This is a genomic window from Streptomyces sp. NPDC043176 (assembly GCF_056436715.1).
In genome coordinates this window covers 1-57,671 of sequence record NZ_JBWKCA010000010.1, presented here as the reverse complement: position 1 = coordinate 57,671, position 57,671 = coordinate 1, and the positions used below count along the sequence as shown (strand labels likewise).

Genomic DNA, 57,671 nt, shown 5'->3' with positions numbered 1-57,671 from the left:
CCTCCTGGCGGAGGGCGGGACGGGCGCGGATCTCGCCCGTCTGCGGAAGCGGTGTCGCCCCGGCGGCGACCCTCTCGACGGCGAGGAGCACGGCGGCCACAGCGGCGTCGGACAGCTCGTTGCGGTACAGGTCGCTCTTGCCGACCTCCGGGACGCGGAAGGTCTCGGACGCCCAGACGTCGCCCGCGTCCATCTCTTCGTCGGCCTGGAGGACGGTGACGCCCCACTCCTCGGCCCCGTCGTGGATCGCGTGGTCCAGCGAGGACGGGCCCCGGTCGCCCACGGGCCCCGGGTGCACGATCAGGCAACGGTGCGCCGCCCACACGTCGCGGGGCACGACGGCCTTCAGCATGGGCGCCACGACCAGATCGGGCGTGTGGCGCGCCACGGCCTCGCGCACGGCCGCCCCGTCGGGGGTGACCTCCACGGGGACGGTGTGCCCGCGGTCGCGCAGCTCCACCAGGACGCGCTGGGTGAGGCTGTTGAAGCTGCTGGCGACGAGCAGGATGCGCATGGGCGGCCTTTCCGGGTCGCGGGGGACGGTGCGGCCCTGGGAACCGCGGTCCACCAACCGCCTGCGATCATCGGGCAGCACGAGCGGGGCAGCGGGGTGGCGGAGCCCGCACCTCACCCGTTCGAGGTGTGCGTCCGACCGATTGGCGGCCTGGTCGCCGCAGGGCGCGGTCCGGGAGACGCGCCATGGGTCCCGTGGGAAAATCGAAGTCCGACAGGTATGCGGACGCATCCCTCTCGCACGAGAGGCAGGTCGGCTCATGGCCGAGAAACCGAAGTCCTCCAGGCCCTCGCGCGGCGAGCCGAGCCGTGACGGTATGGCCGGGCATCACGGATGGTCACCCGACGTGGACGAGACGCGACAGCAGGAGAATCCGAGCGCTTCGCGTTCCTTCCACCCCGAGAAGCACGCGCCCCCGCCCGGCAAGGGTCGGAAGGTTGCCAAGGAGGAGGAACGGAACGTCCCCGGCGACACCGTTCACAGCGACACGACCCGAGGCGAGAAGCGAGGCCGCTCGTCGGAGAAGGGCATGCGCGACACCGGCCGAAGGGGCCGGTCGCAGCGTCCCAGCGGCACGAAGGACGACTCTGCGTTCACGGGCGTGAACCCCGACGACGACGCCTCCGGTCCCCGACCGGGCTGACGCGACCCCGAGCACGAAGGGCCCCCTATGCCATCCCCTCTTCGGTGGAGGTGCCGGAAGAAGGCGTAGACGCGGTCCCATGCGGGGAACTCCGCAGGCACCGCTCTCCAGGCAATGCCGCCGCAACCAGGTAGCGCACAGCGTCGACCAGCTGTCGGCGGCAGTGGCTCTCCGGCTGCCCGCCCCTTCCCTGCAGCCAGGCGGGCACGGGCATCGCGTCGCGCACGACCGCCCACTCCGCGTCGGTCATGTCCGAGTCGGTCATGACCGAGGGGTACCTCGGAAGCCCGTGCGGCCGGTCCCCGGCGTTCCCGAACCGGTGAGCGAGGCAAACACACGACAGGGGCGCGGAGCTGGACGGCGATATCGCGGAGACGAAAAACTGTGACCCCAGGGGCCTCCTGTCGCTCGACTGGATTCGACACCCACGAGCTGTACGGGAGGCCCCGCTTTCATGCCCTGACGACCAGGAGATCGCCCGACCGAGTCGGCAGACTCGAACTCACGATCACCGAGATCGATAGAGTAAACGCTGGTCAGCGCACTCAGCGTCACTTGTTCCGCCCCTCCTGGGCAAAGCGCAGCAGGAGCAGGGCGATGTCGTCGGTACTGGGGGCTCCGCCGCGTGCGTGGCCGATGAGGTCGTCCGCCAGAGCGCTCACCGGGTGGAGTTCGTGGGTCGCGGTGATGCGGGCGGCGATGGCCGCGATGCCGTCCTCAAGGTCCTCGCCGGGAACCTCGACCAGCCCGTCGGTGTACAAGGTGAGCAGGGTGCCCGGCTCGAACGGGATCTCGACAGCGGTGTAAGAGGCGTCCGGGTCGATGCCGAGGAGCAGCCCGGGCGGCAGGTGCAGCATCTTGGCCGGGCCGCCGGCGCGTCGCAGCAGCGGGGGTGGGTGGCCGGCCGTGGCGAGGCGGGCGGTGCGGGCTGCAAGGTCGATGTGGGCGTACACGCAGCTGGTGAACAGTCCGGGTTCGAGGTCGGTCAGGAGCCGGTTGGTGCGGGCGAGGACCTCCGCGGGGGAGGCGCCGGCTGTGGCGTGGACGGCTGTGCGGACCTGGCCCATGAGGGCGGCGGCGTTCACGTTGTGGCCCTGGACGTCGCCGACGGCGGCCGCGACGGTGGTGTCGTCGATCCGGATGAGGTCGTAGAAGTCGCCGCCGATGTCGAGCCCGTGCGCCGCCGGCAGGTAGCCGGCGGCCACTTCGAGGTGCGGGACGCCGGGCAGGGCGTGCGGTAGCAGGCCGGTCTGCAGACTGTGAGCGAGCTGGTGGGTGGCGTCGTAGAGGCGGGCGCGGTCCAGGGCTTGGGCGATGAGTCCGGCGAGGGAGGTCAAGATCGCCCGTTCACCGGGGACAAACGTGTGGGGACGCGCGTAGGCCAGGATGAGAGTGCCGATGGGGCGGCCGGAAGCGGTGAGGGGCAGGAAGGCCCACGCTGCCATGTCGTCCCTGATGACGACGGCCGGGAAGGCGGCTGCGAGTTCGCCGGCGTCCGCGAAGAACAGGGGCTCGCCCGTGCGCAGGCCATGGGTGCTGGCGGTGTGGACGCCGAGTGGGATGCCGTCGTAGTGGGCCATGAGCTCGGCCGGGTAGCCACGGAAGCCGACGATGCGTAGACGCTGCTCCTCGGCCACCAAAAGGGCCAGGGCCTGGGCGCCGAGCGCGGGGACGAGGAGGTCGGCAGCCTGGTCGACGACGTCGCGGGCGTGAACCGCCTCCGTGAGGGCGGCCGCCAGGTGCATGAGCTGGTAGAGGGCGGTGGCCCGGCTGGGCGAAGGCTCCGCGGGGGCGGCCGTCGTCGCGGCGGGCGGCGGGACGGACTCGTCGGCGGTGACCGGCGTGATGCGAACGCTGATCCCGGTGCCGTCCGGGTAGAGGTCGAAGCGCAGGTAGCGGCCGCTCGGGGAAGCGATGGTGAAGCTGCGCGGCAGCCGGCTGATCGCCGCGGCCCGGTAGTGGTCCTCGACGACAGGGGTGTCCATCCAGGGCAACGCTTCCCAGGGCAGGGCTCCGCGGAGTCGGGAGAGGGGCGCGCCCAGCATCTCCGCCGCCTCGGCGGTGATGAAGGTGATGGTGCCGTTCAGGTCGAGTGCACAGTTCCCTCCGGGTAGCCGGCGGATGAAGGCCATGGCGGCGGCCGCCTCGGCCGGCCCGGGCGTGGGAGGGGGAAGCGGTCGCAGCATGACGGGGTGCGCCGGCGGACGGACGGCGTGGCCGGCGTCGGCGGCCCGGCGCAGGTGGTTCGCGAGGCGGCCGCAGGCCGAGTTCACGGCGTCGCGTTCCCGGTCGGTCAGGCGGGGCGCGTGGGAGCCGGGCCACAGGAGGACGAGCCCGGCCCCGGTGGGCTCCGCTGCCTCCGGCGCCGGGTCGGGGACGAGCGGGGCTGCGGCGAGGGCGAAGTCGTACGGCAGGACGAGGCCGAGGCGCGGGTAGCGCCTGGCCGTCTCCTCCTGGCCGCCCAGCCAGACGAACTGCCCGTCGCGGACCGCGTCGGCTACCGGGATGGCATCGTCCATGAGGACCCGCGACCAGGGCAGCGCGAACTCACGGGCCAGGCCGAGGGTCATCGCCAGGTGCAGAACGCGCCGGGTGGGATCAGGCAGGTAGAGCATGCCGACGGATGCCTCCGCGGCCGCGCAGACCTGGATCAGGGCCTCGCCGAGCGCCCGCCGATCGGTCCCCTCGACGCCCTCGACCCGTCCGGCGGGCTCGGGCGGCTCGGCCCCCTGATCCCGCTCTGGAAGGTTTCGCACCCATCCATGGTCCCCCCACATCCCGCACACGTTTGGGTACTGGCCCGCCCCGGCGAGCCCGCGCGCTGGCCGAGGCCATGGGATTCGAATGCCAGTTTGCTTATTGCACGGAGGTGAGAGGCACAGGTGCACGCGAGTCCGGCCGCGCGGGGCCGAGGCCGACGACCTCGGTGAGCAGGCCCTGGCGTGCCGGGACCGCGAGGACGGCAACGGCCTCGACCGCCGCGACGGCGGGTTCGGACAAGACGGTCCTGAGGCACACGTCCGCGCGGTCGCCGTGGTGACGGTGCCGCCCTGTCGCCCCGGGAGCGTCAGGTGACGGAACTGCCGGCAGGCGGAGCGAGCAACCAGTCACCGCGTCGGCCCGACAGCCCTCCCGGCGTCCGCGCCTCCGTCCGAGGTCTTCGGCCGGAGGCGCAGGCGCTTCGCGTCGGCGGCCAGGCAGTGGGTGGCCGCCTTCGCGGGGAGACGCAGGTGCGGGTGGGCGGCGCCTCGATCGAGGTCACGGTGCCGGCGGCGGTGCGGCTCGCCCCGTTGCCGAGATCTCGGCGGCGCTGGTCCACGGCCCGGTGTCCCCGGCCTCGGTGAGGGCCCTCAGCCGCAGGTAGCGGCCGGCCTTCGCGGTGAAGGCGGCCCTCTTCTCGGTCGCGGTGTCGGTGAAGGTGCCGGTCGCGACCGGGGTGCCCCAGCTCGTCGGCGAGTCGGAGACGTATACCTCGTACGCCCCGATGCGACCGTTGGTCCCGCCGTCCTGTCGCGGGAGGTACGACAGGCTGTCCACCTCGTAGCGGGCCCCGAGATCGATCTGGAGGTCGTGCGGGAGGGCTGCCGTGGAGCCGCCGGAGTAGGCGGTGTGCCACAGGGTCGCCGGGTTGCCGTCGACGGCGTTGACGGCGGCCCCGTTCTCGGCCGAGGTCTCCTGACTGTCGACGGACTGGATCTTCCAGCCGGCCTTGGAGATCGGCGCCCCGGTGCCGGGAACCCGCACGGCCGGGAGCAGCTGCACCCCCGTAGCCCTGACGGTGAAGGCCCCGGACTTCGAGCCCGTCTTGACCCACAGGGTGCCGGACCGGTCGGCGGGGTCGAAGAACCATCCGGTGGCGGCGGAGTCGTACGCGCCCTTGGAGGTCAGGACGGGCAGCGCGGTGCCGTCAACGGTGACGCCGGTGGGGGCGGCCGCCGCGTGGACGGTGAACTCGTAGCCCCGGGAGGCGGGTTTGCCCGGGTAGGTGCCGCTGCTCGCGCCGACGGCGATGCTCACCTCGCCGGTGCCGGAGCCCGGGGCGGTGACGTCGACCTTCTGTTCGGCGTACGCGCCGGTCTGGTACTGGCGGGTGATGCCGTCGTCCTCGTAGAGCGTGAACGTGGAGGAGCCGCGTGGGTAGACGTCGTAGGTGAGCTTGTCGACCGGCTTCTCGCCGGTGTGGTTCATCTGCGGCCACATCGGCACGATGCCACCGCCCTTGACGAACAGCGGCAGGGTGTCGAGCGGGGCGGAGTAGCCGTTGAGCCAGCCGGGACCGGCGTAGGTGCGGCCGGTCCAGTAGTCCGTCCAGGTGCCGGCGGGCAGGTAGATGCCGTCGCGGGTCGTGGTGTCGGTGACGACGGGCGCCACGAGGAGCGAGTCGCCGGACATGAACTGGCCGCTCGTCTGGTTGCCGCGCGCGACCGGGTCGTCCGGATACTCCAGGACCATGGCGCGGACGGTGGGCGTCCCGGTCTCGGTGGCGACCCGGCTCGCCGAGTACAGGTACGGCATGAGCCGCATCTTCAGCTTGAGGTACTTGCGGTTGATGGAGAGGTACGGGTCGGCGAACCTCCAGGGCTGCTTGTCCTGGTAGCCGGCCGAGGGGTTGGTGGCGCCCCAGCCGGACATGGTCATGAACGCCGGGGTGAGCGCCTTCCACTGGAGGTCGCGTACGTACGTCTTGGGGCTGCCGCCGAAGATGCCGTCGACGTCGCCGGAGGCGTAGTTGAGGCCGGACAGGCCCGCGCCCGTGATCGCGGGGACGTGCCACCGCATGGCGTCCCAGGTGCCGTAGGTGTCGCCGGTCCACACGACCGCGTTGCGCTGGGTGCCGGCCCAGCCGTCGACGGTCCAGACGTAGCGGCGGGCGTCGGAGTTGTCCTCGATGCCGTCCACCGCCTGCTGCACGCCCTCGAAGGCGTACTTGTATCCGCTGCCGATCCAGGCGACGTCGGTCTTCACACCGCGCGTGCCCTGGGTGCCGACCTCGTCGGCGATGCCGGACAGGCCTGTCGACGTCCACAGCCCGGTCCGGAAGCCCTTGGCCTTCAGCGCGTCGACCGTGCTCTTGAGGGGCTTGGTGTACCCGCAGCCGTAGCCGTCGTTGGGCAGGAACCAGCCCGAGGGCATGTCCGTGTTCCGGGCGTCCGTCGCGTAGCCGACCACGTCGGGCGTGGTCTGGTGGCGCAGCCGGTTGTGATCCCCCTGGTAGGCCGGGTTGGAGGCGTTCCAGCAGTCGGCGTTGCCGAGCTCGAATCCCCACATCGGCGCCAGGAACGGCTTGCCGCTCACGTCCGTGTACGCGTCCAGCACGCCCTTCAGGGAGTCGCCCACGAAGTACCAGGCGTCGAAGCGGCTCTCGTTGTGCGTGAACGTGCCGGGCGCGCCGAAGGTGTAGGTGCCGGGCGCCCATGTGTTGCGCATGACGCCGTAGCCGTTGGTCGACATGTAGAACGGCGCGGGGCTGGCGTTGGTGTTCTCCTTCCACGTGTTGGCGACCGAGACGGGGACGGTCTTGCCGCGCAGCGCCCACTCCCCGAGTCGGAGGCCGGTGCCGTAGTACTGCTCGTCGGCGCCCTGGGTGAGGTGCTGACTGGTCTGCGTGCTCGTCCATGACAGGGGCTGGGACTCGGACCACACCAGCGTGCTGTTGTCCGCCCGGTACACGGAGAGCTGCAGGGGGGACTTGTTGACCCGGATGTTGAGGGCCGCGGTGGTGATCCGGTAATAGGCACCGGCGTCGGTGACGTCGGCTGTCACGGGGCCGAAGTCGGTCTGTACGGCGAGGGCCGTGCCGGCGGGGTCGTCGGCGAAGGTGCCGTTGGGAGAGAGCCAGATGCGGAAGACGTCCTCTCTGGCGATCACCACCCGGGCTTTGGCGGGTGTGGACGTGCTGATCGTGAACGTGTTGCCCGATCTGCTGACGCCGGTGGCCGCACCGGCAGTCGCGGCCGCGGCCGGCGAGGCCTGACCGACGACTGACAGAAGTGCCGCGACCATGGCCGCGGCGAGGCCGAGGGCGTGGAGTCGCCACCCTCCGCCGCCGCGCGCTGAACGATCTCGCATCGTGTGCCCTTTCGCTCACAGAGGGAGTGTTGAGCAATGGGCATGACAACAGGCTGCCGTGGTGACGTCAAGTGCTCGATTCAAGCTCTCTTCGAGCAGAATCAATCAACAGAGCCTTCGTTTCGCGCTTCCCGCGTCAGCGCCAGGAGTCCGCGAACGGCGACTCCCGCTCCGCCCCACCCCGCCGAGCCGGACGTCGATCACCGGCTTCTCACCCGGCGACCGCCCGCAGGGGCCGCCCCCACGGACCCCTCCACCCCCTCCCGAGCCCGACAGGAGGAGGGCCAGGCCCGGCGACGACCCTTTCGAGATCAAGTTACGTAAGGGTATTCCGTAACCTCTTGACCGCCTCTCGACACGCTCCTAGCATCGGAATCACGCAGTTACGTGAGACCTCGACGTAACTATCAGCGTGTTTTGAACGAACCGCAGGCCAACTCTTGGACCTGCTTTCCTCAGGAGCTCCGATGGCAGCAACATCCCGTCGCCGTACCCGCATGACGGTCGCGTGTTCCCTGCTCGTGGCCGCCGCCACCGGCCTGACCGCATGCTCTGGCCTCACCCCCGGGGGGCAGACGAAGTCCGCCGACGAGGGGCCGGTCTCCACAGCGATACCCACCGGCAAGGTCACGCTGACCGTGATCAGCTCCGAGAACGCGGGCACGACCAAGGCTCTCGCCAAGGCCTTCGAGGCCAAGCACCCCAACGTCACGGTGGACTTCCAGTACACGGGCCCCGAGGACTACGACAAGAGTCTCAACCTCAAGCTGTCGTCCGACACGGCGCCGGACCTGGCGCTGCTGAACAAGCTCGGCACCACGGTCAAGGCAGGCCTGCTGCGCAACCTCGACCCCTACGTCGACGCGTACCAGTGGCACGGCATCTACCCGTCGACGCAGCTCGACCAGTGGCGGGCCCGCGACAACGGCAAGGAGCTGGGCGTCGGCCACCAGTGGGCCGCGCCGGCGGGCTTCTCCGTCGTGGGCGTGTACTACAACAAGCAGATCGCGGCGAAGCTGGGCATCAAGCCTCCGACCGACAGAAGTGAGTTCGACACGGCCCTGGCCAAGGCCAAGGCGGCAGGTCAGCTGCCCATTCAGCTGGGCAATCTCCAGGGGCATTCGTCGTTCGTCGTCCAGTCGATCGCCGACGCGTCGGACGGCGCCGGCTACTCCAGCGCCTGGGTGCACGGCAAGCCGGGCTCCTCGATCGAGTCCCGCGGTGGGCGGGACGGAGCGCGCACCCTCGCGGAGTGGGCCAAGAAGGGATACCTGCCCTCTGACGCCAACGGCAAGGACCTCCCGGCGTCCGTCGCGGACTTCACCAAGGGCAAGGGGCTCTTCCTCTTCGACGGAAGCTGGGACGCGCAGGTCATCGAGAAGGCGATGCCGGGCAAGGCGGGCTTCTTCCCCTTCGCCACCGGCGACGGCGGCATCACCGCCATCGGCACCTCGGTGGCCTACGCGATTCCCGCCAAGGCGAAGAACCCCGATGTCGCGGCCGCGTTCCTCGACTTCATGAACAGCCCGGAGGCGGCGAAGATCCAGTTCGACACCGGGTTCCTGCCCGTGGCGCACGGCGACAAGGTCAAGGCGGCCGACGGCAACGTCATGAACGAGGTGGCCAAGGGCTGGACGGCCGTCAACGCGGACAACGGCCTGGTGAACTTCTTCGCCAACAGCACGCCCACCATGAACGACACGCTCACCTCGAACAGTCAGCAGCTCATCGCGGGCAGGACGACGCCCGAGGCCTACCTGGCCGCCCTCCAGGACGACTGGGTCAAGGGCCACCAGTGACCGACACCGGCACCACGCCGAACAAGCCCCGCGGCGCGGCGGCGAGACCGCGACATGCCGGGCCTGCCCGGCCCCTGGGCACGGGGGTCCGGCGGTCCGGGAGGCAGAGGGTCGCCTACCTGTACCTCGCTCCCGCTCTGACGCTCTACACCGCCTTCGTCGTCCTGCCCTGGCTGCATACGATGTGGCTGTCGTTCTTCACCTGGGACGGCGTGACGGCCGGGACCTGGGCGGGCGTGGGCAACTACGCCACGGTCCTGGCGGATCCGGCCCTGCGCTCCTCGCTGCTGCACGCACTGGGCTTCATCGGGTTCTACTCGCTGCTGCCGATTGCGATCGGCCTGGTTCTGGCCGCCGTGATCGGCGGGCGGGGCGGGCGCCGCTACCCGGTCAGCCGCACGATCCTCTTCCTGCCACAGGTCGTACCCCTGGTGGCGGTCGGCGTCACGTGGAAGTGGATGTACGCGTCCGACGGCGTCGTCAACCAAGTGCTCGACGCGGTCGGGCTCGGGTCGGTGACCCGGGCCTGGCTGGGCGACTTCACCTGGGCCTACGTAGCGGTCGGCCTGGTGGGCACCTGGGTCATGCTGGGCCTGTGCCTGATCGTCTTCCAGGCCGGCATCCAGAAGATCGACACCAGCCTCTACGAAGCCGCGCGCATCGACGGCGCCGGGCCGATCCGCGAATTCCTCGCCGTCACCCTCCCCGGCCTGCGTGCCGAGATAGGCGTGGCGCTGACCATCACCGTCATCGCCGCCCTCGCGAGCTTCGACGTCGTCTACGTCACGACCGCGGGCGGTCCGGGCGACAGCACGATGGTTCCCGGCGTTCTCATCTACCGACTCGCCTTCACCAACGGGGAGGTAGGCACGGCCTGCGCCCTTGCCGTGGTGCTCAGCGCCCTGATCGGCGTCGTCGTCCTCCTCATCGGCCGACTCACTCAGGAGAAGGAGGAGCGATCGTGAAGCACCGCTTCGAAGGCCTGACGGGCCGCGTGGTGATGGCCGGGTTCTGCGTCGCGGTCCTGGTGCCCTTCGCCGGGATCCTCCTCGCCGCGCTGCACCCCCCGGGCACCATCGTCTCCGGGCTCAGCTGGCCCGAACACCCCACCTTCGACAGCTTCGGCCGGGCCTGGTCCGACGCGGGGTTCGGGCAGCTGCTGCGCAACAGCGCCATGGTGGGCCTCGGGGTCGTGCCGATCGCGCTGGTCTGTGCCTCGCTCGCCGGTTACGCCTTCGCGATCATGGAGTTCCGGGGCCGCACGTTCATCTTCGGATTCCTCATGCTCGGCCTCGCACTGCCGTATGAGGCGGCGGTCGTCCCGCTCTACTACGACCTGAGAGCTGTCGGTCTGACCGACTCTCCGGTGGCGCTGATCGTCGCTCTGGTCGGGCTGTTCATGCCTTTCGGCGCCTTCTGGATGCGCGAGCAGTTCCGCGCCCTGCCCAAGGAGATGACCGAGGCGGCGGCGGTCGACGGCGCGGGCCCGTGGACGGTGCTGTGGCGGGTGCTCCTCCCCTGCTCGCGGCCCGCTCTGATCACCCTGGGGTTGTTGTACTTCCTCTGGGCCTGGAACCAGTTCCTGCTGGCCCTGATCCTGATCCAACACCCCTCGGGACGCACCGCACCAGCCGGCCTCGGCTTCTTCGTCGGCGCGCACAACATCGACGTCCCCCTGCTGTCCGCGGCCACGCTGATCGTGATCACCCCCGTGATCACGGTCTACCTCTTCTTCCAGCGGCACTTCATCGCCGGAATGCTCGCCGGCGCCGTCAAGGGCTGAGCGGTCCGCCGCGACCAGCCCGGGTCGGACCCGCTCCGTCCCGTGCCGCACCCCGCTCTGTTCTCCTCTTCCTTCTCCTCTTCCCTCGAAGGTCGTACGCCATGAGCCAAGCCCTTCTGCGCCCGCGAACCGACCACCTCGCCCCTGGCACGGAACGCAGGCTGCGTCTGATCGTCATCGGTGCCGGCGGCCGCGGTGCCACCTACTCCTCCTACGCCGCCGGCACGGGACGCGCCGAGATCGTCGCCATCGCGGAACCCGAGCCGCGCCGCGCGGCCGAAGCCGCCGCCCTGCATCCTCGGGCCGCGCTCTACGACGACTGGCAGCAGCTCGCCGAGAACCCACCGCTCGCCGATGCGGTCATCATCACCACCCAGGACGCCGAACACGTGCAACCCGCGGTGCACTTCGCGGACCTCGGCTACCACATCCTGCTGGAGAAGCCGATGGCGACCAGCGAGAAGGACACCCGGCTCATCGCCGCCGCGGTGCGCCGCTCCGGCGTCATGCTGGCCGTCTGTCACGTGCTGCGCTACACGCCGTACACCACGGGCGTCAAGCAGATCGTGGACTCCGGGCGCCTCGGCGACATCGTGAGCGTCGAGCACCTGGAACCCGTCGGCTGGTGGCACCAGGCCCATTCCTACGTGCGGGGAAACTGGCGGCGCGAGGAGGAAGCCTGTCCCATGCTGCTCGCGAAGTCCTCCCACGACCTCGACTGGATCTCCTTCATCGTGGGGAAGCCCGTCGCCAAGGTGTCCTCCTTCGGAGGCCTGCAGCACTTCCGGTCCGAGAACAAGCCCGCCGGGGCCACGGACAACTGCCTGGATTGCCCCGTCGAGTCCCAGTGCCCCTACTCGGCCAAGCGCCTCTACCTCGGCTGCCTGGGCGATGCCGACCGTGAGCGGTGGCCGCTGTCCGCGGTGACCGACGCCCGCACCCCCGAGGGTGTGGAGCAGGCTCTGCGGGACGGGCCCTACGGGCGGTGCGTGTACGCCTGCGACAACGACGTGGTCGACCACCAGGTCGTCAACCTGGAGTACGAAGGCGGCGTCACCGCCTCGTTCACGATGACCGCGTTCACCCCGTTCACGCACCGGAAGACACGCATCTTCGGCACCCGCGGATCCCTCGACGGCGATGGCGTGAACGCCACCGTCACCGACTTCGTCACCGGCACGGAGGAGACCCTCGTACTCGGGATCGAAGGCCCTGACGCCGGCAGCGGCCACGGCGGCGGCGACGAGCGCCTCGTCGACGCGTTCCTCGACGCCCTGGCCACCGGCGACCCGACCCACATCCTTTCCGATCCGGCGACCAGCCTGGAGAGCCACCTGGTCGCCTGGGCCGCCGAACGCTCGCGCCACACCGGCACGGTTCAGACCCTGGAGGCCTGATCCCGCGGCGAACACCCGGACCCCGGCCCCGGGCTCCCCCACCACCGCCCGGGGCCGGTCGCATCACCCCACCCCCCTCCAGAAAGGGCACAGCCATGGCTGCATCCACGGGAGTCAGAACGGCCCCCGCACCCGCGCGGCGATGTCGCACACCGATCGGAGCCGTGCTCATCACGGCGGTCTCGCTCACCCTGTCTGCCGGCGTGGCCCAGGCCGCCGACTTCCCGCCCAACCCCACCGCCAAGTCCGGCTACACGCTGGACTTCCAGGAGGAGTTCGAGGGCACCACCCTCGACACCGGCAAGTGGCTGCCGTCCTACCTGCCGCACTGGACCTCCACACCCCAGAACGCCCAGGCGCGCTACACCGTCGCCGACGGCGTCCTGACCGAGCGGCTCGACGCCGACACCCCGGCGTGGAACGCCCAGTACGACAGCACGGTGAAGATCTCCAGCATCCAGTCGTACGAGAAGGACTGGTGGCACCGGTTCAACGACGCCATGCCGAACCACCACCACGAGCCCGACTTCAACGGCTACTCCACCAAGTACGGCTACTTCGAGACCCGGGCGAAGCTGTCCGACGCGGGCGGCGGTGGCCACCAGGCCCTCTGGCTCGTGGGAACCAACGGGACGGGCACCGGCCCTGCCGCCCAGTCGGAGATCGACTTCATCGAGACGTTCTTCTCCAAGCCGAACACCTGGCGAATAGCCGCGTACGGCTGGGGCGACCCGGACTTCCTCGGCAGCTGGTACCTCTCCGAAACGGCGGTTCCCAGCGGCAGCCCCACCAGCGAATACCACGTCTACGGGATGGACTGGACCCCCACCCGGCTCAACTTCTACTACGACAACCAGCTCTACAAGACCATCGACGACGCCCCCGACACGGCCATGGCCCTGATCCTCGGCATCTACACCGACGCCGGCTCCGGCCAGCACAACAATGTCTGGCCCAAGACCTGGAACGTCGACTACATCCGGGTCTTCAAGGACAACGACGGCTACTCCGAGCCCTCCCAGCCCGAGGGGTACCAGCGGGTCGAGAACCGGCAGACCGGCCGGCACCTCCACATCGAGAACAAGACCGGCAACGTCCAGTACGGCACCATCCCCGCCACCGCGTGGAGCTCCCACTGGACGCGTGAAACGGTGGACGGCTTCACCCGGTACCGCAACAGGTGGACCGGTGAGTACATGTACGCCACCACCGCCGACGGCACCGTCCACCACGGCGCCAGGGCACAGTCGGACACCGGCAGCCAGTGGACGGAGGAGACCGTCGACACCTACAGGCGGTTGAAGAACCGCTCCACCGGCACCTACGCCCACACGGAGAGCCTGAACGGCACCCTCCAGCACGGCGCCGCGCCCGCCACCTGGTGGACCAGCCAGTGGGTCTTCCGCCCCGTCAGCTGATCCTCGAAACCCGGCCCCGGGCTCCTCCACTGACCGCCCGGGGCCGGGCACCACCCACCGCACCCGGCGCCCGCCCAGGTCTCACCCGCCCCGTCCCGCGGGCAGAACAAGGACCAACCGGCTGGAGTCGGCGGCGCACCACCGTGCGGCAACAACCGTCCCCCTCGGGGCCAACCGGACAGGTGCGGGCCGTCTTCCGTCCCAGCGGCCCGCACCGTCGTCCCGCAAGGAGCACCACGTGAACCGGAGAACCCTCCTGCTCGCGGTTGCGGCCGCCGCCCTCGCGGCCGGCTGCGCGAGCCCTGAAACACCGAAACCGGATGGCCGCCCCACCGCCCCGGACCACAGCGGCCAGAGTCTCTGGCACGTCATCGACGCCGACGGCAAGACCATCGCACAGCTGCCCGACGACGACCCGACGGTCGCCACGGTTCGAAAGACGGTCGTGCTGCATTCGGGAGTCGTCGACAGCCGTGACCACCAGACGATCACTCGCAGCACCAAGGACGAGTTCTCCTTCTACCACAAGGACTTCGCCACCTCCCTCTCCTCCCAGCACTACCCGGACAAACTCGCGGAGCTCTTCCGGAAGAACCACATCGCCACCCGACAGACGTCCCTCGCCTGGTACCGGTCCACCTTCCCTCGCGACAAGACGACCGCTCAGGTCGAGATGGAGACCACGATCGAGTTCAAGGCCGCCGACGCCGCCTACCTCAAGAAGAGCGGACTGGCCCTGAACACCCCCTATACCCAGCGGCGCACCATCAGCCTCGCCCAACAGGACGGGCGCTGGTTCATCTCGGCCCTCAAGAAGAGCGCCCTGACCAAGCAGGCCAAGACGAGGCCCGGTGCCTCGTGACCGATCACGTCCTCGCCCTGGACGTCGGCGGAACGTCCATCAAGGGTGCCCTCCTCACCCGCGACCACCGAGCCGTCGCCGAAACCCGTCGGCCCACCCCACGACAGCTGGGCCCCGAGGCGGTCCTGAGAGCGATCATCGGAGCTGCCTCCGACCTCCTCAGCAGGGGGTTCAGCACGAGCCACGCCGGTGTCGTCGTCCCGGGCATCGTCGACGACGACCGCGGCCACGTCCTCTACAGCGCCAATCTGGGCCTGCGGGACGAGCCGCTCGCCGACCGCCTCACCCAAAGCCTCGGACTTCCGGTCACCGTCGGTCACGATGTGCGGGCCGGCGCACTGGCCGAGTCGGCCGTCGGAGCAGCCGCGAACGTCCGGCACAGCTTGTTCATCGCCATCGGCACCGGTATCGCCGGGGCGTTCATCAGCGACGGACACCTCCTGAGCAGTGACGGGTGGGCCGGCGAGATCGGACACCTCCCTCTGGGCGCGGGAGGGTCGGACTGTCCGTGCGGCAGCCGCGGATGCCTGGAGACCCTCGCGTCCGCCCACGCCGTGGCCCGTTCCTACACCCGGCGCACCGGCACCCCCGTCGACGGGGCCGCCGAGGTGGCCTCTCGGCTCCTGGACGGCGACCCCGACGCACGGAAGGTCTGGTCCGAGGCCGTGGAGGCACTGGCCGACGCCGCCGCCCTGCTCACCACCGTATTGGGGCCGGAGGCCGTCGTCATCGGCGGCGGGCTGAGCGAGGCGGGTGAGCTCCTCCTCGAGCCGCTGCGCAACCGGCTCGCCGATCAGCTCACCTTCCAGCGGGTCCCCACCGTGCTCAAGGCTTCGCTCGGCTCGCGCGCGGGTTGCGTCGGTGCCGGTTGTCTGGCGTGGCGAGGAGCCGCCTCCTCCCGGTAGCGGCTCCTGGTCCGGTTCGCGCGCCCCGATGGGGTCACGTTGAGCAACAATGGAATATCGTCGAGTAGTTACGTAAATGGATTCCGATATTCCGTTGACGAGAGACCGCATGCTAATTAAGCTCAAAGCAGGCGATTACGCCACACCCCGACATTAAAAGGGAACTCGCTAAGGGTGACCGTCCACAGCCGGGGATCGACGTTCCCGGCGCTGCCGACCGACCGGCCGTCCAGCGCCACTCCCTCCCGGCCGTGTCGATACTGCGTCGTGAGGCCCTCCCCACGCGCAGACGCGGTCACCCTGCCAGGCAAGGAGCCGGTCATGCCCCTCTCCCCGACCGCCGCACCCCTCCACGGCGCCATCTACATGCGGTGCTACCCGTTCGACGCCTGGGGCCTGCCCAACCTCCGAGCCGCGCTCAGGTTCCACGCACACGACCTGGGCTGGGGCGACCTGCCGGTCTACTTCGACAACGGCTGCCCTTCGAGGGGATCCAAGCCCCACCTGGACGCCCTGATCGACCGGGTCACGGCATTCGCCTACCGCGTCCTGTTCGTCCCCGGCCCGTGGGTCTTCTCGATCGACGAAGCAGAGGCGCGGGACGTCGTGGCCGAACTGGAAAGCCTGGGCTGCGCGGTGATCGAACTGCCCAGCCCCAGGGACCTGGAGTCGTGGCCGTACCGTCGGACCCGGGTCCTCCCGGCGGACCGCCCGATGGGCGAGCCCGCAGCGGCCTGATGATGCCTGCCGCCCCTCCCCCGCCCCGACTCCGGCACGTGCTTCCCGAGCACGTGCCGGAGCGGGGGTCCCGGAGGTCGCGACGGCCCCATACGGAACTACGTCGTCATTCCTCGTCACCGGACAGCGGGGCGAAAGCCGACCGGTTCAGCGGCCGCGCAGTCGCTTTGACCGGGCCGCCGGCAGAAGTGGCGTCATGCGCACCGAAGAGTTCGGCGTCGAGATGGTCCAGCCCCAGCCGCACGGCACCGAGCGCCACCGCCTCCACCCCCAGGACGGAGGCGGCGACCCGAGGGGGGTCCAGGCACAGCTTGTCCAGGCGCGCCCGCACCGGAGCGGCCATCGCCTCGCCGGCCCGGGACAGGCCGCCACCGATCACCACGAGCTCGGGATTGACCGTCAGAACCATCGCGGCGATGCCCACCGCGAGAACCTGACTGAAGCGCTCCACCCGGGCGGCCGCCTCGGCGTCTCCCGCACGGGCGTCGGCGAAGATCTGCGCGGGATCGCCCGCTTCCCGGATGTCGTCCATCGCCGCGCTCTCCCAGCCCAGGATCGCGAGCGCCCCGATCTCGCCGGCCGCTCCGCCGCGCCCCCTGTGGAGCCGTCCCCCCAGCATCATCCCCGCGCCCGAGCGGTGGCCGACCAGGAGCTGGATGAAGTCGTCCGCGTACCGGGCCGCGCCCTGCCAGTGCTCGGCGAGAACGGCGAGATTGGCGTCGTTCTCCACGTGCGCGGGGCAGCCGAACCAGGAGCTCGCCACCGTGGCCAGGTCGAGGCCGTTCCACTCGGGAATCGGGACGGACAGACGTACGTGTCCCTGGCCGTCGACGATGCCGGGCACGCCCAGACTCAGCGAACGCAGCCGCACCTCGGGGTGCTCGGCCAGGAGGGCCGCCGAACCGGCACGTATGCGGTCGAGCCGTCCGGTGGCGCCCTCCTCGGAGGTGATGTCCGCCTCCCCGGTGGCGACGATCGCTCCGTCCAGGTCGGCGACGACCATGCGTGCGCGCCGGGAGCCGATGTCCACGCCCAGCACGTGCCCGGCCTCCGAGCGGAACCGGTAGCGGCGGGCGGGGCGGCCCACGCTCCGCTCCGGGGCGATCTCCTCGATCCATCCGCCCCCGTCGAGCTCGTCGAGCACCGCGTCCACGGTCTGTCTGGACAGCGATGCCGCTTTCCCGATCTGCGCGAGCGTCATGGGCTCCGCGCCCCGCAGGACGCGCAGGACGGCTTGGACGTTGAGGCGCCGCAGCAGGGTGGGATCGCCGCCGCTCAGGGCAGGACCGTTCACAAGACCTCGATTCCGTTCTTCGCAGGTCGCAGCCGCGACCGCCTCCATCTTATGTCACCCTCTTACGTAAAGGGGCGACATAATCTCGTCACGCAGGGGCGGTCACAGCTGCGACGCCCGGCACGCTCTGCGAGGCTTTACCTGGAGGCAGGGGTCAAGGAGCTGCTGATGATCGCACCGTTCGCGGGCCTTTCCGCCAAGGCGGCGGCCGGCGTCGCAGCCGTCGCGGCGACGGCGGCTCTCACCGCCTGCGGCGGACTCCTCACGCCCACCGGTGGCCGGAACCCGCTTCCCACCGGCCCCGTCTCCACCGCACTGCCCACCGGCGATGCGACGCTGACCGTTGTGAGCTCCGAGAACACCGGCACGACCGAGAAACTGGGTGAGGCCTTCCACGCCAGGCACCCCAACATCACGGTCGACGTCCAGTACACGGCGCCCGAAGACTACGACATCAGCTTGAACCTCAAGCTGTCCTCCGACGACCCGCCGGACCTCGCGCTGCTGAACAAGCTCGGCACCACCGTGGACGCACACCTGATCCGCCCCCTCGACCCCTACGCCGGCGCCTACGGCTGGACGGCGAAGTACCCGCCGGCTCAGCTCGCCCAGTGGCGTGCCAACGACGACGGCACACGACTCGGCACCGGACGCCTCTGGGCCGCCCCGGCGGGATTCTCCGTAGTCGGCGTCTACTACAACAAAGACCTTGCCGCCAAGCTCGGCGTGGACCGGCCGACGACCCGGGCCGCGTTCGACACCGCACTCGCCCGGGCCAGGGCCGCAGGCGAGATCCCGGTTCAGTTGGGCAACCTGGCCGGGCACTCGGCCTTCATCGTCCAGTCCATCGTCGACGGAACCGACGGAGCACCGAAGTCCCGCGGCTGGGTCGAGGGACGACCCCGCTCCACCATCGAGACGGAGGGCGGCGACCAGGCCGCCGCGACACTGGCCCGATGGGCACGCAAGGGATACTTTCCCCCCGGCGTGAACGGAGTCGACCTGAACGGCTCTGTCGCCCGGTTCGCCGGGGGCGAGGGCCTCTTCCTGTTCGACGGCAGCTGGGACGCCCAGACCCTCGACGAGGCCATGCACGACAAGGTCGGGTTCTTCCCCTACCCCGGGCAGAGCGGCAAGTCGACCGGCATCGGCACTTCCCTCGCCTATGCCATCCCCAGCCGAGCCCAGAACCCGGATCTCGCCGCCGCCTTCCTCGACTTCATGAACACGCCCGAGGCCGCACAGATCCAGCTCGACTCCGGCTTCCTACCCGTCTCCCACTCGGAGACGGTCTCCGTCGACGACGACCACGTCATGGCCGACATCATCGAGGCCTGGCTCGCCATCGACCGCGACGACGGCCTGGTCAACTTCTTCGCCAACACCACCCCCACCATGAACGACACCCTCACCTCGGAAAGCCAACGGCTCATCGCCGGCAGAATCACGCCCCGCTCCTTCCTGGACGCCGTACAGGGCGACTGGAGCAAGGGCCACCCATGACCCCACCCACCGGCCCGCCCGACCGCGGAAGCCGTGCCGAGCGCCCTGCCGGAAAAGCCCGCCTCACCGCCTGCCTCTACCTCGCACCCGCTCTCACCCTCTACACCGCCTTCGTGTTCCTGCCCTGGCTGCACACCATGTGGCTGTCGCTGGTGAGATGGGACGGAGTCACCGAGGGCACCTGGGCCGGCGTCGACAACTACCGACAGGTCCTCACCGACCCGGTCCTCAGATCCTCGGTCCTGCACGCGCTCGGCTTCGTCGGCTTCTACTCGGTCCTCCCCATCGCACTCGCCCTGCCACTGGCCGCCGTCATCGGCCGCCGGCAGCGGCGCCACCCCGTCAGCCGTACCCTGCTCTTCCTCCCCCAGATCGTCCCGCTCGTCGCCGTCGGCGTCATGTGGCGCTGGATGTACTCCACCGACGGCATCGTCAACCAAGCCCTGCGCGCCGTCGGCCTGGACCGCTACACACGCGCCTGGCTGGGGGACTTCACCTACGCCTACGTCGCGGTGGGGCTGGTCGGCACCTGGGTCATGCTGGGTCTGTGCCTGGTTCTCTTCCAGGCCGGCATCCAGAAGATCGACCCCAGCCTGCACGAAGCGGCGAGACTCGACGGCGCGGGCCCCGTCCGCGAGTTCTTCGCCGTCACGCTGCCCGCGCTGCGACCCGAGATCACCGTCGCGCTGACCATCACCGTCATCGCAGCCCTGGCAAGCTTCGACGTCGTCTACGTCACCACCGGCGGAGGCCCGGGCGGCACCACCATGGTTCCCGGCGTCCTGATCTACCGGCTCGCGTTCACCACCGGCGAGGTCGGAGCCGCTTGTGCGCTCGCGGTGGTCCTCTCGGTTCTGATCGGCCTGATCGTCCTCGTCATCAACCGGCTCGCACGGGAGGAAGAGTGACCCGACGAACCCGTGAGGACCACGGAGGAAGCCGGACCTTCGGAGGGATGCCCGGGCCCGTCGTCCTCACGGCCTTCGCCCTGGCGGTCGTCATCCCCTTCGCCGGCATCGCCCTCGCCGCCCTGCACCCGCCCGGCACGATCGTCAGCGGCCTGAGCTGGCCCGAACATCCCACCCTCGACAGCTTCACCCGCGCCTGGTCCACCGCGGGCTTCGGTCAACTGCTGCGCAACAGCACCCTCATCGCGCTCGGTGTCGTCCCGCTCGCCCTCGTCTGCGCTTCGCTGGCCGGCTACGCCTTCGCCACCCTCCGCTTCCGCGGCCGCGGACCGCTCTTCGCCTTCCTCCTGCTCGGCCTCGCACTGCCCTACGAAGCCGCCGTCATCCCCCTCTACTACGACCTGCGGGCCCTGGGCATCACAGACTCCCCTCTCGCACTCGTCCTCACCCTCGTCGGCCTGTTCATGCCGTTCGGCGCCTTCTGGATGCGCCAGCAATTCCTGGCCCTGCCCAAAGAGATCACCGAAGCCGCCGCCGTCGACGGCGCGGGCACCTGGACGATCCTCTGGCGCGTTCTTCTGCCCTGCGTCCGCCCGGGTCTGACCACCCTGGGCCTGCTGTACTTCCTGTGGGCCTGGAACCAGTTCCTCCTCGCCCTCATCCTCATCCAGGACCCCGCCCTCCGCACCGCACCCGCAGGTCTCGGCTTCTTCGTCGGCGCCTACGACCTCGACGTCCCTCTCCTGTCCGCGGCCACGCTGATCGTCATGGCCCCCGTCGTCGCCCTCTACCTGGTCTTCCAGCGCCACTTCCTCACCGGGATGCTCAGCGGCGCGGTCAAGGGCTGAGCCCGAACCTCCCGCCTCTCCCCAGCCCTCTCCACCCGACGGCCCCCTGGCCCGAGAGCCGGACCCATTGCGGACCAGCGCTCGCCAGCGCGCCGCGCCAACCGGTTTTCCTCCAGGTCGGCGTCGCTCCATGCCTTCGGTGAAGTAGCCGCCCGGGCCGCGCAGCAGATACTCGGCGAGGGGTCGGCGGCTCAGCCGCTCGTCGGCCACGGTGAAGCACGAACACGTCGCGCAATACCGGCCGTTACGTTCCCGACAGGACCGAATCAACCGTCGAACCGTTACGCTCCCCCGCATGCCAATCATGGACATGTCACCTCGGGATGCCCGTCCAGGTGTGGGCCCGTTCGGACCTCGCTCGGTCGGGACCGCTTCGTCACGGAGAGCCGGGCGACTTTCCGTGGTCCTCCTCCTTCTGGTGAGCCTCCTCGGGATGCCGGCCCTGGCCGGTGCCGCGCCACCCTCCGCATCGTCCCGCACGTTCGCGGTGGCGTCGAACGCGAACGACACGGCCGTGGCCCAGGCCCGGGCGCGCTGGGGCGACCGGCGGCTCGACGAGGTCTCCTTCCTCGGCACCCACAACGCGTTCACCAACTACGAGGACTCCCGTTGGAGTTCGGTGTCCCAGTCCGAGTCCCTCCGCCACCAGCTCGACAACGGGGTGCGCGGCCTCAGCCTGGACACCCATTGGTACGAGCGCAGCACGTGGCTCTGCGTCATCAGCTTCGGCAGCGACTGCTACCCGAGCGACGTCCACCTCTGCCACGGCGAGTGCAAGACCTTCGCCGGGGTCACGTACGCACTGCCCCGGCAGTCCCTCCAGAGCAGCATGCAGACCGTGGTGGACTTCCTCGCGGCGAACCCCGGGGAAGTCGTGACCGTCTTCCTGGAGGACTACGTCGGCGCCCAGCAGCTCGGCAACTCGCTCGGCCGGGTACGCGGCCTCGACCAGCTGCTCTTCCGGCCCGACGCGTGGAACGTGCGTCAGCAGGGGTGGCCGAGGATGACCGACCTCGTCGGCTCCGGGAAGCGCCTGCTGATCTTCAGCGACGAGCCCGACCGTGAACACCTGGGCGTCATGTACGACAAGGCCTGGACCGTCAGCAACTTCTGGAGCCTCGGCGACCTCGGCAACGACCTCTCCTGCGTCAGCCGGTGGTCCGACGTGCCGTTGGACCGTCAGGAGCCGGGCTTCCGGCGGCTCTTCACCATGAGCCACCACCGGAACGTACCCACGGTCATCAACGCCGCCCTCGACAACGGAACCAAGCTGCGCGACCGCATCGACCGGCAGTGCCGCCCGGCGGCCGGCGGTCGCGACCCGAACTTCGTCTCGGTCGACTTCCACCGGGTGTCCGACGGCAGCGGCCACGCACCGGCCTCGATCGTCGCGGAACTGAACGCCCGGAACTGAAACCCCGTCGACGCCCCCGCACGGCCCGCCCGTCCCGGCCCGCGGCGGGTGGGCCGCCCTTCCCCGCGCCTTCGCTCGACTTCCACCGCCTCCTCCACCTGGCGTTCCGGACGGCGTGGACGTGCTTCACCACGGACGGCGATGGTGCCGCGGACAAGGCGCACACCCGAACCGTCCTGATCGGCATGCTCGTACTCGCCGTTATGTGTGCCCGTGCGCCGGGACCGCCCCTGCGCGCGGCCCAGAGGCGCCGGATCGCGGTGCTTCAGGGGCGGGTGCCCCTCGGGGGGAAGGCGAGGCCCGTCGGCGTGTTCAGGCCGGTGGCCGGGAGGGTGGTCTGACCACCGCCTGTCTCCTGGACGCGGACCACCCGGTCGTTGAAGCCGTCGGCGATGTACAGGCCGCCGCAGCCGTCGAGCGCGAGGCCGAGCGGATCGCTGAGACCGGTGGTGGGGACGGTGCTCTGGCCGCCGCCCTCCGCGATCTTGACCACGCGGTTGTTGCCGCTGTCGGCGATGTAGAGGTCCCCCGTGGCGCTGAGTGCCAGGCCGGTCGGCTGCGAGAGGCCGAGGGCGGGGATCGTGGACTGGCCGCTCCCGTCGCCGGCCACCTTGACGACGCGGTCGTTGACGAAGTCGGAGACGTACAGGTTCCCGGCGGCGTCCAGCGCCAGCCCCCAGGGGTGCAGCAGCCCCGTGGTCGGTACGGTCGTCTGGGTGCCGCTCGCCACGGACACCTTCACGACCCGGTCGTTGAAGCTGTCGGCGACGTAGAGATTCCCGGCCCGGTCAAGGGCCAGCCCCAGGGGGCGCGACAAGCCGTCGGTGGGGACGGTGGACTGGCCGCCCCCGTGCGCCGCCCTCACGACCACGCGGTTGTTGCCGGTGTCCGACACGTAGAGGCGGCCCGACGTGTCCCAGACCATGCCCGTCGGCCGTAGGAGACCCTCGAAGGGCACGGGTGTCTGTTCGCCGCCCCTCGTGGGCAGGGCGACAACCCGGTTGCCGCCGTAGTCGGACACGTACAGGGGGGCATGCGCGGAGGTCCGGCCGTCCTGCGACGGGGTCGCGCCCGCCGTCGCCGCGTGCAGCGCGCACAGCGCCGCGAGGCCCACCGCGGCAGCGAGCCGACGGGCCCAGCGGCACGTGGCACGCCCCTTGGAGGGCACGAGCGTCACCGTTCCCGGCCTGGCCGTCGTACGTACCATGACTCCCCATCGGGTCTGAGCGGCCGGCCCACTGCCGTACCTGCGCCGACCATAGGAAGTGGCGCCGGGAGATACGGGAACCACGCCGCCCGTCCTTCCCCGGGCCACTCCAATGTCCGGGGCGGGTGCATGACGGCGAACCGCGGCGCCGGGTGCCGGCCGCCCGTCCTCGCGGGGACCCCACCCCACGAAGGCGAAGCTCCCCTGGCGGCACGGCCCCACCGCCGTCCCACCACCCGGCCCTGTCAGTCGAGCAGGACGCCGGGGTTCAGGATGCGGTGGGGGTCCAGGGCGTCCTTGGCTGCGCGCAGTGCCAGCGCGAAGGGCTGCGGGCGCTGGAGGTCGTAGCCGGCGCGGTGGTCACGGCCGACGGCGTGGTGGTGCGTGATCGTGGCACGGTGGCGGTGCAGGATCTCGCCGGCGACGGCCTTGATGTCGTCCCAGACCTCGACCTCGTCGCCGGGTCGGCCGGCGACGGCCACGGTGAAGTAGGGGGCGGCCCCGTCGGGGTAGACGTGGGTCAGGCGGCAGTTGACGGTGGCCGGGTGTCCTGTGGTCTTCAGGGCCGCGGCGCCCACCTCGGTACGGACGGCGTCGATCAAGGCGGGGATCTTGTCCCAGGTGGCGGCGGTCTCGAAGGTCTCGACGACGGCGCCCATGCGGGCCAGGCCGTCCCGCAGGTAGGGCATGCGCAGGAACGCCGAACGCCATGCGCTCACGGCCGAGCCGGCCGAGGCGTCACGGTCCGCCGGGGGCGTCTCGGCCCGGCCGCTGTGGGCGAGGGCCAGGTCCACCGCGCTCGCGAGGCGGTCGCCGACGGGTCCGGTGGCGGATTCGAAGCCCAGGACCAGGACGGAGGAGCCGTCGTGGGAGGCGCCGGAGAGGAGGGCTTCGCCGGCGTCGAGCAGGCGGCAGTTGGCCGGGGCGAGGTCGGACTGGGCGATGGCGCGCACGGCGTCCAGCGCGCGGTGGAAGTCGGTGAAGGCCACGGACGCGGAGGCTTTGTGCCGGGGGCGTTCCTGCAGGCGCATCCATGCCTCGGTGATGACGCCGAGCGCGCCCTCGGATCCGAGGAAGAGCCGGTCGGGCGACGGACCGGCGCCGGAGGCGGGCAGGCGCCAGGACGTACCGGCTCCGGCGGGTGTGATCACACGCAGGGACTGCACGAAGTCGTCGATGTGGGTGTGGACGGTGGCGTAGTGGCCGCCGGCCCGAGTGGCCAGCCAGCCGCCGAGGGTGGAGAACTCGAAGCTCTGCGGGAAGTGACGCAGGGTCAGGCCGTGGGGCCGCAGCTGCTCTTCCAGCACGGGGCCGAGGGCCCCTGCCTGGATGCGGGCCGAGCGGCCGGCGGTGTCGATCTCCAGAACGCGGTCCATCGAGGTCAGGTCGAGCGACAGCACGGCCCGGTGGGCATCGCCGCGGTACTCCACGCCGCCGACCACCGAGGAGCCGCCGCCGAAGGGAATGACGGCCACGTCGTGCTCGCCGGCCCAGTCCAGCAGGTCGGCCACCTCCCGGTCGCCGGTGGGGTGGGCGACGAGGTCGGGGATCCGGCCGGGACGGGCGCGAAGGGCCCGGATGACGTCGCGGTAGGCCTTGCCCATGGCATGGGCGGCGCGCGCCCGCGGGTCGTCGGTGACCAGATGCGCCAGGGAGGGCGGGGGCGTCATGGCGGTTCGGTCGATGGGCAGTTCGGCGATACGGGGTATGGGCAGCGGGCGGGCCAGGGTGCCCGGAAGCAGGGCCCCCATCGCAGCGCATTCGGCGTCGTCAGGGTGGGCGTCGGTATAGCCCCAGCCCCACCAGGAACGGGTGCGGGCGGAGCGGGGCACAGAGGGGATCGCAGACATGGGCGTGCTCCCAGTTGGGGTCCGATTGAACTTACCCAGCGGTAAATTACTTTAAGGTAAGATCTGTTTCCATGACAACGCCCTCCTCCAAGGCCGGCACCAAGGGCGTGCCGAGAGCCGATCGCGAACAACAGATCCTGGCCGCGGCCACCGAGGAGTTCGGCCGCCACGGCTACGAGGCGACCACCGTGGCCGCCATCGCCGTACGGGTCGGCGTCACCAAGCCCCTGCTGCACCAGTACTTCGGCAGCAAGCAGGGCCTCTACCTCGCCTGCCTCGACCCGATCGGCGACCGGCTGCTGGACGCCATCCGCACCGCCATGGCCGGACACGACACCGACGCGCCGCCCACTCCCCTGCGCGTCCTGAACGCCCTCTTCACCGCACTCGACGGGCAGCGCGAGGCCTGGTTCGTCCTCTACGACCCCACACTGCCGCCCGGCAGCGACGCCGCCCAGCGCGCCGCGCACTACCGCGATGCCATCGACGGCCTCGCCGCGACCGGCACCGCCGAACTCCTGCGCACAGCCGGAACCACCGACCCACTGGACGCCGACGCCCTCAAACACGCCTGGCGCGGCCTGTGCACCGCCCTGGTCCGCTGGTGGATCGACCACCCCGACCAGTCGCCCGAGGCCATGACCCGGCGCTGCGCCCGGCTCACCGAGGCCGCCCACACCATCTTCGCCGCCGGCGACGACAGCAGGTGAGCCAGACCGACGCCCACCCTTCCGCTGCCGCATTCCGCATTCCGCATTCGGACGAGCACACGACCGAACGCCGGGAACATGCCCTCACGGACCACCGCGCAGCGTGGGCCGAGGAATCGGTCGAGCAGGCTGCCGGCCTCGTCAGGGACGCTCCCGCTCCGCTGCTCCCCCACGGTCCCCAGGTCACCGCCGCCCGGTTGTGGCCGCAGGGTAGCGCCCTGCGCGGTGGGTCGCCCGGTCCCCCACGGCGGACAATGGGCTCTCCAGGAGACTCCGGCAAACAAGGCCGGAGCAGAATCAAGGCGTGGGCGGCGGCTCATGTCGAGGCCACCGGCGGACGGCCGGCACGGCGAACGTGCCGCTGCCGTCACCCGGCTCCGCCACTCGCACGGTCCGCCGGACAGGACCTCAGGAGGGGAAGCGTGACAGAGATCAGCAACACCCGATCCGCCGCCCAGGAGGCGCAAGGGGCGTCACGGAGCCGATTGCGGCGCCTGATGCGCCACCTCCCCCTGATCGCCCCCCTCCTGCTGTGGGCCGTGCCGTGCTGGGTTCTCCTGCACACCGGTCAGCGCTGGCCTCTCCCCGTCACACTGACCGGCACCGCGCTCTTCGCCCTCGGCCTGGCCGGAATGCCGCTCGCGATGGCACGCGGCCACGGTCGTCGCCGGCAGGACCGGGCGGCAATCGTCGGTGACACGCTGCTGGGCGGCATCTGGGTCCTGTTCACCTGGTCCGTTCTGCTCGGTGCCCCGCTACGGCTCGTCCTGACCGTGGCCGGTGTCGGTGACGGACAGGGCCGGGCGCGCATCGTCACCTGGGTCGTCCTCTGCGTAGTCGCCGTACTGCTCGCATGGGGGTACGCCGAGGCCCGACGCGTGCCCCGTGTGCGCCGCCTCGACGTGCCGCTCCCGCGTCTGGGAGCCGGGCTGGACGGCACCCGAGTCGTTCTGATCACCGACACCCACTACGGTCCGCTCGACCGCGCCCGCTGGTCGGCACGGGTCTGCGAGACGGTCAACAGCCTGGAAGCCGATCTGGTGTGCCACACCGGTGACATCGCGGACGGCACGGCCGAACGCCGTCGCGCCCAGGCCGCTCCCCTGGGCACCGTGCGGGCGACGCGGGCCCTGGTCTACGTCACCGGCAACCACGAGTACTACAGCGAGGCCCAGGGCTGGGTCGACCTGATGGACGAGCTCGGCTGGGAGCCGCTGCGCAACCGGCATCTGCTGCTCGAACGCGGCGGTGACACCCTCGTGGTCGCGGGTGTCGACGACGTCACCGCCGAGTCCTCCGGACTGGCGGGTCACCGCGCCCACCTCGCCGGAGCCCTCCAGGGCGCCGATCCCGACCTGCCCGTCCTCCTGCTCGCCCACCAGCCCAAGTTCGTCGACCGGGCGGCGGCCCACGGAGTCGACCTCCAGCTCTCCGGCCACACCCACGGGGGCCAGATCTGGCCCTTCCACCACTTGGTCCGCCTCGACCAGCCCGTCGTCGCCGGCCTCAGCCACCACGGCGCTCGCACCCTCCTCTACACCAGCCGCGGCACCGGCTTCTGGGGCCCGCCCTTCCGTGTCTTCGCCCCCAGCGAGATCACCTTGCTCGTGCTCCGCTCCCCGGCGCGGTCCACCTCGCCGTAAGCCGTCCTTCCGGGATCCTTCCGCCCTGTGGACGGTGATCCGACACCGAAGCCCGGCGGCCACGTGTCGTTCGGCGCGCGGCACAGGGAACCGAGGGAGCCGGAGTCCGTCCACCGGAGACGGACCGACGAGAACGCCGCCTACGCCGTCTACGCCGCAAAGGGGCGTGATCAAGCCGTCTTTCCGTCACCTGATCGGTCCATCAGGACCTAGAGTGTGCGCGTGACCGAGCAGAACCACGAACTCATCGCCGGCCGCTACCGACTGGTCGAACGTATCGGCCAAGGCGGCATGGGCCGGGTCTGGCGTGGTCTTGACCAGCAGCTCTTCGGACGCGAAGTCGCCGTCAAGGAAATCCTCTTCCCTCCGGGCATGGACGACGACGCCCGTGAGGCGCTGCTCCGGCGGTTCACGGGCGAGGCGCGCGCGGCAGTCACTCTCAGCCATCCGGGGGTCATCACCGTCCATGACGTCGTGGAGCACCACGGCGCCCCGGTCATCGTCATGGAGCTGGTCCGTGGCCAGTCCCTGGCCGCCGCGATCCGCAGCCGTGGCCGACTGCCCGTACGGCGTGTGGCCGAGATCGGCGCCGCCGTCCTCGACGCGCTGACCGCGGCGCACGAGGCGCGGATCGTCCACCGCGACATCAAGCCGGACAACGTGCTCCTGGCCAAGGACCGTGTCGTCCTGACCGACTTCGGCATCGCCCACCTCGCGGACGCCACGACCAAGCTGAGCCACAGCGGGATCGTCATCGGCACGCCGCAGTACATGCCGCCGGAGCAGCTGGACGGCAAGCGCCCGACTCCGGCCAACGACCTGTGGGCGCTCGGCGCCACCCTGTACCACGCCGTCGAAGGGCACCCCCCGTTCGAGGCGGAGGGTCTCCACGCCCTCGCCGTGGCCGTGTTCACCCGCCCGCACCGGCCGCCGGTCCACGCCGGCCCGCTCGCGCCCGTGCTGGACGCCCTCCTCACCAAGGACCCGGCACGACGCGTGGGCGCGGCGGAGGCGGCTGAGATGCTCCGGGGCGTACTGGTGTCCGCCCCGCCCCTCCCCGACGTGCCCCACGGGCACGGCCCCGCACGGGAATCCGAGCCGGACAGCCGAACGGCTCCCGCCCCCGATCCGACAGCGGCTCCGGCACCGGACGCGGCGGTGGAGCCCTCTTCCGCCCCGACGATGCCGAAGCAGGCTCCCTCGTCGGCACCGTCCGTGGCGACCCCCACGGTCCCGGACTCCTCCGGGGCCGCCGCGGGCCCCCCGCGTCGGCCCGTGCCGGACCGGCCGACGGCCCCGCCGGTCGTCGTGACCCCGGACGAGCAGCGGCGCACGCTCGGCGCGACAGCTCGGTCAGAGCAGGCAGGCGGGGTGTCCTCAGGAGGGCGGGGCCTCACCCGGCGCTCCGCGGTCCTGGGCACGGCACTCGCCGTGCTCGCCACGGGGTCCTTCCTGACCTGGTCCCTCACCCGCGACGACGACGCGCAGAGCGGCGGCCGGGCGGGGGGCGGCGGGCCGGCGGCGTCCTCCGTCACGGTGAGGATCGGGGTGGACGCGCCCCTCAGCGGCGGTTTCTCCTCGATGGGCGCCGGTATCAGGAACTCCGCCGAACTGGCGGTCAGGACCGCCAACGAAACCGGTCACGTCCCCGGTGTGACCTTCGAGATCACTGCCGTGGACGACGAAGCCGACCCAGCCAAGGGCGCGGCCAACGCCGCCCGCCTCGTGTCCGACGACAAACTGGTGGGGGTGGTCGGCCCGCTCAACTCCGGCGTCGCCCGCACTCTGGTGCCGGCGCTGTCACGCGCGGGCATCGTCAACGTGTCACCGGGCAACACCGACCCGGCCCTGACGCTGGGCCCCGACTGGGCGTCGGGCACCCGTGTCCGTCCGTACCCCACCTACTTCCGGACGATCGGCACGGATGTCGACCAGGGGCCGTTCGCTGCCCGGTACCTGCACGGGGCCGGGAAGACCAAGCTCTACGTCGTCGACGACGCGAGCAGCCACGGCACCGCCCTCACCTCCGGCCTCACGGCCGAGTGGAAGAAGCTCGGGGGGACCGTCGTCGGCACCGAGCGGGTGGATCCCGCGGAACGCTCCTTCGCGGGCCTCGCCGTCAGGGTGCGGTCCTCGGGCGCCGAAGCCGTCTACTTCGGCGGCTACTACGACACCGCCGCACCGTTGTCCCAGCAGCTCAAGCAGGCGGGCGTCGCCGTCCCCCTGATGGGTGGCGACGGCATCCTCGACCAGCAGTACCTCACCGGGAACCCTCGGGCCGGCGGCGACCTCGCGACCCAGATCGGCGCACCCGCGACGGAGTCGGCGGCGGGACGCGACTTCCTGACCCGGTACGGCAAAGCGGGCTACTCCCAGCCGCCCGGCTGGTACGGCCCCTACGCCTATGACGCGACCTGGGCCCTCATCGAGGCGGTGAAGGCCGTCGCGAAGGCGAAGGGCGGCACACTCGCCGACGGCGTCCGGGCGGAACTGCCGCGAGCCGTCGAGCAGCTGGCCTTCGACGGCGTCACCGGCCGCGTCGCCTTCGACGGCGGCGACGCCGTCAACCGCCGGCTGACGGTGTACCAGGTGGACGCCGGAAGCTGGCAGGCCAGGACGACCGGATCTTCCACCCCATGACGGGGCGCCGCTCGGCTACCACCACCACGCCGTCACCGGTGACCGGCGGCCCGCCCCGGAATCCACGGCCCGCCCCGTCACCCGCGCAAGCCGCGAGTCGAAGGTGTTGATCCAGGCCCTGCTCGACGCCGACCACCGCGGCTACGGAGCCCGCGGAATCTGGCGGGAACTTCAGCGGCAGGACGATGAAGTCGCCCGCTGAACGGTCGAACGGCTCATGCGCGCACCGGGGCTCAAGGCTGCCGATGGACACCCCGTCTTCGTGACCACTTCGCCGCGGGCCCCCGACTCTTGCCGCGGGAGGCTGCCGGCGCGGCCTGACCGGCATGAAGCACACCCCCCGCCGCCCGGCCCCTGGCCCGGTCGAGGAGCCCCGTCTTCACGCATCCTCAAAAAGAGTCACCCTGACCATAATTCCTCGCTACCATCGCCCCCATGAGTAACCGTCTGAGGAACCTCGCCACCGAGAACGAGCGCGTCGCGAGCGCCGGCGTCTACACCACTTCCACCGGCACCCAGGTCTCCGTCTCCTCCGCTCTCGCCGCCGCCCGCTCCGGAACCGTCTCCTACTCCCCCGCCTTCACCCCCGCGCCCACCGGCCCCTTCACCGGTGAGGCCGAGGTGACCGACGAGGACAGCATGCGCGCCGCCCGCCGCCTGACCGACGGAGGCGTCGAACACCTCGCCGTCCTCAACTTCGCCTCGGCCCGGAACCCGGGTGGCGGGTACCTGCGCGGGGCCAAGGCCCAGGAGGAGGACCTCTGCCGGACCGCTCTCCTCTACCAGTGCCTCCTCGAAGCCCCCGACTACTACGCAGCCCATCGGGCGTCCGCCGACCTCGACTACAGCCACCGGGTGATCTTCTCCCCGCACGTACCGGTGATCCGCGACGGTTCCCACGTTCTGCTCGACCAGCCGTACTCGGTCTCCTTCCTGACCTCCCCCGCTCCCAACGCCGGCCAACTGGCGCTGCGCTCGCCGGGTGAGAAGGTCGATGTCAGGGGCACCCTTGCCGAACGCGCCCGACGCGTCCTCGGCGTGGCCGCCCACCACGGGGTGCGCGAGCTCGTCCTCGGCGCCTGGGGCTGCGGCGTGTTCGGCAACGACCCGGCCGAGGTGGCGGACGCGTTCGCCGAAGCCCTGAACACCCACGGCGCCCCGTTCGCCCGCGTCGCCTTCGCCGTCTGGGACCGCTCGGCCGACTCCCCCAATCGCGCCGCCTTCCGTGCCAGGTTCGCCGGTTGACGATGGCCCGCGCCCCGGGACCGGCAAGCACACCAGCCGGCGCACCGACATCGCCCGTAGCGAAACGCCGCCCTGTCTCCGTACGGCGTCTTGGCACCGCTCTTTCCCCGCAGCGAAAACGCACATGACGCGGGCCGGCGTGGTTCGGATGCGGCGGAGCGGAGATCGCCGATCACTGCCGGACGACGTCGGGCGACTCCAGCGGGACCGTGTGAGAGACCCGCAGGAGCCGGGCGGACCGGTCGCGGGACTTCGGGGGCCTGTGCGGAGACGTGCCGGTCAGGAAGGTCAGGCGTCGATGGCCGGCACCGGTCAGAGGCCTGGGCCTGTTTCCTCGTCGTCGACGACGTGCACGGCCGCTTCCTCGGCGCTCGCCGCGCCTCCGTCGATGCCCTCGTCCCGGGCGATCAGCCCCTGGGTGGTGTCGGTACGGACGCCCTCGTCCGGCGCCCTCAGTCGCCCGGCGCGCTCGGCACCCACCTCGGTGTCGATCAGCTCTCCCTGCCCGCCGGGCAGGTCCCCCAGGCCGTCCCCTTCGGGCTCCGCCACGTCCGGGACCTCCTGGGACAGCCTTTCGTCCAGGGTCTCGCCGGCGTTCTGCTCCGCCGCCGTCGTGCCGTGCTTGGTGACACCCAGCGGCTTCTCCGGAGGGGAGTAGCCCTCGTCCAGCACGTCGTCGTAGGTGCGCTCGTCCAGGGCGTTCTCGAGGTCCAGGGGAGCCGCGTCCTCTTGCTCCTCGTTGGTTCCCGTGGGCTGATAGGCGTCGTCCGCCATCTCGTTCTCACTCATGAAGCCTCCTTCTGCCATGGCCGTGAGGGGTGCGGCCGAGGGCGCGGTGATCATGCCCCGAGGCGCGTGATCGCGGTGTCCAGCCGCGACGCCAGGGCGTCGATGTCCTGCTCGGTCGGTGGGCCGGACGGCAGCATCGCTGCCAGGTCACGGCCGGAGACGACTTCGACGGCTCCGCGGTACGGGTCCGATGCCAGCCGGTCCGAGGGGACGACCTCCGTACGCCCCTCCAACAGCACGAGCGAGTTGTTCTCGCCCGACCGGTCGAGGAGGGCGCGGATCTGTGCGCGCGTGACCGTCACGGCTCCGCCTGCCCTCACCGGCTCCCGGAACCGGGATCGATCTCCGAGGGGTTCTCGGTTTCCTCGGATGCGGCCTCGACACCGGCCAGGGGTTCCCCGCTACCGGTGCCGGCCTGGTGGTAGCCCTCTCGGGCGCTTGCCGTGCCGGGCACGACGCGCTCCCGAGCCTGGCTCTCCGAGCCGGAGTGGGCTCCCGGTTCCTCACTGCTCCGGGCGCGCTCGTACGTGTCCCGCCGCGCGGCGTCCGGTGTGCGCTCGGTCATCTCACTGCCCTTCCGTCTCGATCGTGCCTTTCGGCACCTGCCCGCAAGGGGGTGGGCGAAACAGCCGTGAGCACCCGTCCGGCGGCGCCTGTCCCGCAGGTGGGAGGACCGGTCACCTCGTGGCCGTGTGTGACCGGTGGGGGCGAAGAACTACGTGCCGGCGTGGGCGTGTCGCCTCCCGGCGCCGGGGCCGTACCAGTCCAGGCAGATGACGGTGGCGTCGTCCTGGAGGTGGCCTCCGGTGGCGTCGGTGACCGCGGCGGTCAGGGTCCGGACGACCTCGCGGGGGTGTTCGCCCGCGGTGTCGCGGATCAGACCGGGCAGGTCGACGCTCTCGGCCCGGCGTTCCTGTACGCCGTCGGTGTAGAGCACGAGGCGGTCGCCGGGTCTCAGGTCGAGGTCCTGCACCCGGTAGGGGGTGGGCGCGTCGACGCCGAAGGGCAGGTTGACGGCCAGGGGAACCTCCCCGACCCGGCCCGCGCGCAGACGCAGCGGCCGCGGGTGGCCGGCGTTGACGAGCTGGGCGCCGCTGCCGTCGAGGGCGATGCGCAGCATCTGGCCGGTGGCGAAGGTGCGTCGGCCGTACCTGAGCATGGCCTGGTGGGCTTGTCGGGCCTGTTCGGTCAGATCCGCTCCGGCGCGGCGGGCACCGCGGGAGGCGTTGATCAGGAGGGTCGCGATGAGGGCGGCGTCGACGTCGTGGCCCATGGCGTCGGTGATCGACAGGTGCAGGACGTCGCGGTCGAGGGTGTAGTCGTAGGTGTCGCCGGAGACGGTGTCGGCGGGGGCCAGGGCGCAGGCGAGGGAGAATTCGGCCGCGTCCATGGAGGGCGCGGAGGGCAACAGCTGGCGCTGGATCTCGGCGCCGAGGCTGACCTCGGTGGTGCGCTGGCCCCAGTGGTAGAGGTCGGTGAAGCGGCGGTCCGTGACGATGATGTACGCCAGCGCGTGCGCGGCCTGCTCCACCTGCTCCAGTACCTCTTCGGTGGCCTCGGGCAGAAAGAGTTCCAGCACGCCGATCGTGTCGCCCCGGTTGGTGACCGGGGCCAGGATCCACTGTCCCTCGTTGTCGTCCCCGGCTCGCACCAGCTTCTGCAAGCGCAGGACCTCGTCGTAGACGCTGCCGGCCAGTGGGATCTGTTCGGCGCTGCGGTCCTGTTGCGTGGACCTCTCCTCGGTGACCCGCACCACCTTGCGGCCGACGACGTCGACGAACAGGAACGACACGTAGCGCGCGTCGAACCGTTCCCGCAGATCACGCGCCACCACGTCCAGAGAGGCCACCGGCGCGGCGCTCTCCGCCGCGGCCAGCACCTCGGCCAGACCGATCCGGTCAGTCATGTTCGCCTCCCAGCGTTCCTGTTCCTCTGTCCCGAAACCCTTGCTGGTCTCACACTTGCCCTCCCCGTCCGGGCCGGAACAGGCCGAGCGCCGGAGCGCCGACCTCCGGTTCAGACGGGGCGGGCGGGTCGGGTGGGTCAGGCAGGTAGGGCAGGTAGGGCAGGTAGGGCAGGTAGGGCAGGTAGGGCGAACGTGCAGCCGGCGCGAGGGGGTTCGTACGGATCGCTGCGGCATGTCCGCCGTAACCGGGGGCACCCGTAGGAAGCCATGGCGGACCGGGCAGCCGGGACGGCCTTCGCCCCCGAACGAGAGAGATGCCGTGACCACGCACACCCCTTCCTCCCTCGATGTCAGAACGCCGGTCCAACAGGCGGCTCTGGCCGTGGGGGCGGTCTTCCTCCTCGTCGGCGTCCTGGGCTTCGTCCCGGGCGTCACCACGCACTACGACACCATGGAGTTCGCCGCCCACCACTCCGAGGCCAAGCTCCTGGGCGTCTTCCAGGTGTCCGTCCTGCACAACATCGTGCACCTGCTCTTCGGCGTCGCCGGCCTGGCCCTGGCCCGCAGTGCCGGCGCCGCTCGCAACTACCTCGTCGTCGGCGGCGCCGTCTACCTGGTGCTGTGGCTGTACGGCATGTTCATCGACCACGACAGCGCCGCCAACTTCGTTCCCGTCAACGCCGCCGACAACTGGCTGCACTTCTTCCTCGGCATCGGCATGATCGCCCTCGGCTTCCTCCTCGGCCGCGGCACCGCCGCCGGCCGCACCCGACCGGCCAGGTAGACGACTCCGCCCGTGTACGCGCCGGGCGGCATCCCGTTCCCCCTGTGTGCGACCGGCGACGGGCGAGGACGAACGCCTTCCTGCCCCACGGTCCGTGGTTCGCGCGGGCTTCCCTCCCCGGACGGGGAGTCGTTTGTGGGTACGGCCCCAGGGCAGTCGCCGTGAAGACGGAATCGCCGTGGGGGCGGAGTCACCGTGGAGGCGGAAGTGAAACGATCGTCCCGCACGCTTCTCCTGGGCGCCTCCTTGGGCGCCGCCGCCGTCGTCCGGGCCCGTCGGCACCTGTCGGACGGGAACGACGGGAACCGCTGGCTGGTGGTCACGGTGGGCGACCAGTCTGGCCGCGGAAGAGCTGCGGACCTCCCACCTGGCCACGCACCCGGTCTCCCTCGACGAGGCGCCGAAGGCCCACGACATGTTCAAGCACAAGACGGACGGGTGCGTGCGCGCCGTGATCCGGTCCGGTTCCTGACCGTGGCCGGGCCGGCGCGCCGCTCCGACCGCCTCGATTCACCATCCCGCCGCATCCACCCCCACATGACCGGAGAAACGCTCGATGCCCCTTTCCCTCGCCCACCAGAGTCTCGAAGAGCTCGGCGGGAACTCCAGCATCCTTGCCCGCCAGCGCCGTGACCACGCGGAGCTGGACCGCCTCATGCGCCACTGCGATTCCGCCGGGCTGTCGACGGCGGAACGCAGAGCGACGTTCCAGGAGATCGTCCGCCTCACCTTCAGCCACGCCTTCGCCGAGGAGACCGTCCTGTGGCCGGCCCTACGGCGGCTCGTTCCCGACGGCGAGGAGCTGACCGCGCGGGTGGAGGAGGAACACCAGCAGATCAACGACCTCGTGACCGAGATCCAGTCGACCGGTCCGAAGGGACCCTGGCCCGAACAGCTCGTCGCCGCCGCGTTCGCCCTCATCCGGCAGGACATCCGCGACGAGGAGGACGTGCTGCTCCCGCGACTCCAGGAGGCCCTGGAACACGATGCCGCCCGGCTGCGCCGGCTCGGCAGCACGTGGGAGAGCGTGCGGCGCACCGCGCCCACCCGTCCCCATCCCGCCGTGTCGCGTCGCCCCCCGGGCAACGCCCTGGCCGGGGTTCCCCTCAGCGCCTTCGACCGGGCCCGTGACGCGCTCTCCCCCCTCGCCGTGCCGCGCGGCCGTTCGATCGCCACCGCCCTGACGGCAGCGGCCCTCGCCGCCTGCCTGGTCGCCGCCCTCCGCCGCCGGAGGCGTTGAGCGGTCGCCGGGAGACGGGACCGCTCGACCTGCCGGAAGACCGGGTCTCCCTCCGTCGCTCCGATCCGAAGGACGGGGCCCTTCCGCCCGCGCCGCCCCGCCGAACCGTCACAGGGAGTGAGGAAAGATCGATGGAGGGCAGAAGGCGATATGTGGGGCAGTTGAGCGGGAACACGGAGCGGGAGCACCTGCACAGCGCCCGCGACCTCATGCGCCGCCACGACGGGCGCGACCCGGAGTCGGCGCCGGCTCCCGAGCTGCCGAACGTGGTGGCCTTCGAGCCGGACAAGGCTTATCCGCGTGAGCTGCTCGACACCCAGATGGACCTCACCACCCCGGGCGCCGGCTACGTGCGCGAGGCGCACGAGCGGTTCGCGCAGACGCAGGCGCAGATCCACGGCGACGAAGAGCCTCCCAGCGAGCGGGTCATGGCCGAGCACGACGCGATGTCCGGCCGGGAGTGCCGCGTGCAGTCCGAGGGCGAGCACCCCGGCCCCGTCATGCGCGAGAAGTGAGGGCCGGGACATGTCCGAACTCCAGACCCCCAGGCCGGTGACGACCGGGCTCCCGAGATCGACGTGGTCGCGCTGCTGATGCGTCAGCACGGCGACATCCGCAACCTCTTCGACGAGGTCGAGGCGACGGCCGGTGACGAGCGCCGTGACGCCTTCCGCCGGCTCGTGCGGCTGTTCGCGGTCCACGAAACCGCGGAGGAGGTCGTCCACCCCTTCGCCCGGCGCAACCTGACCGGCGGCGAGCAGGTCGTCGAGGACCGGCTCGCCGAGGGGAAGGTCGCCAAGGAAGTCCTCGCGGCTCTCGACGCCGACGACCCCGGGGTCGGGTCCGCCACCGCCCACCTGACCCTCGGTCCCGTCGCCGCGCTGATGGACCGCACCAGGGACGCCGGACGAACACTCCCGACAGACGGAAGGGGAGGGGCCGGCGGGCGGTTCTCCCGCCGGTCACGCGCACGAGCACCGACCTGGCCGGGGACTTCCGGGCCGGGTCGGCGCTCGCGCCGGTCATGCGGTCGCACTCGTCACGCGCGGGACGGGTCAGCGGTGTAGCTTCAGGCGGTGGACCCCGCCGTCGACCGCGCCGACGTAGAGCGTGCGGCCGTCGGGGGCGGCGGCCAGCTTGGTGGTGTCGGTGTTCTGCAGACCGCTGGAGATGTTCTCCCAGGTGAGGCCGTTGTCGGTGCTGCGCAGCACGCCCCGGCCGCCCTGGACGAGCCCGGACGCGGTCGAGCGGGCGGTGGCCGCGTAGAGCGCTCCGTTCACCCGCAGCAGGTCCGAGACGTGGACCGCGAGCGGGCCGGTGTCGGCGGTGCGGAAGGTCCTGCCGTCATCGGTGCTGACCCGGACGGACGATCCGCCGACGACCAGGCGCCGGCCGTCCGTCACGATCGCGGAGACGGGGCCCTCGGCGACCTTGGTCTTGGTGACGCCGCCGTCGTCCGAGCGGTAGAGGCCCGAGGCGTTGCCGAGCCAGAGGCGCCGCGGGTCGCGCGGGTCACCGGCCATGGCATCGAAGGACCTCTCGTGGAAGAGGTTCTTCCACGTCCTGCCGCCGTCGGAGGTCGAGAAGAGTCCGTCGCCGAAGATGCTCCTGAAGCTGATCGCCACCCGGTCCGGATCGGCCGGGTGGACCAGGATCGAGGTCGGTATCTCCGACGACGTGCCCTTCACCTGCCAGGTCAGGCCGGCGTCACCGCTGCGGGAGACCTCGAAGAGGCCGGTCGCGGTGCGCCGGACCTGCCACACCACCTTGGTGTCCTCGGGCGAGACGGCGAGGTGCGAGGTGAGACGACCCGTCATGCCCTCCGCCCCGGACTGGCCCCACTCGGGGCCGGCGACGGGGATCGCGGTGCGGTAGGTGCCGCTCACCGTTCCGGCGAGCAGCTGGTCACCGCCGGCCGCGAGGGCGAAGGTGGTCAGGCCCTGGACGCCGATCCTCCGGTACCCGGTGCCGTCGGCCGAGCCGCGGTACAGGCCGTCCTGTTCGCTGGACACGGTCACCGAGCCGTCGGCCCAGCGGTCGTAGTCCATCGCGATGGCGGCCTTCGAGGGGGCGGGCACGGGCTTCCAGGTCCTGCCGTGGTCGTGGCTCACCTGCCCGGCGCCGAACAGCGCGCGCAGGTACAGGTCGCCGCCGGAGGCGGACAGTCCGTTGCCGCCCTCCGCCAGGGGCAGCAGGGTGGACCAGGTGCGGCCCTTGTCGTAGGAGCCGCGGATGCCCGTACCGGGGACGTAGGCCGCCACCACGGTGGAGTCGGCCGTCATGCCGCGGATGGTGTGCACGGGCTCGTCGAGGACGAGGTGTGCCGTGCCGGGGTCGCCCTTGCCGACGCCGTCGATCCGCCAGACGCCGTCGAAGGTCGCCAGGTACAGGGTGTCGCCGACGAGGGTCGCGTCGCGGACGTCACCGGCCACGCCGGTGGGGTACGTCGCCCAGCTGTCGCCCGCGTCCGTGCTGACCAGCAGTGTGCCGTCGACGATCGCGGCGAGGGTACGGGTCCGCTCGTCCGCGACGAACCCGTCGATGTGCGCGTCGGGCACGTCGAGCTTGCGCCAGGTGCGGCCGTTGTCATCGGTGCGCAGGATCGTGCCCCGGCGGGTGGGGTCGGCGGCCGTGTTCACGGCGTACCACCAGCGATCGGGCCGGTGGGCGTCGACCACGACCGCTCCGGTGCCGTTGCCGTCGGCGATCGGCAGCCTGCCCACCTGGCGCCAGTTGGCGCCGCCGTCGGTGGTCAGCCAGGGGGCGGCCTTCCGGAACTGGGTCACGACGGCCTGCTGGGGCCGGGCGGGCGAGAGCGCGACGTGACCGGCCTCGCCGTTCGGGCCGATGGGCTCCCAGCGGTCGCCGCGGCTGCCGGCGGGGGTGACCTCGAAGGCGCCGGTTCCGGTGATCCGCCGGCCGTCGGTGGTCGTGGCCCGCACGGCCAACCGGTAGGCGCCGGCCGCCTTCCCGGTCACGTCGGCCTGGTAGTAGCCGGCGCCGTTCATGGTGGTGGGCAGCGTGAAGGCCTTGCCGTGCGGTGGCGTGACCCTGATCTCCGGCGGCGCGTTCAGGGCGGCCGGGGCTGCGATGTGCACGGTGGAGCGGCCGTCGCTCGGGTCGGGGGACGCCTGGACGACCAGGTGCCGGACGACGAGCAGGTACGGCACCCGGAGGGCCGGGCCGCGCTCGGGGGTGGCCGTGATCCGGCCGCTGATCTCCGTGTCGGTGGCCGGGCGGTCTGCGCTCAGGGTGACGTCGACGGTTGCCGACCCTCCGGCAGGGACGGTCACCCGCGGCGGAGACACGGTGGTGGGCCCGGTACTGCCGAGGGTGACGGTCAGCGGCTTCTTGCCGGGGTTGGCCAGGCGTATCTTCGCGGTGCCGCCGACGGTCCGGTCCGCCAGGTCGGCGAGGCCGAACGACACGCTCGTCGGGAAGGCGGTGAGGGTGGCCGACGCCGCGGCGGCCACGTCGAGCCGTCCGTTGCCCTGGACGGTGGGGCCGGTGCCGGCGAGCTCCTTCGCGGTGCCGACCAGTGCGGACCTGATCCCGTCGGGGTCCTGGTCGGGGCGCAGTTGGCGCAGCAGGGCGGCGGCTCCGGCGACGTGCGGGCTCGCCATCGAGGTGCCCGACATGCGGTAGACACCGGGTTCGTACATCGAGGTGGGGACCGAGGAACGGATCTCCACGCCAGGTGCGACCAGGTCGGGTTTGAGTCCGAAGCCGGTGCCGGGTCCACGCGACGAGAAGGAGGCGATCTCGTCGGTGGAGTCGGTGCCGCGCAGGGTGACGGACACCTTGCCGGCGGCCAGTTCACGGCTCAGCTGGGCGTACTGGGTCGTGTCGATGCCCATGACGACCAGGCGGTCCATGCGCAACGAGTCACCGGAGGCGGCGGTCCGGGTGAGGTCGGGGCGGGCGGGGGTCTGCCGGGCCTCGACCGTGCCCGGGGCGGCGGCGAGGACGGGTCCGTCGTGGACCGGGAGGCCGCCGAGCACGGCGAGCGCGCCGCGTTTCTCGGCTTCGCGCGCCCAGTCGATGTCGCTCTGGCTCAGGACGTCCGTACCGGGGGCGACGAGCATGTCGGCCCGCAGGATCTTGCCCCGTACGTCACCGACCCGCTCCCAGTCCTCGGCGGTGCCCGCGCCGACGTCCACGAGCGGCGCGGTGACCGGTTTCGGGGGCGGGTTCGCGGACAGGACGCCTCGGTACGTCTGGATCAGTTCGGGTTCCTTGCCCGCCAGGTACGCGCTGGGGATCCGCAGCCCGCTGGTGGAGGCGCCGACCGCGATGACGCCCTCGGCCGACGCCGGTGTGCTGACGGTGCCGCTGCCGGGACCGGCGTTGCCCGCCGCCGCGACGACGACCACTCCGGCCCGCACGGCGGCGGTCGCCGCGCGGCCCAGCGGGTCGGTGCCGTCGCCGGGGCCGCCGAGGCTCATGTTGATGACGTCGGCCCGGTGGGGGTTGCCCGGATCGGCCGCGGCCTCGATGCCGGCGATGATGTCGGAGGTGTAGCCGCTGCCGTCGGCGCCGGTGACCTTGTAGGCGAGCAGGCGCGCGTCGGGCGCCATGCCGGTGACGCCTCCCGCCTTGGCCGCCTTGCCCGCGATGATGCCCGCGACGTGGGTGCCGTGGCCGTTGTCGTCCATCGGGTCGTCGTCGCCGTTGGCGAAGTCGAAGCCGCCGACGACCTTGTGGCCCTCGCCGAAGCCGCCGCCCAGATCGGGGTGGCCGTAGTCCACGCCGCTGTCCAGGACCGCCACGACGGTGCCCTTGCCGGTGGCCTTCACCCCGGCCGGGTCCTCGCGCTTCCAGACGTCGGGAGCGCCGGTCAGCGGGACGCTGACGTCCGTGCGCACCTGCACCCGGGTGTCGGGCCGGACGGCGACGACGCCCGGCAGCGCGGCCAGCCGTGCCCTCTCGGAGGCGGGCACCGTCATCGCCACGGCGTTGACGAGCAGCCCGAGTCCGCGGGGTGCGACGGGGTGCAGTCCGGCTCGCCGTACCGTCCTGACGAAGGCGTCCTGCCGTACCGCCAGGGCCCGTCGGGCGTCGCCGACGGCGGAGGTGGCGCCGGCGGCCAGGGAGGTGAGCGAGCCGCCTGGGGCGGCTGCCACGGCGGCGTCTCCGGACAGCTCGACGATGACCCGCTGGTTCGAGTCGGGTGACGTCGCGGTCGCGGTGCCGGGTGTCGCGGTGAGCGTCCCGGCCAGCGCGACGGTGGTGACCGTGGCAGCCACCAGACGTCGGCTTCTTCGTGGGTTCTTGGCCATGGGGAGAAGTCCTAGCGCCGAAGTCACTCTCCGTACAACGGATCTTGACGGCCCATTGCTGCACCTGGCACAGGTGGGCCAGGATCCGCATATGACGAACGAGCTCACCGCGGCAGGCATCGATCCGTTCGACGAGAGCGTCTACCGGGCCGTGCTGACCCGGCGTACGGCGGCCCCGGCCGAGCTCGCCGCCGACCTCGGCTGCTCCCCCCTCCGTGCCGCCAGGGCACTGGACCGGCTGCACGACCACGGCCTGGTCGGGCGGCTCGCGGGGGTCCGCCGCCGGTACGCGGCGATCGAGCCGGGAGCCGCGGTCGAGTCCCTGGTGCGGAACAGGACAGCGGAGTTGGACCGGGTCCGTTCGGCGGCGGGCGAGCTGTCCCGCCTCTTCGCGGCGGCCCAGGCCGGCACCGCCGGGGAGGACGAGGTGGAGATCGCCACCGGCCGCGAGGCGCTCGGCCGCTGGTTCGTCCGCCTCCAGCAGGAGGCGCGCGAGGACGTCATGACACTGGACCGGCCGCCGTACGCACTGACCACCTCCAACCCGGTGGAGAGCACGGCGCTGGGGCGCGGCGTGCGCTACCGCGCGGTCTACGCCCCCGAAGCGCTGGAGTGGCCGGGGGTGCTCGAGGACATCCGCGGACTCGTACGCCGTGGCGAGCAGGCCCGGGTGATGCCGGGCCTGCGGATCAAACTGGCCATCGCGGACCGCCGGCTGGCGCTGATGCCGCTCTCCCTGGACCTCGACGGCGTGCGCGCTGCGGTCATCCGCCCCTCCACGCTGCTGGACGCCCTCACCGACTACTGGGAACTGTGCTGGAAACAGGCCCTGCCGCTCGACGCCCCCGCCGAGGACCCGCTCGGCGAGGAGGATCGCCTGATGCTCACCCTGCTGGTCAGCGGCCTCAAGGACGAGGCCATAGCCCGCCAGCTCGGCTGGTCGGTCCGCACCATGCGCCGGCGCATGAGCCGTCTCCACGAACTCCTGGGCGCGGTGAACCGCTTCCAGGCCGGCGTCGTCGCGGCGCGCCGCGGCTGGATCTGACCCGCCGCCGGGCCGGATCCGACGACCACCTGGCGGTGATCCCGCCCACGGCCCTGGGCGCCGGGGAGGCACCCGGACCGTTCCCGGGCCGTTCCCGGACCAACTCCCCCCGAGGAACGGCACATACGACCAGTCGCACTGGTCGGTGCGGGTTCATCGGCTGTACCACCGGCCGGATAAGCGGGTGCGGCGCGTCCGCCGGGACTTCTCCGGGCGACCGGGAGTCCGTGTCGTGCGGCGCGGCGTGGAGACACCGCGCAGGTCGTGTCTGTTCGCGCAGGTCTACGAGGTTCAGGCGAGAGCGTTTACGGCGAGGGTGAAGACGAGGGGGAGCCGGACCGCGGCCGGCACGATCCTGTCTGCCAGCCAAGGCCGCTGCCGAGCCCGTACCAGGCAGTCCGTCAGCAGTCGGTGCCGGAAGGTCGCCCGCTGCCACGCGGCCTCGTAACCTCCAGGGGTGCCGCGACGCAGCTGGTCGATCAGCGCCCTGGCGCCGGCGAGAGCCAGTGAGACACCCTCGCCGGTCAGGGCGTCGATGTATCCGGCCGCGTCGCCCACGAGCATGACGCGGCCGTGGACGCGTGTGCGCACCTTCTGGCGCAAGGGGCCCGCGCCGCGCACGCCACCGACCGCGGCGTGTCGGGGCAGCGCGGCCGCGAGTTCGGGGAAGCCGGCCAGTTGCTCGTCGAACGGGGCGCGCAGGGAGGTCAGGAGCGCGACGCCCAGGAGCTCTGGTCCGAGTGGCGTCACGTACGCCTCGCCATGGGGCCCCCAATGGACCTCGACGTACGGGGACGGCGGCGCCACGGCGTAATGCCGGCGGAGCCCGTACCGCGGGGTGCCCTCGTCGGGCTTTCCGAGGCCGAGTGAGCGTCGCACCGGCGAGTGCAGTCCGTCGGCGGCGACGAGCCAGCCGGCGCGCACTCCCGTGGCGCTGTCGAAGACACCCCTGGCGTCCTGGCGCACCTCCCGCACACGCTGCGGCAGGACGGGAACCCCTGCGGCGAGGACCGCTGTGTGCAGGACGGCGTGCAGGGCGGTGCGCCGCACGCCGAGGCCGGGGCCGTGCCGGAACTCGGCTTGGGCCTGGTGCGGGCCCTGCCGGTAGCGGATGCCGGCGATCGGCCGGCCGGGGACGTCCAGGCCCAGCGCGCGCAGTTGCCTGACGGCGCCGGGCATGAGCCCTTCTCCACAGGCCTTGTCGACGGGCATGGCGCGCGGTTCCGCCAGCACGACGTCGAATCCCGCCCGCACGGCGTAGAGCGCGGTGGCCAGCCCTGCCGGACCGCCGCCCGCGATCAGCAGGTCGTGCGTGCGGGTCATGCCGCGATCACCCGCCCCAGGGCGGCGTTCTCGCATCGGACGCGGACGGCGAGCAGCACCCCGTTGGCGGCGGTGAACACGGTGGCGGTCAGCCACGCGGAGTGGACCAGGGGCAGCGCCGCGATCTCGGCGACGACCGCGACGTAGTTCGGATGGCTCGCGAAGCGGTACGGCCCGGCGCGCACGAGGCGGGTGCCCGGGACCACGATGACACGTGTGTTCCAGTACGGCCCCAGGGTCGTGACGCACCACCAGCGCAGCGCCTGGGCGAGGACGACGACGACCACCATGGTCCAGCCGAGCAGGGGCAGGAACGGTCGGTCGGTCAGCCAGGGCTCGATCAGGCAGCTCGCGAGCAGAGCCGTGTGCAGGGCCACCATCACCGGGTAGTGACCACGTCCGTACTCGACTCCGAGACGGGCGAGGGTCCAGGCCGCGTTGCGTCGCGCGACGGCGAGTTCGACGAGGCGTTCCGCGGCGACGGCCGCCAGGAGCAGTGTGTACCACAGCATGTTCGGACCGCCCTCACCAGCGCAGGAGAACGAACTCGACGCAGAAGCCGGGGCCCATGGCCATCATCAGCCCCCACGAGCCCAGCGGCGGAGGATGGCCGGTGGTGACGTCCTCCAGGATCCGCAGCACCGAGGCGGAGGACATGTTCCCGGAGGTGGCCAGGGCACGGCGGGCGGAGTCGAGGGCTGTCTCGGGCAGGTCCAGCGTGTGTGCCACCGCGGTGAGGATCCGCGGTCCCCCGGGGTGGCAGAGCCAGACCCCGATGTCGTCGGGGGTCAGGCCGTGGGTGGTGAGGAAGGCCCGGAGGTCCGGTCCGATCCGTGCCGTGACGACCTCGGGAATGCCGGCGTCCACCACCGGGCGGAATCCTCCGGCCCCGATCGCCCAGCCCAGCAGGTGCTCGGTGCCCGGGTAGAGGAGGCTGCGGGTGGCCACCACCGTCGGCCGGCCGGGCCGGTGGTCGTCCGCGCGAGCGGTGTGCGCGACGACCGCTGCCGCGCCGTCGCCGAAGAGGGCACCGGCGACGAGGTTGGCCGGTGAGGCGTCGCGCTGCTGCAGGGTGAGCGAGCACAGTTCCACGCTGAGCAGCACGGCCACGGCCCCGGGATGGCCGCGCAGGTAGTCGTGGAGTCGTGCGAGACCGGCGGCTCCCGCCACGCATCCGAGACCGAAGACGGGGATCCTCTTGACGTCCGGTCGCATGCCCATGCGTGACGCGAGCCGGGCGTCGAGCGACGGCGCGGCGATCCCGGTGATGGACGTGCACACGAACAGGTCCACGTCCGCCGGGGAGAGCCCGGAGGCTTCGAGCGCGGACGCCAGTGCCCTTTCGCCCAGTTCCAGGCCCGCGGCCATCCATGCGGCGTTCGCCTCGCCGAAGCCCCCCATGGTGGCGTACCGGTCGAGCGGGAGGGCGAGGTGCCGGGTCCGCACCCCGGAGGCCCCGTGCAGCCGCCGCAGCAGGGAGCGGTCCGCCCCCGGGGCCAGACAGAGGTCGCCGATCAGCTCCGTGATCTCGCTCTGGGCGTACCGGTGCTCGGGCAGGGCCGTACGGACAGCGGCCACGACGCTCTCGCGACCGTCCGGGTCGGTCGGGTCGGTCACGTCGGTGGAGCCCTCGCCCCCTCGTGCGGTCGGCGGCGTCACGGTAGCGAATCGGGGGACTGCGGGGACACGCATTCCGGGATGTCTCCTCACGACCGGTGGTGCGACTACCTTGCACCCGTGTCTCTATACCCCACTGCCGTTCCGGTGCGAGCGACACTCCGGTTCGCGGCGCTGCTGCGTTCCTGCCACCCGGAGCCGACGCTCGCGGTGACGGTCTTCGTCGGCGCACTCGCGGCCGCGTCAGGTCGCGGAGCGGGCGGCGCCGTGGCAGTCGGACTGGCGGTGCTCGCCGGCCAGTTGTCGGTCGGGTGGTGCAACGACGCGGTGGACTCGGTCCGGGACGCCGCCAGCGGTCGCCGCGACAAGCCCCTCGCGGCCGGCGCCCTGAGGCCGCGGACGGTCGCCGTGGCCGCCGTGGTGGCGCTCCTCGTCTGCGTACCGCTCTCGTTGCTCAGCGGTACGGCGGCCGCGGCCGTACATCTGACGGGAGTCGTCGCCGGCGGGTGGGCGTACAACCTGGTCCTCAAGAGCACTCCGCTCTCGCCCGTGCCGTACGCCGTCGGGTTCGCGTCCCTGCCCGCCTTCGTCACACTCGGCGCGCCGGCCCACGCCTGGCCCGCCTGGTGGGCCGTCCTCACCAGCGCCCTGCTCGGCGTCGGCGCCCACTGGGTGAACGCGCTGCCGGACATCGCGGACGATCTCGCGACGGGCGTGCGTGGCCTGCCGCAGCGTCTCGGCCCGGTGGCCTGCCGCCGGCTCGCGCTGGTCACGATGCCGGCCGCGGTCGCGGTCGTCACGCTGGGGCCGCCCGGGCCGGCGGGGCTGTCGGGCTGGGTGTGCGCGGGCGCAGCGGTATGCGCCGCCGTCGCTGCTGCCGTCCCGTGGTGGCCCGCCACCAGCCGATGGCCCTTCCGGGCCGCGATGGCGGTGGCGGGCCTGGCGGTCGCGCAGCTCCTGTCACGAGGCTCCGGCATCGTCTGAGGGGCGGCCGCGGTCAGCCCGCCGGCTGTCGCCGCGCGGTCACCCCTCGAAAAATCGAACATCCCGTCGAGGGATTGATCGAGGCCCCGCCACGGAGTCGCGCGGGCGTCGAACGCCTCACCGCGACGAGTCGCCGGCCCTCTCCGCATCGGGGCCCACCCTTGCCCGTCCGCTTCCGTCCTCTTCCGTCCTCGGCCTTCGCGTGCGTGGCCGGGACGCGGCCAGCGGGCGTCTTCCCGGGTGGTGACCGTTCATGCACGGGGTGCGCCCTGGTCGGCGGCGGACATGTCGGTGCGCATCATCCGCAGGGCCGCCTGGGCCGACTCCGCGTCGAGGAGGACGCGCGCGAGCAAACGACCTCCTCCTCGTGACGAAGCCGGAGCCGGAGCCCCGGGCACGTGCCCGGGGCTCGGCCGATGCCCGAACGGCGCGGGTGCCCGGTGGCCGTTCACTCGAGTCCCAAGGCTTCCACCAGCCCGCGCTCCCGCTCGCTCACCCCGTCCGCGTGCGCCGCGACGACCGCGTAGCGCCATGAGCGGCCGTCCGGCGGGGCGTCCGCATAGAGCACCACGCCCTCCCCCCGCTCCGGATCGAACGCGAGTCGGTGGGCACGCAGCCGGTCGAGGGCTTCGGCCAGACCGAAGGCCGCCCGGGAGTTCCTCCTCGACACCGCCCACGCCGGGCGGGCTGCGCCGGACGCGGCCGTGAGCCGGGTGACCATGGCATGGGGCGTGGTGGTGGCCGTCCTTCGGACGTTGCTCTCACCCGCGTACGGCACTCCGTCCGTGTCGACCAGTGCGTCGAGTCCGAACGGGCCGAGGTAGCCGTGGTCGGCCAGATGGCGGCCCAGTCGCAGCCCCCACTCCTCCAGTTCCCCGGCCACGTGCGCGCACGACGGCGGCAGGGGCGAGACGTACCCCGTGAAGGAGCCCTGTTCCGTGCGCATCGCACCGCTGAACAGGGCCCGGGTCCCGGAGGTCGTGTTCTCCATCTGGATGCTCACCGACGCGACCGAGGCCACGTACTCCTCCACCACCCACGTGCCCTGCGGGCCGCCGACCGCATCCAGCGCCAGGTCCGTTCCTCCCCCGTCCTTCCGTGAGAGGAAACGCATCCCGTGTCCCCCCGCCGAGCGGTCGGGCTTGACCACCACCTGCTCGTGCTGGGCCAGAAGCTGCCGTACGACACCTTCGACCTCGGGTCGTCGGCACACCCGTCCCGCCGGCAATCGCATGCCCAGCCGCTCGGCCGCCCGGCGGAACCCGGCCTTCGTGTTCAGCAGCATCGTCACCGGCAGGGCGGCGGCCGCTTCGTCGACCGTCGCGTACGGGTGGACGGCCAACCCGAGATCACGCGCGAACGCGATGGCGGATGCGTCGAGGGCGGTCGGCAACAACGCCGTACCCGGCTGACGCACGTGAGCGGCGACCCGGTCCACCAGCCCGGCCTCGCGGACCGCCTGGGCCAGGGGTACGGCCCCGGCCGGCGGCACCTCGATGACCGCAGTCCGCTCACGGGGCACCCCCGTCAAGTCGCTGACGTACCGCCGGAACTCACCGCTCAGCGGTCCGGGGGTCACCAGTACGTCGCCGCCCCGCAACAGCCACACCTTGCGCGGCGCCTGTTGGGCCCACTGCGCCAGCACCCGGCCTTCCGCCAGATCCACAGCCAGGTCCGAGAGGAAGTTGGCGAACACCAACAAGGGACCCGCGCCCGGTTCGTTCACTGCCGTTCCTCCCACGCCGCCCGCCGCCCGCCCCTCCGGCCGGGTCTTGGTGGCACCCATCCTGCCGGGCGCTCGGCGGCTCGGCGCAGCCGACAGGCGGGCCGAGCCGAGCCGTCGACCCTGCGGGCCGACGCGGCCGCGCTGGACGCCTGCCCCGCCTGCTTCCCCGCCGGCACGCGCGTCGCCGCCGAGCCGCGCCCCCGTCCTGGTGGACCGACGAGGTGCGCACGGTGCTCGTGGATCGTGGCGCGACCCTTTGGTCAGCGCCGTCGGGGCAGACGGTGGAGCGTCACGTCGTACGCCCTCCCGTCCTCGACCGTCAGCGTCATGAACGTGCAGGAGGGCTGGCGTCTGCGGTCCGTGGGCGAGCCCGGGTTGAGCAGGCGCAGGCTGCCGGAGGTGGTGTCCCACGGGATGTGACTGTGGCCGAAGACCAGGACGTCCACGTCGGGGAAGCGTGCCGCGCAGCGCCGCTCCCGTCCGGCGGCCGCTCCGGTCTCGTGCACGACGGCGAAGCGCACTCCGCCCAGGTCGGCGTAGGCGACCTCCGGAAGTCGGAGGCGCAGTCCCGGGCCGTCGTTGTTGCCGTACACGCCGATCAGCCGGCGGGACCTGGACTCCAGCAGGTCGAGCGTGGCCTCGTCGATCCAGTCCCCGGCGTGGATGACGGCGTCGGCGTCGTCGACGGCGGCCATGAGGGCTTCCGGGAGCGACGCGGCGCGAAGGGGGAGGTGGGTGTCCGACGTGAGCAGGAGCCGCATGCGTCCCACCGTAGGGCGTGGAGACCGCGAGCACCTCGGCGTGGGCGGCCCACCGGCGCCGCGGCGCCACACGGCCCACGGGAGTCGCCGGCTGCGTACGGTCGGCACCATCGGCACCGTCGGCAGGCGGCGCCGCAGGACCGCCCTGGCCGCCCTGGCCGCGCTGGCCGCATCGGCCCCCGGGGCACCGTGCACGCCGCCGCCCTGGTGCGCGGACGCCGACGCGAGGAAGAGCTCCTCGGCCGGTGACCGGCGTTCCGGGGCGTCCGGTGCCGGGACGGGCCGGACGGGCTAGGCCAGGTTTGCGGAGGTATCGCTTCGGGTCACACGTCTAAGGGCCCGAAGGCGCCCCCTGCGTTGGGAGACGTGATGTCCGAGAAGAATCCGGTGAAGGCTGTCGCCGACAAGATCGCCGGCGTCGTGCGCGCCGGGTCGGCGGGAGACCCTGACGAAGGGGTGCCGGGCAAGCCGGCGTCCGCCTCTCCCCCACTCGTCGAGCCCGTCGCCCCGGCCGGGCCGCTGCCGCCGAAGGCGGACCAGAGCGGGCCGGAGACGGTCAGCCCGACCGGGCAGCCCACCGGTGCGGAGCAGGCCCGGACGGCGCAGAGCGGCGCGTACCTGACGACCGCGCAGGGCGTGCGCCTGGGCGATACGGACCATTCGCTCAAGGCGGGGCCGCGGGGGCCGGTGTTGCTGCAGGACCACCACCTGCGCGAGAAGATCATGCACTTCGACCACGAGCGGATCCCGGAGCGCGTGGTTCACGCCCGCGGGTCGGCAGCGCACGGCGTGTTCCAGTCCTACGGCACCGCGCAGGCGGTCAGCAAGGCCGCCTTCCTCGCCCGGGACGTCGAGACGCCGGTCTTCGTGCGCTTCTCCACGGTGCTGGGTTCCCGCGGCTCCGCCGACACGGTGCGCGACACCCGGGGGTTCGCGACGAAGTTCTACACCGAGGAGGGCGTCTTCGACCTGGTCGGGAACAACATCCCGGTGTTCTTCATCCAGGACGCGATCAAGTTCCCCGACATCATCCACGCCGGCAAGCCGCATCCCGATCGGGAGATCCCGCAGGCGCAGAGCGCGCACGACACGTTCTGGGACTTCGTCTCCCTGCACACCGAGGCCACCCACCACACCCTGTGGAACATGTCCGACCGGGGCATCCCCCGTTCCTACCGGATGATGGAGGGCTTCGGCGTCCACACCTTTCGCCTCGTCAACGCCGAGGGCGCCACGACGCTCGTGAAGTTCCACTGGAAGCCCAAGCTCGGGGTTCACTCCCTGGTCTGGGAAGAGGCGCAGATCATCGCGGGCGTGGATCCCGACTTCCACCGCCGGGACCTCTTCGACGCCATCGAGTCCGGCGCCTTCCCCCAGTGGGAGCTCGGCATCCAGACCTTCCCCGACACCGACGACCAGATGTTCGAGGGCATCGATCTCCTCGACGCGACGAAGATCGTCCCGGAGGAGCTCGCGCCGGTGAAGCCCGTGGGGCTGCTGACGCTGAACGCGAACCCGTCGAACTTCTTCGCCGAGGTCGAACAGGTCGCCTTCCACACCGGTCACCTGGTGCCCGGCATCGACGCCACCGACGACCCGCTCCTCGCGGGACGGAACTTCTCGTACCTGGACACCCAGCTCACCCGGCTCGGCGGCCCCAACTTCCCGCAGTTGCCGATCAACCGCACGCACGCCCCCGTCAACGACATGCAGCGCGACGGCATGCACCAGACCGCGGTGCACCGCGGAGTGGCGCCCTACAAGCCCAACAGCCTCGACGGCGGTTGCCCCTTCTTCGCCGGCGCCGACACCGGCGCCTTCATCGAAGTCCCCGTCGAGGTCCCCGCCGGCCGCAAGGTCCGCGAGGCACCCGCTTCCTACGGCGATCACTTCTCCCAGCCCCGCATGTTCTGGCTCAGCATGTCCTCCGTCGAGCGCGAGCACATCATCGCCGCCTACACCTTCGAACTGGGCAAGTGCTACGAGCAGGCCGTCAAGGAACGCACCCTGGCCGTGCTCGCCAACATCGACCCCGAGCTGTGCTCCCAGGTGGCGGCCGGACTCGGGCTGCCGGCACCGGCCGCCACCGAGCCCCTGGCGGACGCCCGTCCGAGCCCCGCCCTGTCCCAGGTCGGCCGCACCTGGCCGCTGGACGGACGCGTCATCGGCATCGTCACCGACGGGGCCGTCGACCTGGCCGCGGTGCGAGAGGTCCGCGAAGCGGTCCTGGACGCGGGTCTGGTGCCCTTGGTCGTCGCCCCGGCCGGCGGAGTTCTGGGCGCCGAGGGCGACCCGGTCACCGTGCAGCGCACCTTCGCCACCGCACGCTCGGTCGAGTTCGACGCGCTGGTGTTCGCGGGCCTTCCCGCAGCGGGTGCCGACGCCTACGGCGCCCGCGACGCCAAGGCCGGGGCGCCCGCCCCCACGGTCGGCGACCCGCGCGTCCTGACGCTGCTGACCGAGGCGTACCGGCACGGCAAGGCCCTGGCCGGGTGGGGTGGTGCCGAAGCCCTGTTCGAGGCCGTCGGCATCAGCACCGGAGAGCCGGGCGTCATCGTCACCGACGATGCCCGAGGACTGCCCCGGCTGCTGGAACTGCTCTCGGCCCACCGCGTCTGGGAACGTTTCCCGGCCGCCGTGTGACCGGTCGGGGTGGGCCCCTGCGGTGACCGCGGCCGTGCCCGGCCGAACGTCGGCGGAGACCCCGTCCGCGGGTTGCGCCGTACCCGCCCCTCCTCCCCGGCCCCCGGCGAGGTCCCGGCTTGTGCCGGCGGCCTCGCAGGGCCGGGCCCGGGTGTCCTCGGCGCGGGCCCCTCGCCCCTCGGTGCCGACGCCACGACGGCATCGGGGCGTCACCCCCGGGGCAGCGGTGCGAGCAACGCGCTTCTCCCCTCTGCCCAGGCCGCACCGATGTGGTCGGACAGGCGGTCTTCCAGGAAGACGGTGGCCGCGCACCCGAATGCGACGTCCTCCTCCAGGGCGGGCTCGTCGGCCAGGAGTCCTCCGATGACCTCGTGGCGTACGAGCTGCTCGTGGACGGCGTCGGCTTCCACGTGCTCGGCGTAGAAGTGTTCCGCCGCCGCTCCGGCCCCGCAGCGCCGCATCGCCTTGGCGAGCCGCCGGGAACCGGGCGAGGAGGTGACTTCGACGCAGGCGAAATGGCCGACGAGCGCGCCGCGCAGGGCGCGGTGGAGCCCGAAGAGCGACATGAGGTTCACGGTGGCGAGGAGTGGGGCCGGGGCCAGGTCGAGATAGCGGCCGTACGCCGGGTCGAGCCGGAGATCGACCATGAGGTCCGCGAACAGCCGGGCGTGCATGTCGGCCGCGCGGCCGGCGCCGAACTCGTCGTACTCGATGGCGACCATCGCGGCCTTGGAACGACCGGTGAGGCGCGGGATGACCCAGGCGTGCGGGTCGGCTTCCTTGAGGTGGTAGAGGGAGCGCAGCGCGGCGTATTCACGCAGCTGCCACAGCTCGCCTTCCTTCTCCAAGTGGTGACTCAGGCTGCCCGAGAGGTCCACCGGCTCGACGAGGAGGGGGGCGAACGCCTCCTCGACCGTGCGGGGGGCGTCGGGCAGCGCGGAGTGCAGGGCGTCCAGGAAGCGGGCTTCCAGCGCCCCGCGGAGGCGCAGCAGGGACGGATCCCATTCCCGCTCGGCGTCCACGCCGTCGAAGCCGCGGTAGTGCAGTTCGTAGAGGAGATAGAGAGCGAGCTGCAGGTCCTCTCCGTACGGGTCCGTCCGCGCTGCCTCCGCAGCCGTGTGGGCGGGCGGCGCGTCACCGGATCGCAGAGCCTGGACCACGGCACGGGACAGGTCTCCGCGTCCCTCCACCAGGTGGGGCCCGGTGGTGGTCGCCCTCCTGCCCGGGCTGAGAAGCGTCATGACGGGTTCCTGTCCTGGGACCGCGAGGCGTCCCTTTCACGGGGGCGATGACTGGTGTCGCACCACGGGTACGCGCGGCTGCGACGGCACGTGCAGAGGGCGACCACGAACCGGTCGGAGCGGGCGAGGGTGCCGTCGTCGAGGACGACCACGACCGGTCCCTCCACCAGGACGGGGCCGCCCGCTTCCAGGGTCACCCTGCGGGCAGCGGCCTCCGGGGCCTCCGGCCGGGCGGAGCGGTCAGAGGCTTCGGGCACGGATGACCACCAGTTCCTCCCACTGCTCGGCTTCGTCGGTCAGGCCCCGCGCTTCCAGCCAGGCCCGTCGTGATCGCAGTACGGGGCCCCAGGGCACCTTGGACCTGGCCACGACCGTCGTCGCCATTCCCGCCTCGCTCAACTGGTCGACGGTTTCCTGAGCCCCGCACAGACCTGAATGGACCATGAGCAGGACCCCGCCAGGGCGCAACAGCGCCGGAGCGCTCTCGCAGATCCGGTCGATGACTCCGCGCCCGTCGGGACCGGCGTCCCAGGCGCGCTCCGGCCCCCGCGACGGCAGAGGTCCCGGGGCCGGGACGTAGGGCGGATTCGAGAGGACCAGGTCGAAGCGGCTGCCCGCGGCGCGCACCGCGAAGTCGCCGTGCATGACGCGCAGGGGCAGTCTTCCGCGTACGGCGTTCAGCCGCGCGGTGAACACGGCGCGCCACGAGACGTCGACCGCCGTGACCACGGCACCCCTTCGCGCGGCCTGGAGGGCCAGTGCGCCCGTGCCCGTGCCGATCTCCAGCACGTCCGTCCCCGGCTTCAGGTCTTCCTGGGCGAGGGCCTGTGCGAGGAGTTGGGTGTCCCCTTGCGGTGAGTAGACGCCGGGAAGGGTCATGAGACCTGTGGGCAGGGTGCCCAGGGGCAGAGCCGTACTGGCCACGGCACACCTCCGTGATGAGAGTCACCCGCGAGCGCGGGCGGTGACTCCTTGCGGGTGCCCGCTGGGGCTCAGGTCATTCCGGGACCGCTGTCGTGCCACCCTGTCCATCTTGGGGGCTCCGCAACGATCGCGCGCGCTGCGGTCGCGGAGCGTGGGGGCTGCCGGCCCGGGGCCGGACCTCGCGTCGTCACGCGGGTCGCCGGTACGCGCGGACCGGCCGAAAGGGGGCGGGTACGGAGCGGCGGGCGAGCCGTCAGGCCCTCGGCGTCGGTCGGGTCGGGGGCGGGCTCCGGGACCCCGGAGCCCGCCGTTCAGGAGGTTCCGCCCGGCCGTGCCCCGGCGTGGTAACCCCCTGGGGGGTACTACGCCGGAGCCCGCCGTCCCGGCTGTCATGCCGAGGTACGGGTCGGGCGCCGGCGCTGCCACCAGTGGGGGCGGAGGCGGGGGTGCACGGCGCGGCCCAGCCGTCGGCCGACGGTCACGTAGCCGAGCAGCGCTCCCGTCGTGTTGAGGAGGACGTCGTCGATGTCGAAGGCGCGCCCCGTGACGAGCGCCCCCTGCACCAGCTCCACGAGCAGCATGGTGGCCGCGGTGAGGAGCGCGACGCGGAGGAAGCCGCGGGCCTTGCGGGACAGCAGCGGCAGCAGGATCCCGAAGGGGACTCCGAGGAGGATGTTGCCCCCGAGCTGCTTGACGGTGTCCACGAACGCGGGCCGGCCGAGGTAGGCCTCGATCGAGCGCCCGGGCGTCAGGTTGTTGTGGGTGAGGGGCACGGAGGCCGGTGAGGCCTCCAGCGTCAACCGGGCCAGGACCACGGCGAACGCCACCATGCCCGCGAGGGCCGTGAGGCCGACGAGGGTCCGCACGAACCGACCCGGGCCGCGCCGGACCGGGACCGCGGCCGGGGACGTCGTGGTGTCCGGCTCCTTACGTGCCGGGCTCCCGGCGGCCGGCGCCACGCCGCCCGCACCCCCCGCGCCTCTCCCGTCGCCCCCGTCCCCTCCGGTGGGCGCACCGCCCCGACCCTTCGACGTTCTCCGACCGAACATGAGCCGTCTCCTCCCCTTGGTGCCCTCGTGCGGACGGATCCCGCGTACCCCCGCCGGGGGACCGCATGCCCTGCGGTCCCCCGGGGCACCCACCTCCGAACCACCCTCCCCTCCCTCCCCAACAGAGCTCGTTTCGGGCGTAGTTGGGTGTGGGAGCGGCGGACCCGGGCATCCGGCCCGCATGGGAGAAGAGACCGAGAACAGACCCGCGCCGGCCCGCCGTCCGTGGAAGCGTCCCGGAGGGAGGTGGCCCCTCGCCGCCGTCGTCCTGCTCGTGATCGCCGTCGCCCTCATGCTGATCGGCCAGTTCCTCCGGATCCCCGGCATGGACGTCCTCGGGACGGACGTGAAGGACCGCTCCGGCCCCGCCGTCCTGAAGTCCGTCCAGGACCTGAGCCGGTACGAGGGGGCGGCGGGGACCTACCAGGTGGTGGTCGACCTGGAGCACGACGCGCGGTTCCTGCCGGACGCGATCCGCGGCACCCGCACCCTGTACGTGGCGAGCGGCAGCGTCGTCTCCTACGTCGAGTTCGGCGGCCTCGGGGACGGCGCCGTGACCGTCGACGCCGACCGGACCGAGGCCACCCTCCGGCTGCCGCACGCCCGGCTGGCCGACCCGGCTCTCGATCCGGAGCGGTCGTACGCCGTGTCGAAGCAGCGCGGTCTGCTCGACCGGATCGGCGACCTCTTCTCGGACAACCCCGCGAGCGAGCAGGCCGTCCACGCCCTCGCCGCCCGGCGCATCGGCGACGCGGCCCGCGAGTCCGACCTGACGTCCCGGGCGGAACGGAACACCGCCGCGATGCTGCGGGAGCTGCTGGGGGGCCTGGGCTTCGAGCGGGTGACCGTGACCTTCGTCTGAGCGGGATCCGCCGGGTCGGAGGGCGTTCCGTGGAACGGGGCGCCCTCCGACCCGACCGCGCCGTCCGGGTGATGTGTCGGCCGACACGCTCGTATCCGTCCGCCGACGGGGCAAGGGGCCCCTATGAGCACTCACGACGACGGCCGGGACGCCCCCGGTCCCGCCGCCCCGGACGCCACCACGGTCGAGGCCCTCGGTTCGCTGTCCAAGGCCCTGGAGACCGTGGAGCGCGCCCGGGGCCATCTGTACGGCTTCCACCAGCTGACCGGCACCGCCGACTTCGAGCTCGACCGGGCGGTCGGGCTGCTGCGGAAGGCGGGGCACCACGCCTGGGCGGACCGGGTGGAGACCGAGATCCTGGGGCGCAACGTCATGCCGGGCCACTGGACGTACCAGATCGTCGACGCCTACAACGAGACCTACTACGAGCCGTTCCGGGACCTGGAGCGCACCGCGGTCTCGGCCCTGGCCGGCGGCCACGAGCACCGCTTCGAGGCCCGGCTCCAGAGGGAGCGTCGCACTCCCGACCACCCCGACCACGCCCCGGCCGAAGGAGCCGACGCATGAGCGACGCCGACGACCCCGCCGACGACCTGCTGGCCGGGCTGAGGGTGGACACCAGCCAGCCGGAGCAGCCCGTCCTGCTGGACGCGCAGGGGGGACCCATCCGGACCTGGCGCGAGAACTACCCCTACGACCGGAAGGTCCGCCGCCAGGAGTACGAACGGACCAAGCGGGTCCTGCAGATCGAGCTGCTGAAGCTGCAGCGCTGGGTCAAGGAGACGGGGGCCCGGCTGGTCGTGATCTGCGAGGGGCGGGACGCCGCGGGCAAGGGCGGCACGATCCAGCGCTTCACGGAGCGGCTGAACCCGCGAGGGGCGCGCATCATCGCCCTGGACAAGCCGACCGAGCGGGAGGCGGGACAGTGGTACTTCCAGCGGTACGTCCCGCACCTGCCGGCGCGCGGCGAGATCGTGTTCTTCGACCGTTCCTGGCACAACCGCGCGGGGGTCGAGAAGGTCATGGGCTTCTGCACGGAGGAGCAGCACGCGCTCTTCCTCCGGCAGTGCCCGGCCTTCGAGTCGATGCTGGTCGAGGACGGCATCATCCTGGTCAAGTTCTGGTTCTCGGTCTCCCGCGCGGAGCAGCGCACCCGGTTCGCGATCCGGCAGGTGGACCCCGTCCGTCAGTGGAAGCTGTCGCCGACGGATCTGGCCTCGCTGGACCTGTGGGACGCGTACACCGTCGCGAAGATCGAGATGTTCCGCGCGACCGACACCGCCGACGCGCCGTGGACGGTCGTCAAGAGCAACGACAAGCGCCGGGGGAGGCTGGAGGCGATGCGCTATCTGCTGTGGCGGATCGACTACGCCAGCAAGGACGCCGAGGCCGTCGGCCGGCCCGATCCCCTGATCGTGGGCGCCGCCGACACCCTCCTGGAACCGGGTGAGGAGCCGTCGGCGCTCTCCCCCACCCCGCTGGCCGGCCCTCCGGTGGGCCGGGGCCAGCACCCGCCCGCATGAGAACGGCTCCAGGGTTCCCGCACCGGACGCGTGTCCGGTGCGGGAACCCTGGAGCCGTTCGGGCCGGCCGGATCAGCCGACGCCGGTGCCCAGCAGGCCCTCGCGCAGGCGCTTCACGGTGCGCGCGAGCAGCCGCGAGACGTGCATCTGCGAGCAGCCCAGCTCTTCACCGATCTGAGCCTGGGTCAGTTCCTCGACGAAGCGCAGGTGGATGATCCGGCGGTCGCGCTCGTCGAGGTCGGCGATGAGCGGGGCCAGCGAGTGGAAGTCCTCCACCAGCGCCATGGCGGGGTCCTCGCTGCCGATGAAGTCGGCCAGCGACGCGTCGCTGTCCTCGCCCTCGCCGCTGAGGGCGGCGTCCAGCGAGGAGGAGTTGTAGCCGTTGGAGGCCAGCCGCGCCTCGGTGACCTCCTCCTCGGTGAGGCTCATCAGGTCGGCCAGCTCCTTGACCGTCGGCGTCCGGCCGAGGCGGGTGCTGAGTTCCTCCGTCGCCTTGGCCAGCTCCACCCGCGCCTCCTGGAGGCGGCGGGGTACGTGGACCGCCCAGGAGGTGTCGCGGAAGAACCGCTTGATCTCGCCGACGAT

The 57,671-nt window shown here is 71.8% G+C and carries 48 protein-coding genes (1 of these 48 running past the window's edge); 27 read left to right on the top strand and 21 right to left on the bottom strand.

Going from position 1 to position 57,671, the window contains the following annotated elements; genetic code table 11:
- The 3 genes from AC067A_RS18285 to AC067A_RS18275 all read right to left on the bottom strand — a co-directional run.
- A protein-coding gene (locus AC067A_RS18285; protein ID WP_479243485.1) for a hydrogenase maturation protein crosses the window boundary here: on the bottom strand, positions 1–514 show its beginning. Its footprint begins 1,211 nt before the window's first position; 514 of the gene's 1,725 nt are visible here — the first part of the coding sequence; its start codon is at positions 512–514; the stop codon falls past the left edge of the window.
- 1,194 nt (positions 515–1,708) lie between these two features.
- Positions 1,709–3,913: a SpoIIE family protein phosphatase gene (locus AC067A_RS18280; RefSeq protein WP_479243484.1), complete on the bottom strand. Its 2,205-nt coding sequence runs from the start codon at positions 3,911–3,913 to the stop codon at positions 1,709–1,711.
- Positions 3,914–4,415: 502 nt separating this feature from the next.
- Positions 4,416–7,226 carry a TIM-barrel domain-containing protein gene (locus AC067A_RS18275; protein WP_479243483.1) on the bottom strand — a complete coding sequence of 937 codons (2,811 nt, stop codon included), beginning with the start codon at positions 7,224–7,226 and terminating at the stop codon, positions 4,416–4,418.
- 467 nt (positions 7,227–7,693) lie between these two features.
- Here AC067A_RS18275 and AC067A_RS18270 point away from each other — a divergent pair, with 467 nt between their 5' ends.
- The 8 genes from AC067A_RS18270 (at position 7,694) to AC067A_RS18235 (ending at position 16,128) form a co-directional block, all read left to right on the top strand.
- Positions 7,694–9,025 carry an ABC transporter substrate-binding protein gene (locus AC067A_RS18270; protein ID WP_479243482.1) on the top strand — a complete coding sequence of 444 codons (1,332 nt, stop codon included), beginning with the start codon at positions 7,694–7,696 and terminating at the stop codon, positions 9,023–9,025.
- Positions 9,022–9,990 carry a carbohydrate ABC transporter permease gene (locus AC067A_RS18265; protein WP_479243481.1) on the top strand — a complete coding sequence of 323 codons (969 nt, stop codon included), beginning with the start codon at positions 9,022–9,024 and terminating at the stop codon, positions 9,988–9,990. The genes AC067A_RS18270 and AC067A_RS18265 overlap by 4 nt, the downstream gene beginning before the upstream one ends.
- Positions 9,987–10,808, top strand: a complete 822-nt coding sequence (locus tag AC067A_RS18260) for a carbohydrate ABC transporter permease (protein ID WP_479243480.1) — start codon at positions 9,987–9,989, stop codon at positions 10,806–10,808. The genes AC067A_RS18265 and AC067A_RS18260 overlap by 4 nt, the downstream gene beginning before the upstream one ends.
- Positions 10,809–10,909: 101 nt before the next feature.
- Entirely contained in the window at positions 10,910–12,205 is a 1,296-nt protein-coding gene (locus AC067A_RS18255; protein ID WP_479243479.1) for a Gfo/Idh/MocA family protein, read from the top strand.
- 164 nt (positions 12,206–12,369) lie between these two features.
- A complete protein-coding gene (locus tag AC067A_RS18250; protein WP_479243478.1) occupies positions 12,370–13,623 on the top strand; it encodes a family 16 glycosylhydrolase in 1,254 nt (417 codons plus the stop codon).
- A 238-nt stretch (positions 13,624–13,861) separates the two neighbouring features.
- Complete coding sequence (locus tag AC067A_RS18245) at positions 13,862–14,485, top strand: hypothetical protein (protein ID WP_479243477.1); 624 nt, start codon at positions 13,862–13,864, stop codon at positions 14,483–14,485.
- Entirely contained in the window at positions 14,482–15,390 is a 909-nt protein-coding gene (locus AC067A_RS18240) for an ROK family protein (protein WP_479243476.1), read from the top strand. The genes AC067A_RS18245 and AC067A_RS18240 overlap by 4 nt, the downstream gene beginning before the upstream one ends.
- A 321-nt stretch (positions 15,391–15,711) precedes the next feature.
- Positions 15,712–16,128 (top strand): hypothetical protein, encoded by a 417-nt coding sequence (locus AC067A_RS18235; RefSeq protein ID WP_479243475.1) that lies wholly within the window; start codon positions 15,712–15,714, stop codon positions 16,126–16,128.
- A gap of 106 nt (positions 16,129–16,234) precedes the next feature.
- Here AC067A_RS18235 and AC067A_RS18230 read toward each other — a convergent pair whose 3' ends face one another.
- Positions 16,235–17,422 carry an ROK family protein gene (locus AC067A_RS18230; RefSeq protein WP_479243474.1) on the bottom strand — a complete coding sequence of 396 codons (1,188 nt, stop codon included), beginning with the start codon at positions 17,420–17,422 and terminating at the stop codon, positions 16,235–16,237.
- A gap of 168 nt (positions 17,423–17,590) precedes the next feature.
- Between AC067A_RS18230 and AC067A_RS18225 the strand changes: the two genes are divergently transcribed.
- The 4 genes from AC067A_RS18225 to AC067A_RS18210 all read left to right on the top strand — a co-directional run bounded on the left by AC067A_RS18225 (position 17,591) and on the right by AC067A_RS18210 (position 22,095).
- Entirely contained in the window at positions 17,591–18,925 is a 1,335-nt protein-coding gene (locus AC067A_RS18225) for an ABC transporter substrate-binding protein (RefSeq protein WP_479243473.1), read from the top strand.
- Positions 18,922–19,833 carry a carbohydrate ABC transporter permease gene (locus AC067A_RS18220; RefSeq protein ID WP_479243472.1) on the top strand — a complete coding sequence of 304 codons (912 nt, stop codon included), beginning with the start codon at positions 18,922–18,924 and terminating at the stop codon, positions 19,831–19,833. Before AC067A_RS18225 ends, AC067A_RS18220 begins: the two co-directional genes overlap by 4 nt.
- A gap of 47 nt (positions 19,834–19,880) precedes the next feature.
- Entirely contained in the window at positions 19,881–20,681 is an 801-nt protein-coding gene (locus AC067A_RS18215) for a carbohydrate ABC transporter permease (protein ID WP_479243471.1), read from the top strand.
- Between the two features lie 400 nt (positions 20,682–21,081).
- Positions 21,082–22,095, top strand: coding sequence for a PI-PLC domain-containing protein (locus AC067A_RS18210; RefSeq protein WP_479243470.1), 1,014 nt, complete (start codon positions 21,082–21,084; stop codon positions 22,093–22,095).
- Between the two features lie 265 nt (positions 22,096–22,360).
- On the opposite strand, the gene AC067A_RS18205 is transcribed toward AC067A_RS18210, so the two are convergent.
- Both AC067A_RS18205 and AC067A_RS18200 read right to left on the bottom strand, forming a co-directional pair.
- Positions 22,361–23,302 carry an SMP-30/gluconolactonase/LRE family protein gene (locus AC067A_RS18205; RefSeq protein WP_479243469.1) on the bottom strand — a complete coding sequence of 314 codons (942 nt, stop codon included), beginning with the start codon at positions 23,300–23,302 and terminating at the stop codon, positions 22,361–22,363.
- 245 nt (positions 23,303–23,547) lie between these two features.
- A complete protein-coding gene (locus tag AC067A_RS18200) occupies positions 23,548–25,152 on the bottom strand; it encodes an FAD-binding oxidoreductase (RefSeq protein WP_479243468.1) in 1,605 nt (534 codons plus the stop codon).
- Between the two features lie 71 nt (positions 25,153–25,223).
- Here AC067A_RS18200 and AC067A_RS18195 point away from each other — a divergent pair, with 71 nt between their 5' ends.
- From AC067A_RS18195 to AC067A_RS18180, 4 genes are all read left to right on the top strand, one after another.
- On the top strand, positions 25,224–25,862 hold the full coding sequence (locus tag AC067A_RS18195) for a TetR/AcrR family transcriptional regulator (protein WP_479243467.1): 639 nt from the start codon (positions 25,224–25,226) through the stop codon (positions 25,860–25,862).
- A gap of 422 nt (positions 25,863–26,284) precedes the next feature.
- Positions 26,285–27,505 (top strand): metallophosphoesterase, encoded by a 1,221-nt coding sequence (locus AC067A_RS18190; protein WP_479243466.1) that lies wholly within the window; start codon positions 26,285–26,287, stop codon positions 27,503–27,505.
- A gap of 222 nt (positions 27,506–27,727) precedes the next feature.
- A complete protein-coding gene (locus tag AC067A_RS18185; RefSeq protein WP_479243465.1) occupies positions 27,728–30,145 on the top strand; it encodes a bifunctional serine/threonine-protein kinase/ABC transporter substrate-binding protein in 2,418 nt (805 codons plus the stop codon).
- A gap of 435 nt (positions 30,146–30,580) precedes the next feature.
- Complete coding sequence (locus tag AC067A_RS18180) at positions 30,581–31,390, top strand: TIGR02452 family protein (protein WP_479243464.1); 810 nt, start codon at positions 30,581–30,583, stop codon at positions 31,388–31,390.
- A 312-nt stretch (positions 31,391–31,702) separates the two neighbouring features.
- Here the strand turns inward: AC067A_RS18180 and AC067A_RS18175 are convergent, their stop codons facing one another.
- The 4 genes from AC067A_RS18175 to AC067A_RS18160 all read right to left on the bottom strand — a co-directional run bounded on the left by AC067A_RS18175 (position 31,703) and on the right by AC067A_RS18160 (position 34,085).
- A complete protein-coding gene (locus AC067A_RS18175) occupies positions 31,703–32,179 on the bottom strand; it encodes a DUF5709 domain-containing protein (RefSeq protein WP_479243463.1) in 477 nt (158 codons plus the stop codon).
- A 50-nt stretch (positions 32,180–32,229) separates the two neighbouring features.
- On the bottom strand, positions 32,230–32,481 hold the full coding sequence (locus tag AC067A_RS18170; protein ID WP_479243462.1) for a hypothetical protein: 252 nt from the start codon (positions 32,479–32,481) through the stop codon (positions 32,230–32,232).
- A 14-nt stretch (positions 32,482–32,495) separates the two neighbouring features.
- Complete coding sequence (locus AC067A_RS18165; RefSeq protein WP_479243461.1) at positions 32,496–32,744, bottom strand: hypothetical protein; 249 nt, start codon at positions 32,742–32,744, stop codon at positions 32,496–32,498.
- 150 nt (positions 32,745–32,894) lie between these two features.
- Entirely contained in the window at positions 32,895–34,085 is a 1,191-nt protein-coding gene (locus tag AC067A_RS18160; protein WP_479243460.1) for a PP2C family protein-serine/threonine phosphatase, read from the bottom strand.
- 319 nt (positions 34,086–34,404) lie between these two features.
- On the opposite strand from AC067A_RS18160, the gene AC067A_RS18155 reads away from it, so the two are divergent.
- The 4 genes from AC067A_RS18155 (at position 34,405) to AC067A_RS18140 (ending at position 37,176) form a co-directional block, all read left to right on the top strand.
- A complete protein-coding gene (locus tag AC067A_RS18155; protein WP_479243459.1) occupies positions 34,405–34,869 on the top strand; it encodes a DUF4383 domain-containing protein in 465 nt (154 codons plus the stop codon).
- 556 nt (positions 34,870–35,425) lie between these two features.
- Positions 35,426–36,109, top strand: coding sequence for a hemerythrin domain-containing protein (locus AC067A_RS18150; RefSeq protein WP_479243458.1), 684 nt, complete (start codon positions 35,426–35,428; stop codon positions 36,107–36,109).
- Between the two features lie 131 nt (positions 36,110–36,240).
- On the top strand, positions 36,241–36,624 hold the full coding sequence (locus tag AC067A_RS18145; RefSeq protein WP_479243457.1) for a hypothetical protein: 384 nt from the start codon (positions 36,241–36,243) through the stop codon (positions 36,622–36,624).
- Between the two features lie 63 nt (positions 36,625–36,687).
- Positions 36,688–37,176, top strand: coding sequence for a hemerythrin domain-containing protein (locus AC067A_RS18140; RefSeq protein ID WP_479243456.1), 489 nt, complete (start codon positions 36,688–36,690; stop codon positions 37,174–37,176).
- On the opposite strand, the gene AC067A_RS18135 is transcribed toward AC067A_RS18140, so the two are convergent.
- Positions 37,165–41,355 carry a S8 family serine peptidase gene (locus AC067A_RS18135; RefSeq protein ID WP_479243455.1) on the bottom strand — a complete coding sequence of 1,397 codons (4,191 nt, stop codon included), beginning with the start codon at positions 41,353–41,355 and terminating at the stop codon, positions 37,165–37,167. The genes AC067A_RS18140 and AC067A_RS18135 overlap by 12 nt on opposite strands.
- A gap of 124 nt (positions 41,356–41,479) precedes the next feature.
- Between AC067A_RS18135 and AC067A_RS18130 the strand changes: the two genes are divergently transcribed.
- Entirely contained in the window at positions 41,480–42,433 is a 954-nt protein-coding gene (locus tag AC067A_RS18130) for a helix-turn-helix domain-containing protein (RefSeq protein WP_479243454.1), read from the top strand.
- A 291-nt stretch (positions 42,434–42,724) separates the two neighbouring features.
- Here the strand turns inward: AC067A_RS18130 and AC067A_RS18125 are convergent, their stop codons facing one another.
- The 3 genes from AC067A_RS18125 to AC067A_RS18115 are packed head-to-tail and all read right to left on the bottom strand — an operon-like array spanning position 42,725 to position 45,448.
- Complete coding sequence (locus tag AC067A_RS18125) at positions 42,725–43,756, bottom strand: NAD(P)/FAD-dependent oxidoreductase (RefSeq protein WP_479243453.1); 1,032 nt, start codon at positions 43,754–43,756, stop codon at positions 42,725–42,727.
- Positions 43,753–44,268 (bottom strand): isoprenylcysteine carboxyl methyltransferase family protein, encoded by a 516-nt coding sequence (locus tag AC067A_RS18120; protein WP_479243452.1) that lies wholly within the window; start codon positions 44,266–44,268, stop codon positions 43,753–43,755. The genes AC067A_RS18125 and AC067A_RS18120 overlap by 4 nt, the downstream gene beginning before the upstream one ends.
- 13 nt (positions 44,269–44,281) lie before the next feature.
- Positions 44,282–45,448 carry a type III polyketide synthase gene (locus tag AC067A_RS18115; RefSeq protein ID WP_479243451.1) on the bottom strand — a complete coding sequence of 389 codons (1,167 nt, stop codon included), beginning with the start codon at positions 45,446–45,448 and terminating at the stop codon, positions 44,282–44,284.
- Positions 45,449–45,454: 6 nt separating this feature from the next.
- Here AC067A_RS18115 and AC067A_RS18110 point away from each other — a divergent pair, with 6 nt between their 5' ends.
- The gene (locus AC067A_RS18110; RefSeq protein WP_479243450.1) at positions 45,455–46,357 is read left to right on the top strand and encodes a UbiA family prenyltransferase; all 903 of its coding nucleotides are present in this window, start codon (positions 45,455–45,457) and stop codon (positions 46,355–46,357) included.
- 448 nt (positions 46,358–46,805) lie between these two features.
- Here the strand turns inward: AC067A_RS18110 and AC067A_RS18105 are convergent, their stop codons facing one another.
- Together AC067A_RS18105 and AC067A_RS18100 are read right to left on the bottom strand one after the other, a co-directional pair.
- Entirely contained in the window at positions 46,806–48,083 is a 1,278-nt protein-coding gene (locus AC067A_RS18105) for a preATP grasp domain-containing protein (RefSeq protein ID WP_479243449.1), read from the bottom strand.
- A 260-nt stretch (positions 48,084–48,343) separates the two neighbouring features.
- Positions 48,344–48,844 carry a metallophosphoesterase family protein gene (locus AC067A_RS18100; RefSeq protein WP_479243448.1) on the bottom strand — a complete coding sequence of 167 codons (501 nt, stop codon included), beginning with the start codon at positions 48,842–48,844 and terminating at the stop codon, positions 48,344–48,346.
- Here AC067A_RS18100 and AC067A_RS18095 point away from each other — a divergent pair.
- Positions 48,843–49,139, top strand: coding sequence for a hypothetical protein (locus AC067A_RS18095; RefSeq protein WP_479243447.1), 297 nt, complete (start codon positions 48,843–48,845; stop codon positions 49,137–49,139). The genes AC067A_RS18100 and AC067A_RS18095 overlap by 2 nt on opposite strands.
- 74 nt (positions 49,140–49,213) lie before the next feature.
- Positions 49,214–51,487 carry a catalase gene (locus AC067A_RS18090; RefSeq protein WP_479243446.1) on the top strand — a complete coding sequence of 758 codons (2,274 nt, stop codon included), beginning with the start codon at positions 49,214–49,216 and terminating at the stop codon, positions 51,485–51,487.
- Positions 51,488–51,696: 209 nt separating this feature from the next.
- Here AC067A_RS18090 and AC067A_RS18085 read toward each other — a convergent pair whose 3' ends face one another.
- From AC067A_RS18085 to AC067A_RS18070, 4 genes are all read right to left on the bottom strand, one after another.
- Positions 51,697–52,728: an iron-containing redox enzyme family protein gene (locus AC067A_RS18085; protein WP_479243445.1), complete on the bottom strand. Its 1,032-nt coding sequence runs from the start codon at positions 52,726–52,728 to the stop codon at positions 51,697–51,699.
- Positions 52,725–52,985 (bottom strand): CDGSH iron-sulfur domain-containing protein, encoded by a 261-nt coding sequence (locus tag AC067A_RS18080; RefSeq protein WP_479243444.1) that lies wholly within the window; start codon positions 52,983–52,985, stop codon positions 52,725–52,727. Before AC067A_RS18080 ends, AC067A_RS18085 begins: the two co-directional genes overlap by 4 nt.
- Positions 52,969–53,607: a HemK2/MTQ2 family protein methyltransferase gene (locus AC067A_RS18075; protein WP_479243663.1), complete on the bottom strand. Its 639-nt coding sequence runs from the start codon at positions 53,605–53,607 to the stop codon at positions 52,969–52,971. Before AC067A_RS18075 ends, AC067A_RS18080 begins: the two co-directional genes overlap by 17 nt.
- A 434-nt stretch (positions 53,608–54,041) precedes the next feature.
- Complete coding sequence (locus AC067A_RS18070) at positions 54,042–54,518, bottom strand: VanZ family protein (protein ID WP_479243443.1); 477 nt, start codon at positions 54,516–54,518, stop codon at positions 54,042–54,044.
- 364 nt (positions 54,519–54,882) lie between these two features.
- On the opposite strand from AC067A_RS18070, the gene AC067A_RS18065 reads away from it, so the two are divergent.
- From AC067A_RS18065 to ppk2, 3 genes are all read left to right on the top strand, one after another.
- Positions 54,883–55,563 (top strand): DUF4230 domain-containing protein, encoded by a 681-nt coding sequence (locus AC067A_RS18065; RefSeq protein WP_479243442.1) that lies wholly within the window; start codon positions 54,883–54,885, stop codon positions 55,561–55,563.
- 123 nt (positions 55,564–55,686) lie between these two features.
- The gene (locus tag AC067A_RS18060; RefSeq protein WP_479243441.1) at positions 55,687–56,130 is read left to right on the top strand and encodes a hypothetical protein; all 444 of its coding nucleotides are present in this window, start codon (positions 55,687–55,689) and stop codon (positions 56,128–56,130) included.
- Positions 56,127–57,086 (top strand): polyphosphate kinase 2, encoded by a 960-nt coding sequence (gene ppk2, locus AC067A_RS18055; protein ID WP_479243440.1) that lies wholly within the window; start codon positions 56,127–56,129, stop codon positions 57,084–57,086. The genes AC067A_RS18060 and ppk2 overlap by 4 nt, the downstream gene beginning before the upstream one ends.
- 72 nt (positions 57,087–57,158) lie before the next feature.
- Here the strand turns inward: ppk2 and AC067A_RS18050 are convergent.
- A partial coding sequence (locus tag AC067A_RS18050) for a sigma-70 family RNA polymerase sigma factor (protein WP_479243439.1) occupies positions 57,159–57,671 on the bottom strand: 513 nt, incomplete at its 5' end.

Bases quoted from the DNA above. Each gene is read 5' to 3' on its own strand.
- AC067A_RS18275 (WP_479243483.1), bottom strand. From the start codon at position 7,226: ATGCGAGATCGTTCAGCGCGCGGCGGCGGAGGGTGGCGACTCCACGCC.
- AC067A_RS18270 (WP_479243482.1), top strand. From the start codon at position 7,694: ATGGCAGCAACATCCCGTCGCCGTACCCGCATGACGGTCGCGTGTTCC.
- AC067A_RS18255 (WP_479243479.1), top strand. From the start codon at position 10,910: ATGAGCCAAGCCCTTCTGCGCCCGCGAACCGACCACCTCGCCCCTGGC.
- AC067A_RS18235 (WP_479243475.1), top strand. From the start codon at position 15,712: ATGCCCCTCTCCCCGACCGCCGCACCCCTCCACGGCGCCATCTACATG.
- AC067A_RS18225 (WP_479243473.1), top strand. From the start codon at position 17,591: ATGATCGCACCGTTCGCGGGCCTTTCCGCCAAGGCGGCGGCCGGCGTC.
- AC067A_RS18220 (WP_479243472.1), top strand. From the start codon at position 18,922: ATGACCCCACCCACCGGCCCGCCCGACCGCGGAAGCCGTGCCGAGCGC.
- AC067A_RS18215 (WP_479243471.1), top strand. From the start codon at position 19,881: ATGCCCGGGCCCGTCGTCCTCACGGCCTTCGCCCTGGCGGTCGTCATC.
- AC067A_RS18205 (WP_479243469.1), bottom strand. From the start codon at position 23,302: ATGGTACGTACGACGGCCAGGCCGGGAACGGTGACGCTCGTGCCCTCC.
- AC067A_RS18200 (WP_479243468.1), bottom strand. From the start codon at position 25,152: ATGTCTGCGATCCCCTCTGTGCCCCGCTCCGCCCGCACCCGTTCCTGG.
- AC067A_RS18195 (WP_479243467.1), top strand. From the start codon at position 25,224: ATGACAACGCCCTCCTCCAAGGCCGGCACCAAGGGCGTGCCGAGAGCC.
- AC067A_RS18180 (WP_479243464.1), top strand. From the start codon at position 30,581: ATGAGTAACCGTCTGAGGAACCTCGCCACCGAGAACGAGCGCGTCGCG.
- AC067A_RS18175 (WP_479243463.1), bottom strand. From the start codon at position 32,179: ATGAGTGAGAACGAGATGGCGGACGACGCCTATCAGCCCACGGGAACC.
- AC067A_RS18165 (WP_479243461.1), bottom strand. From the start codon at position 32,744: ATGACCGAGCGCACACCGGACGCCGCGCGGCGGGACACGTACGAGCGC.
- AC067A_RS18160 (WP_479243460.1), bottom strand. From the start codon at position 34,085: ATGACTGACCGGATCGGTCTGGCCGAGGTGCTGGCCGCGGCGGAGAGC.
- AC067A_RS18150 (WP_479243458.1), top strand. From the start codon at position 35,426: ATGCCCCTTTCCCTCGCCCACCAGAGTCTCGAAGAGCTCGGCGGGAAC.
- AC067A_RS18145 (WP_479243457.1), top strand. From the start codon at position 36,241: ATGGAGGGCAGAAGGCGATATGTGGGGCAGTTGAGCGGGAACACGGAG.
- AC067A_RS18130 (WP_479243454.1), top strand. From the start codon at position 41,480: ATGACGAACGAGCTCACCGCGGCAGGCATCGATCCGTTCGACGAGAGC.
- AC067A_RS18125 (WP_479243453.1), bottom strand. From the start codon at position 43,756: ATGACCCGCACGCACGACCTGCTGATCGCGGGCGGCGGTCCGGCAGGG.
- AC067A_RS18120 (WP_479243452.1), bottom strand. From the start codon at position 44,268: ATGCTGTGGTACACACTGCTCCTGGCGGCCGTCGCCGCGGAACGCCTC.
- AC067A_RS18115 (WP_479243451.1), bottom strand. From the start codon at position 45,448: ATGCGTGTCCCCGCAGTCCCCCGATTCGCTACCGTGACGCCGCCGACC.
- AC067A_RS18110 (WP_479243450.1), top strand. From the start codon at position 45,455: ATGTCTCCTCACGACCGGTGGTGCGACTACCTTGCACCCGTGTCTCTA.
- AC067A_RS18095 (WP_479243447.1), top strand. From the start codon at position 48,843: ATGCGTCCCACCGTAGGGCGTGGAGACCGCGAGCACCTCGGCGTGGGC.
- AC067A_RS18100 (WP_479243448.1), bottom strand. From the start codon at position 48,844: ATGCGGCTCCTGCTCACGTCGGACACCCACCTCCCCCTTCGCGCCGCG.
- AC067A_RS18090 (WP_479243446.1), top strand. From the start codon at position 49,214: ATGTCCGAGAAGAATCCGGTGAAGGCTGTCGCCGACAAGATCGCCGGC.
- AC067A_RS18085 (WP_479243445.1), bottom strand. From the start codon at position 52,728: ATGACGCTTCTCAGCCCGGGCAGGAGGGCGACCACCACCGGGCCCCAC.
- AC067A_RS18075 (WP_479243663.1), bottom strand. From the start codon at position 53,607: ATGACCCTTCCCGGCGTCTACTCACCGCAAGGGGACACCCAACTCCTC.
- AC067A_RS18065 (WP_479243442.1), top strand. From the start codon at position 54,883: ATGGGAGAAGAGACCGAGAACAGACCCGCGCCGGCCCGCCGTCCGTGG.
- AC067A_RS18060 (WP_479243441.1), top strand. From the start codon at position 55,687: ATGAGCACTCACGACGACGGCCGGGACGCCCCCGGTCCCGCCGCCCCG.
- ppk2 (WP_479243440.1), top strand. From the start codon at position 56,127: ATGAGCGACGCCGACGACCCCGCCGACGACCTGCTGGCCGGGCTGAGG.